At 31.8% G+C, this 57,671-nt stretch carries 48 protein-coding genes and 2 tRNA genes (1 of these 50 running past the window's edge); 24 read left to right on the top strand and 26 right to left on the bottom strand.

Annotated features, from left to right (window positions below; all coding sequences use genetic code 11):
* On the bottom strand, window positions 1-145 hold the 5' end (the start) of the coding sequence (locus tag BUC03_RS02990; RefSeq protein WP_073148117.1) for an FAD-binding and (Fe-S)-binding domain-containing protein. The gene continues 2,774 nt to the left of window position 1, outside the view; the window shows 145 of its 2,919 coding nt (coding positions 1-145); the start codon lies at window positions 143-145; the stop codon falls past the left edge of the window.
* Window positions 146-301: 156 nt separating this feature from the next.
* On the opposite strand from BUC03_RS02990, the gene BUC03_RS02985 reads away from it, so the two are divergent.
* Complete coding sequence (locus BUC03_RS02985; protein WP_073148115.1) at window positions 302-796, top strand: hypothetical protein; 495 nt, start codon at window positions 302-304, stop codon at window positions 794-796.
* A 70-nt stretch (window positions 797-866) separates the two neighbouring features.
* On the opposite strand, the gene bshA is transcribed toward BUC03_RS02985, so the two are convergent.
* From bshA to BUC03_RS02945, 8 genes are all read right to left on the bottom strand, one after another.
* Window positions 867-1,994, bottom strand: coding sequence for an N-acetyl-alpha-D-glucosaminyl L-malate synthase BshA (bshA, locus tag BUC03_RS02980; RefSeq protein ID WP_073148113.1), 1,128 nt, complete (start codon window positions 1,992-1,994; stop codon window positions 867-869).
* 98 nt (window positions 1,995-2,092) lie between these two features.
* Window positions 2,093-5,014, bottom strand: coding sequence for a serine hydrolase domain-containing protein (locus tag BUC03_RS02975; protein ID WP_073148111.1), 2,922 nt, complete (start codon window positions 5,012-5,014; stop codon window positions 2,093-2,095).
* 71 nt (window positions 5,015-5,085) lie between these two features.
* Window positions 5,086-5,568, bottom strand: coding sequence for an ABC transporter ATPase (locus BUC03_RS02970; protein ID WP_073148109.1), 483 nt, complete (start codon window positions 5,566-5,568; stop codon window positions 5,086-5,088).
* A 20-nt stretch (window positions 5,569-5,588) separates the two neighbouring features.
* Window positions 5,589-6,380 (bottom strand): (Fe-S)-binding protein, encoded by a 792-nt coding sequence (locus BUC03_RS02965; protein ID WP_073148107.1) that lies wholly within the window; start codon window positions 6,378-6,380, stop codon window positions 5,589-5,591.
* A 26-nt stretch (window positions 6,381-6,406) separates the two neighbouring features.
* Window positions 6,407-6,847: an LNS2 domain-containing protein gene (locus BUC03_RS02960; protein ID WP_073148105.1), complete on the bottom strand. Its 441-nt coding sequence runs from the start codon at window positions 6,845-6,847 to the stop codon at window positions 6,407-6,409.
* A 12-nt stretch (window positions 6,848-6,859) separates the two neighbouring features.
* Window positions 6,860-8,203, bottom strand: a complete 1,344-nt coding sequence (locus tag BUC03_RS02955; RefSeq protein WP_073148103.1) for a 4Fe-4S dicluster domain-containing protein — start codon at window positions 8,201-8,203, stop codon at window positions 6,860-6,862.
* Between the two features lie 6 nt (window positions 8,204-8,209).
* Window positions 8,210-9,157: an MlaD family protein gene (locus tag BUC03_RS02950; RefSeq protein ID WP_073148101.1), complete on the bottom strand. Its 948-nt coding sequence runs from the start codon at window positions 9,155-9,157 to the stop codon at window positions 8,210-8,212.
* A 54-nt stretch (window positions 9,158-9,211) separates the two neighbouring features.
* The gene (locus BUC03_RS02945; RefSeq protein WP_073148099.1) at window positions 9,212-10,330 is read right to left on the bottom strand and encodes an N-acetylmuramoyl-L-alanine amidase family protein; all 1,119 of its coding nucleotides are present in this window, start codon (window positions 10,328-10,330) and stop codon (window positions 9,212-9,214) included.
* A 134-nt stretch (window positions 10,331-10,464) separates the two neighbouring features.
* Between BUC03_RS02945 and BUC03_RS02940 the strand changes: the two genes are divergently transcribed.
* Genes BUC03_RS02940 through BUC03_RS02930 form a run of 3 tightly spaced genes read left to right on the top strand, consistent with a single transcriptional unit; the run spans window position 10,465 to window position 15,346 of the window.
* Window positions 10,465-13,176 (top strand): putative LPS assembly protein LptD, encoded by a 2,712-nt coding sequence (locus BUC03_RS02940; RefSeq protein ID WP_073148097.1) that lies wholly within the window; start codon window positions 10,465-10,467, stop codon window positions 13,174-13,176.
* 12 nt (window positions 13,177-13,188) lie between these two features.
* The gene (locus BUC03_RS02935; protein WP_073148095.1) at window positions 13,189-13,575 is read left to right on the top strand and encodes a RidA family protein; all 387 of its coding nucleotides are present in this window, start codon (window positions 13,189-13,191) and stop codon (window positions 13,573-13,575) included.
* A 43-nt stretch (window positions 13,576-13,618) separates the two neighbouring features.
* Window positions 13,619-15,346 carry a sodium:solute symporter family protein gene (locus BUC03_RS02930; protein WP_073148093.1) on the top strand — a complete coding sequence of 576 codons (1,728 nt, stop codon included), beginning with the start codon at window positions 13,619-13,621 and terminating at the stop codon, window positions 15,344-15,346.
* Window positions 15,347-15,350: 4 nt separating this feature from the next.
* Here BUC03_RS02930 and BUC03_RS02925 read toward each other — a convergent pair whose 3' ends face one another.
* A complete protein-coding gene (locus BUC03_RS02925) occupies window positions 15,351-19,727 on the bottom strand; it encodes a translocation/assembly module TamB domain-containing protein (protein ID WP_234971592.1) in 4,377 nt (1,458 codons plus the stop codon).
* 210 nt (window positions 19,728-19,937) lie between these two features.
* Between BUC03_RS02925 and tsaD the strand changes: the two genes are divergently transcribed.
* The 6 genes from tsaD to BUC03_RS02895 are packed head-to-tail and all read left to right on the top strand — an operon-like array spanning window position 19,938 to window position 25,198.
* Window positions 19,938-20,960 carry a tRNA (adenosine(37)-N6)-threonylcarbamoyltransferase complex transferase subunit TsaD gene (gene tsaD, locus BUC03_RS02920; protein ID WP_073148086.1) on the top strand — a complete coding sequence of 341 codons (1,023 nt, stop codon included), beginning with the start codon at window positions 19,938-19,940 and terminating at the stop codon, window positions 20,958-20,960.
* 9 nt (window positions 20,961-20,969) lie between these two features.
* Window positions 20,970-21,680, top strand: a complete 711-nt coding sequence (locus BUC03_RS02915; RefSeq protein ID WP_073148084.1) for a 16S rRNA (uracil(1498)-N(3))-methyltransferase — start codon at window positions 20,970-20,972, stop codon at window positions 21,678-21,680.
* 39 nt (window positions 21,681-21,719) lie between these two features.
* On the top strand, window positions 21,720-22,361 hold the full coding sequence (locus tag BUC03_RS02910) for a DUF4159 domain-containing protein (RefSeq protein ID WP_073148082.1): 642 nt from the start codon (window positions 21,720-21,722) through the stop codon (window positions 22,359-22,361).
* A gap of 1 nt (window position 22,362) precedes the next feature.
* Window positions 22,363-22,890, top strand: coding sequence for a TrmH family RNA methyltransferase (locus tag BUC03_RS02905; protein ID WP_073148080.1), 528 nt, complete (start codon window positions 22,363-22,365; stop codon window positions 22,888-22,890).
* A gap of 24 nt (window positions 22,891-22,914) precedes the next feature.
* Window positions 22,915-24,000 (top strand): AI-2E family transporter, encoded by a 1,086-nt coding sequence (locus BUC03_RS02900; protein ID WP_073148079.1) that lies wholly within the window; start codon window positions 22,915-22,917, stop codon window positions 23,998-24,000.
* A 4-nt stretch (window positions 24,001-24,004) separates the two neighbouring features.
* On the top strand, window positions 24,005-25,198 hold the full coding sequence (locus BUC03_RS02895; protein WP_073148077.1) for a THUMP-like domain-containing protein: 1,194 nt from the start codon (window positions 24,005-24,007) through the stop codon (window positions 25,196-25,198).
* Window positions 25,199-25,203: 5 nt separating this feature from the next.
* Here BUC03_RS02895 and BUC03_RS02890 read toward each other — a convergent pair whose 3' ends face one another.
* The gene (locus tag BUC03_RS02890) at window positions 25,204-25,683 is read right to left on the bottom strand and encodes a hypothetical protein (RefSeq protein WP_159432692.1); all 480 of its coding nucleotides are present in this window, start codon (window positions 25,681-25,683) and stop codon (window positions 25,204-25,206) included.
* A 404-nt stretch (window positions 25,684-26,087) separates the two neighbouring features.
* Between BUC03_RS02890 and BUC03_RS02885 the strand changes: the two genes are divergently transcribed.
* From BUC03_RS02885 to BUC03_RS02875, 3 genes are all read left to right on the top strand, one after another.
* Window positions 26,088-26,171 (top strand) — tRNA-Ser (locus BUC03_RS02885).
* 78 nt (window positions 26,172-26,249) lie between these two features.
* Window positions 26,250-26,324, top strand: a tRNA-Pro gene (locus BUC03_RS02880).
* A 227-nt stretch (window positions 26,325-26,551) separates the two neighbouring features.
* Entirely contained in the window at window positions 26,552-27,829 is a 1,278-nt protein-coding gene (locus tag BUC03_RS02875) for a site-specific integrase (protein ID WP_073148073.1), read from the top strand.
* Between the two features lie 38 nt (window positions 27,830-27,867).
* Here BUC03_RS02875 and BUC03_RS02870 read toward each other — a convergent pair whose 3' ends face one another.
* The 12 genes from BUC03_RS02870 to BUC03_RS02810 form a co-directional block, all read right to left on the bottom strand.
* Window positions 27,868-28,668 carry a DUF4138 domain-containing protein gene (locus BUC03_RS02870; RefSeq protein ID WP_073148071.1) on the bottom strand — a complete coding sequence of 267 codons (801 nt, stop codon included), beginning with the start codon at window positions 28,666-28,668 and terminating at the stop codon, window positions 27,868-27,870.
* 3 nt (window positions 28,669-28,671) lie between these two features.
* Entirely contained in the window at window positions 28,672-29,586 is a 915-nt protein-coding gene (gene traM / locus BUC03_RS02865) for a conjugative transposon protein TraM (protein WP_073148069.1), read from the bottom strand.
* On the bottom strand, window positions 29,567-30,193 hold the full coding sequence (locus BUC03_RS02860) for a conjugal transfer protein TraK (RefSeq protein ID WP_073148068.1): 627 nt from the start codon (window positions 30,191-30,193) through the stop codon (window positions 29,567-29,569). Before BUC03_RS02860 ends, traM begins: the two co-directional genes overlap by 20 nt.
* A 17-nt stretch (window positions 30,194-30,210) precedes the next feature.
* Entirely contained in the window at window positions 30,211-31,038 is an 828-nt protein-coding gene (locus tag BUC03_RS02855) for a hypothetical protein (RefSeq protein WP_073148066.1), read from the bottom strand.
* The gene (locus tag BUC03_RS02850; protein WP_073148064.1) at window positions 31,038-31,631 is read right to left on the bottom strand and encodes a TrbJ/VirB5 family protein; all 594 of its coding nucleotides are present in this window, start codon (window positions 31,629-31,631) and stop codon (window positions 31,038-31,040) included. Before BUC03_RS02850 ends, BUC03_RS02855 begins: the two co-directional genes overlap by 1 nt.
* Window positions 31,632-31,642: 11 nt before the next feature.
* On the bottom strand, window positions 31,643-34,051 hold the full coding sequence (locus BUC03_RS02845) for a TraG family conjugative transposon ATPase (protein ID WP_073148062.1): 2,409 nt from the start codon (window positions 34,049-34,051) through the stop codon (window positions 31,643-31,645).
* Between the two features lie 270 nt (window positions 34,052-34,321).
* The gene (locus tag BUC03_RS02835; protein ID WP_073148058.1) at window positions 34,322-34,609 is read right to left on the bottom strand and encodes a hypothetical protein; all 288 of its coding nucleotides are present in this window, start codon (window positions 34,607-34,609) and stop codon (window positions 34,322-34,324) included.
* 249 nt (window positions 34,610-34,858) lie between these two features.
* Window positions 34,859-35,527, bottom strand: coding sequence for a P-loop NTPase family protein (locus BUC03_RS02830; RefSeq protein WP_073148056.1), 669 nt, complete (start codon window positions 35,525-35,527; stop codon window positions 34,859-34,861).
* The gene (locus BUC03_RS15435; protein WP_317041137.1) at window positions 35,524-35,781 is read right to left on the bottom strand and encodes a hypothetical protein; all 258 of its coding nucleotides are present in this window, start codon (window positions 35,779-35,781) and stop codon (window positions 35,524-35,526) included. Before BUC03_RS15435 ends, BUC03_RS02830 begins: the two co-directional genes overlap by 4 nt.
* A gap of 284 nt (window positions 35,782-36,065) precedes the next feature.
* A complete protein-coding gene (locus BUC03_RS02820; protein WP_073148052.1) occupies window positions 36,066-36,344 on the bottom strand; it encodes a helix-turn-helix domain-containing protein in 279 nt (92 codons plus the stop codon).
* Between the two features lie 304 nt (window positions 36,345-36,648).
* The gene (locus BUC03_RS02815; RefSeq protein ID WP_073148051.1) at window positions 36,649-37,497 is read right to left on the bottom strand and encodes an RteC domain-containing protein; all 849 of its coding nucleotides are present in this window, start codon (window positions 37,495-37,497) and stop codon (window positions 36,649-36,651) included.
* 17 nt (window positions 37,498-37,514) lie between these two features.
* Window positions 37,515-39,920 carry an aminotransferase class I/II-fold pyridoxal phosphate-dependent enzyme gene (locus tag BUC03_RS02810; RefSeq protein WP_073148050.1) on the bottom strand — a complete coding sequence of 802 codons (2,406 nt, stop codon included), beginning with the start codon at window positions 39,918-39,920 and terminating at the stop codon, window positions 37,515-37,517.
* Between the two features lie 236 nt (window positions 39,921-40,156).
* Between BUC03_RS02810 and BUC03_RS02805 the strand changes: the two genes are divergently transcribed.
* The 4 genes from BUC03_RS02805 (at window position 40,157) to BUC03_RS02790 (ending at window position 42,328) form a co-directional block, all read left to right on the top strand.
* Window positions 40,157-40,531, top strand: coding sequence for a DUF7793 family protein (locus BUC03_RS02805; protein ID WP_073148048.1), 375 nt, complete (start codon window positions 40,157-40,159; stop codon window positions 40,529-40,531).
* Between the two features lie 7 nt (window positions 40,532-40,538).
* Window positions 40,539-41,444: a helix-turn-helix transcriptional regulator gene (locus BUC03_RS02800; protein ID WP_073148047.1), complete on the top strand. Its 906-nt coding sequence runs from the start codon at window positions 40,539-40,541 to the stop codon at window positions 41,442-41,444.
* Window positions 41,445-41,546: 102 nt separating this feature from the next.
* Window positions 41,547-41,975, top strand: a complete 429-nt coding sequence (locus BUC03_RS02795; protein WP_073148046.1) for a MauE/DoxX family redox-associated membrane protein — start codon at window positions 41,547-41,549, stop codon at window positions 41,973-41,975.
* An 86-nt stretch (window positions 41,976-42,061) separates the two neighbouring features.
* Window positions 42,062-42,328, top strand: coding sequence for a DUF6520 family protein (locus BUC03_RS02790; RefSeq protein WP_073148045.1), 267 nt, complete (start codon window positions 42,062-42,064; stop codon window positions 42,326-42,328).
* Window positions 42,329-42,427: 99 nt separating this feature from the next.
* On the opposite strand, the gene BUC03_RS02785 is transcribed toward BUC03_RS02790, so the two are convergent.
* From BUC03_RS02785 to BUC03_RS02775, 3 genes are read right to left on the bottom strand one after another with little or no spacing between them, the layout of a single operon-like run.
* A complete protein-coding gene (locus BUC03_RS02785) occupies window positions 42,428-45,277 on the bottom strand; it encodes a M16 family metallopeptidase (protein WP_073148043.1) in 2,850 nt (949 codons plus the stop codon).
* An 11-nt stretch (window positions 45,278-45,288) separates the two neighbouring features.
* A complete protein-coding gene (locus BUC03_RS02780; RefSeq protein ID WP_073148744.1) occupies window positions 45,289-46,689 on the bottom strand; it encodes a RagB/SusD family nutrient uptake outer membrane protein in 1,401 nt (466 codons plus the stop codon).
* Between the two features lie 10 nt (window positions 46,690-46,699).
* Entirely contained in the window at window positions 46,700-49,678 is a 2,979-nt protein-coding gene (locus tag BUC03_RS02775; RefSeq protein ID WP_073148041.1) for a SusC/RagA family TonB-linked outer membrane protein, read from the bottom strand.
* A gap of 738 nt (window positions 49,679-50,416) precedes the next feature.
* Here BUC03_RS02775 and BUC03_RS02770 point away from each other — a divergent pair.
* From BUC03_RS02770 to BUC03_RS02735, 7 genes are all read left to right on the top strand, one after another.
* Window positions 50,417-50,653 carry a helix-turn-helix domain-containing protein gene (locus BUC03_RS02770; protein ID WP_073148742.1) on the top strand — a complete coding sequence of 79 codons (237 nt, stop codon included), beginning with the start codon at window positions 50,417-50,419 and terminating at the stop codon, window positions 50,651-50,653.
* A 685-nt stretch (window positions 50,654-51,338) separates the two neighbouring features.
* Complete coding sequence (locus BUC03_RS02765; RefSeq protein ID WP_073148039.1) at window positions 51,339-52,178, top strand: hypothetical protein; 840 nt, start codon at window positions 51,339-51,341, stop codon at window positions 52,176-52,178.
* A 49-nt stretch (window positions 52,179-52,227) separates the two neighbouring features.
* Entirely contained in the window at window positions 52,228-52,818 is a 591-nt protein-coding gene (locus BUC03_RS02760; protein WP_073148037.1) for a hypothetical protein, read from the top strand.
* Window positions 52,819-53,030: 212 nt separating this feature from the next.
* Entirely contained in the window at window positions 53,031-53,687 is a 657-nt protein-coding gene (locus tag BUC03_RS02755; protein WP_073148035.1) for a hypothetical protein, read from the top strand.
* A 632-nt stretch (window positions 53,688-54,319) separates the two neighbouring features.
* Window positions 54,320-55,105, top strand: coding sequence for a DUF6602 domain-containing protein (locus tag BUC03_RS02745; protein WP_073148031.1), 786 nt, complete (start codon window positions 54,320-54,322; stop codon window positions 55,103-55,105).
* A gap of 1,099 nt (window positions 55,106-56,204) precedes the next feature.
* Window positions 56,205-57,158 carry a Fic family protein gene (locus BUC03_RS02740; RefSeq protein ID WP_073148029.1) on the top strand — a complete coding sequence of 318 codons (954 nt, stop codon included), beginning with the start codon at window positions 56,205-56,207 and terminating at the stop codon, window positions 57,156-57,158.
* Between the two features lie 207 nt (window positions 57,159-57,365).
* Window positions 57,366-57,671: helix-turn-helix domain-containing protein (locus BUC03_RS02735; protein WP_073148027.1), on the top strand; the 306-nt coding region annotated here is incomplete at its 3' end.

The raw sequence follows: 57,671 nt of genomic DNA, 5'->3' as shown, positions 1-57,671 counted from the left end.
TATCTTTACTTGTTTTTGGTAATACTACCGCTAAAGGAAGTTCTCTATAAACAGATGCATCTGTGGCGTAAAGAGATTTAATTAGGTGGCTGTAATAAAACTCTCCACTAATTTTTTTGGCTAATTGATCAAGAAGTACTTTCAAAAATAATTTTTTTTAAAAATACAACATAGATAAATAATGTGTAATAATATCTCTTTAACTTTTGTTAAGTAAGATTAACAAACTTTTGGCGAAGCCAGTGTATAAGGGAGGTTTGAAAGAAATATATTTGTTATTCGAAATAAAATTTTGAAAACTATGAAAAAATTATTGTTTACATCTATTCTATTATTAGGTACTTTTTTTACTATACAAGCACAAGAAATTGCAGAAAACGCATTGGGACTTCGTTTAGGAGGAGCTAATGGTGTTGGTGCAGAAATTTCTTACCAAAGAAAAATAGGTACAGATAATAACAGATTAGAATTTGATTTAGGTTGGCGTAACGATTCTCATTTTGATTTAGTAAAAGCTACTGGTTTATACCAATGGGTATGGAATATTGAAGGTGGATTTAATTGGTATGCAGGTGCTGGAGCAGGATTTGGTATTGTAGATGATAATTACCACGATGACTATAATCACGACGACGGTGCTTTTTTATATGCAGCAGGTAATATTGGGGTAGAATATAATTTTGATATTCCGTTGCAGGTATTTATAGATTTAAGACCAGAAATAGGTTTTTCTGATTATGATGTAATTGATGATTTTGTACCAGATTTTGCTCTTGGGGTAAGATATCAATTTTAAAAAATTGGATAAATAATAAAAAAGCCCTAATTCAAAAAATTAGGGCTTTTTTTATAGGGTAAAAATGAATTTATACTAGTTGTAATGCATTTTCATATATTTCTTCATACAAAGGTACAATAGCATTGATATCAAATTTAGAGGCCATTTTTTTAGCATTTTCTTTAAATAATGCTAGCGTCTCTTTATCTTTTAAAATTTTAAGTCCGTTTTCGGCCATTTCTTCTACATCGCCTACATTACTTAAATAACCAGAATAACCTTGTTTATTTACTTCTGGTAAACCTCCTGTATTAGATGATATTACCGGTACTCCATTAATCATAGCCTCTAGAGCAGCTAAACCAAAACTTTCACTCTCTGATGGTAATAAAAACAAATCTGAAAAGCATAGAATCTTATTAATTTCATTGCTTTCTCCTAAAAATAAAACATTGCTAGATATGCCAAGCTCATTTACCAATTGTTTAGCTACACTTACTTCTGGCCCCTCACCTACCATAATTAGTTTTGCTTTTATTTTTTTCTGAATGTTGTAAAAAATCTTTACTACATCATCAATACGTTTTACTTTTCTAAAGTTACTAATGTGAGTTATAATTTTTTCTTCATCTGAAGCCATTAAACCACGCTGACAGTCAGTAAAAGGATTGTCTTGTTTAGAGATATCTATAAAATTAGGAATTACTTTAATATCTTTTTTAATATCAAACAATTTAAGAGTGTCTTCTTTTAAACTTTGAGAAACAGAGGTTACCACGTCACTTTTGTTGATACTAAAAGTAACTGCTGGTTTATAAAAAGGGTGATTACCCACTAAAGTAATATCTGTACCGTGCAAAGTAGTAACCATAGGAATATCTATGCCTTCTTCTCTCAACATTTTTTTTGCCATATATCCAGCATAAGCGTGAGGAATTGCGTAGTGTACGTGCAATACTTCTATTTGATGAAGTTTTACCATATCTACCAATTTACTAGAAAGTGCTAGCTCATAAGGTTGGTAGTGAAATAGAGGGTATTCAGGTACGTTAACCTCGTGATAATGAATGTTGTTGGATAGTTGTTCTAAGCGTACAGGTTGTTTGTAGGTAATAAAGTGTATTTCGTGACCTCTTTTAGAAAGAGCCATCCCTAATTCTGTAGCAACTACTCCACTTCCACCAAAAGTAGGGTAACAAACAATACCAATTTTCATATTATATATATTAAATAACTGTCAAAATACAGTCGGTAGTAATGCTTTAAAATTACATTTTTATTTTGGGAAAACAGGCTATTATTACGTTTAGCATTTTACGGATACTCAATAGCCTCATAAATAAGTCTTTGTATTTCTGTTCTTATGTTTTCTGAAATTAATTTTCTATTAGTAGCAAACGGGAAAGTTCTATTAGAAAGAAAAATATAAACTATTTCTTCTTCTGGGTCTGCCCAAGCAAATGTTCCTGTAAAACCACTATGACCAAAACTTGTCATAGAAACACATCCACAAGTAGGTCCAGCTTTTTCTAACTGAGGTTTATCAAAGCCTACACCTCTTCTTACCTCTTGGTCACAATAATAACAGGTATTAAATTTATCTATTGTTTCTGGTTCAAAATAATTAATACCGCCGTAATTACCTTTGTTTAAATACATTTGCATCATTTTAGCAACATCATTTGCGTTACTAAATATCCCTGCGTGACCGCCAATGCCGCCAAGCATAGCTGCACCTTGATCGTGTACTGTACCTTGAATTTTACTAAACCTCCAAGAATCATCTATTTCTGAAGGAGTAATTTGATCTTTATTAAAACTTTCTAAAGGAAGATATCCCATATGATTAGCACCTAAAGACTGATAAAATCTTTTTTGTGTAAGGTAATCTAAGGAAGCACTATAATATCTTTCTAAAAATTTTTTTAATAAATAATATGGTAAATCACTATATTTATATTCTTTCTTTTTTAGTAAATCACTATCAATAATTTTCTGATAAATAGAATCTTTATAATCTTTACGCATATAAAAATTTTCACTAACCGGTACATTAAATTCTTCAGACTTTTCTGATCTATAATATTTAGGTGAAGCGTGTGTACCATCTTCTGACATGGTAGCTGCGTAAAAAGGTATCCAAGCTTTTAAGCCTGCATAATGACTTAGCATGTCTTTTAAAGTGATATTTTCTTTATTACTACCTTTTGTAAATGGTAAAATTTCTTTTAGTCTAGTATTTAAATCTATTTTATTTTCTTGCTCTAACTCCATTACCAAAGGAAGCGTAGCCATAATTTTGGTTAGTGAAGCTAAATCGTAAATAGTAGAATCTGTAACTTTTAATAATTTATCATAGGTATGGTACCCGAAGTTTTTTTGATAAATAACTTTACCTTTTCTAGCAACTATCATTTGTAAACCCGGAGTCATTTCTTCATTTATTGCTAACTCTGCAATAGCATCTATTTTATGGAGTTTGGCAGAATTTACTCCCACACTTTCAGGATAGCCATAAGATAACCTATGTAAGCTTGGGGTTTTAAATTGAGTGCCAGAAGGAAAGTTTTCTCCTACACTTACAGGTAATTTACCTTTTGCGGGTAAAGCTCCAAAAATAATTTGAGCTGTTTTCTGCTGTGCCAAAATACTATTTTGGTATCCTATGACAATTCCTTCTAAATTGGTGGTAGATTGAATGTCTAATAAGGCGTAAGGTCTTGCAAATACGTTTAAAATAGTTTTATTAGTTCTTGCTATTTCGTGCAACCAAACAAGTTCTTTTTCTGTGAATTTATAAGATTTCCAAGGAGAAGCATTAGATTTATGGTAGCCTACAATTACTAAATTGTAAGATTTTAGTTGATAAAGTAAATCGCCTAAATTATCAGATTTTACGTGATCTACTTTAGCATATTTTTTAAGTTCTTGTAAAAAAGAAGTTTCAGTTAAGCTATCTCCTAAATTTACATAAGCTATTTTGTTGCTATATAAATCTTCAATAGGCAATATGGCTTTATCATTTTTAACAACAGTAATGGCATTTTCCATTAATTCTGCATATAGAATATCATTTCTAATACTATTTAAATCTTCAATTAAATAGTTAGTATCTACAGGTTGATAATTATTTAGCCCTACTTTGTATTTAGCAGCCAGTATTTTTTTTACAGAATGTGCTAGTCTCTCTTCTGTAATTTCATTTTCTAAATAAGCATCTTTAATTTTTTGGGCTGCTTTAGGTACGTTTTCAGAAATTAATAGAATATCGTTACCAGCAAGAAAAGCAGCTAAATCTATATCTCCAGGTTCATCATAATCTGCGGCACCTCTCATATTTAAAGCATCTGTAAAAACTAAACCTTTATAGTTTAATTTTTCTTGTAGTAAGCCTGTAACTATTGGTTTAGATAGTGAAGAAGGGAAATTTGTTCTAGGTTCTAAGGCAGGTACATTTAAATGCCCAATCATAATACTAGAAACATTTTTTTTAATAATTTTTTTAAAAGGATATAATTCTAAACTATCTAATCGGTGTTTGGTAAAATCTAAGGTAGGTAGAGATTTGTGAGAATCTATATCTGTATCTCCGTGTCCAGGAAAATGTTTTGCAGAAGAAAGAACCCCTTCACTATGCATGCCTTCCATAAAAGCGATGGCTTTTTGGGTTACATTTTCTTTATTTTCTCCAAAAGAACGATTGCCTATAATTGGATTTGCTGGGTTGTTATTGATGTCTACAACTGGTGCAAAATTTATATGCACCCCTAGTCTCTTGCAGTGTTTTGCAATTTGAGCTCCTGTTTTTTTAATTAAGTTATTATCTTCTATAGCACCTAACGTCATATTCCAAGGGAAAGCATAGGTAGAATCTAACCGCATTGCCAAACCCCATTCTGCATCCATCCCTATTAGTAGAGGTACGTTAGCTATTTCTTGGTATTCATTATTTAATTTAGCTTGACGCATTGGTCCTCCTTTAGAGAAGATAATACCACCAATGTAATTTTCTTTTATTAAGTTTTTAATCTTGTCTGTTTCTGCTTTGCTTTTACTAGAAAAGATATCTACCATAAATAATTGACCAATTTTTTGATCAATATTCATAGAATTATATGTACTATCTACCCAAGCTTTTTGAACTCTAAAATCTTCTGTTTTTAAGGGATTTTTTTGTTGAGCTAGTGCAGAAATAGATACAAAAAGAAAAAGATATAGTAGGGATTTGATAGTCATTTAACGAGAGGGAATATTTTTAGCGTTACTTTATGGGTAACGCTTTATTTAGCTTTAAAATTATGTAGTAATTAAAGAAAACGGTTATGCCAACTATCTTTAAGAGGCACTTCCCAATTGTGTGTAAACTCTTCTTTGTTATTTACTAAATTATTAAAAACTATAGTGTTTTCTGAAACAGATTTATTCTTAACAAGATTCTTAAAATCTGTAAGAGGTTTGTGTGCTAAATATTCGCCTTGTTTAAATGTGACATTCATTTTATCTAATAAAGTCACATTATATTTTTTTTCTAAAGATTGAATAAAATGAACACTAGCATCTATAGAACAACCACTTGCTGATGCTATTTCTTGGTCTAAACCAAAAACAATAAATCTATTGTATGGTATTTTATAACCAGCTTTTAGGCTAGACCCGTGAGCTGTCCAAGCAGTTAAAAAGGCTTCTATTTCTGAATTTATTTCTTGAAGTTCTTCTTCTTTAAAAGGTCTATTTGCTTGGTATATCCAGATTCGAGCTTCTGGAGGTAATTCTTTAAAATTAATCAACATAAAATCTAATTCTTCATCATTTATAAATCATCGGCATCTGCAATCATTTCCGCAACATCCATCACTTCAATTTGCCCTTCTTGATTTTTGCCTTTAACACCATCTGTCATCATTGTATTACAAAATGGACAACCTGCAGCAATTACTTCTGGTTTAGTTTCCATTGCTTGCTCTGTACGTAAAATATTAACGTCTTTATCTCCTTTTTCTGGCTCTTTAAACATTTGTCCGCCTCCTGCTCCACAACAAAGTCCGTTAGATTTGCACTTACGCATTTCTACTAATTCTACTTCTAGTTTTTTTAGTAAATCACGTGGTGCTTCATACTCGTTATTGGCTCTACCTAAATAGCAAGGATCGTGAAAAGTAATTCTCTTCCCTTTAAATTTACCACCTTCTACTTTTAATCTCCCTTCTTCTAAAAGGCTTTTTAAAAATTGAGTGTGGTGCATTACTTCGTAATTACCACCTAATTCTGGGTATTCATTTTTTATGGTATTGAAACAATGAGGACAAGCAGTTACAATTTTTTTAATTTCATAACTATTTAAAACTTCGATGTTAGTTACTGCTTGCATTTGAAAAAGAAATTCATTTCCGGAGCGTTTAGCAGGATCACCGGTACAACTTTCTTCTGTACCTAAAACTGCAAATTCTACTCCAGATTTATGCAGAAGTTTTACAAAAGCTTTAGTTATTTTTTTAGCTCTATCATCAAAACTACCAGCACAACCCACCCAAAATAAGACTTCTGGTTTTTTACCTTCTGCCATATACTCTGCCATTGTGGGTACTTTAATTGCTTCAGCCATAATTTATATTTTTATATTTAAAGAGTTTAGTCTTTAAACACTTCTATTTTCACACTTTTTTCTACTAAATCTGTAAACTTACCTTTGTAACGAGTAGCTTTTACTAAATGATTATCAATCCAATGGTAGTTTCCTCCTCTAGGTTTACCCATTAAAAGGCTATGGTATTTAAAACCATTTTCTTCTAACCAAGTTTCTGTAATTTCACGATGCTCTTCTGTTCTTGATGTAAAAAAGCAAATACGGTGACCTTTTTCAAACCATTTGTTTACTGTTTGCAATGCATCTGCAAAAGGTTTACAGGTTTTCATACGTTCTGGCTCCTCATTAGGTACATCTTCTGTTATTGTACCATCTATATCTATTAAGTAATTTTTTACTTCGTGAGGTAAAACAGGACTTATAAGTTCTCCGTTTTCAGATTTGTCTTTTAATAAGTTGTCTAGGTCTTTATTTTTATCTTCCAAAGCTATATTTTTTTAATTTTCGTTAACCCAATTTAATCTATCCATTTGGTTATATGGCCAAGGTGCTCCGTTATTTTCTATATTACCCATCGCAATATTTAACTCATTTGGAGCAGCACTTTGTTCCATTACCAAATATCTTCTCATATCTACAATAATAGATAATGGATCTATACCTATAGGGCAAGCCTCTACACAAGCGTTACAAGAGGTACAAGCCCAAAGTTCTTCTGTAGTTATATAATCGTGTAGTAATTGCTTACCATCGTCTTTAAATTCTTTATTGGCTTGGATGTTATCTCCTACTTCTTTTAAACGGTCACGCGTGTCCATCATTATTTTACGTGGAGATAATTTTTTTCCTGTTTGGTTTGCAGGACATTCTGAAGTACAACGCCCACACTCTGTACAAGTGTAAGAGTTTAATAATTGTACCCAGTTTAAATCTTGCACATCACTGGCTCCAAATTTTTCTGGCATATCTTCTTCTCCTTCACTTGTTTCAGGAGTAGCAAAAGGATCTGCCGAAGGATCCATCATAAGTTTTACCTCATTAGTTACAGCTTCTAGGTTATTAAGCTCTCCTTTTGGTTTTAAATTTGCAAAATATGTGTTAGGGAAAGCTAATAATATATGTAGATGTTTAGAATAGTATAAGTAATTTAAAAAGAATAAAATACCTACAATGTGTAACCACCAAGCTGTTCTCTCTAAAATGATTAATGCAGAAGTACTTAAACCATCTATTAAAGGAACTATATATTGACTGATAGGGAATGCTCCCATTATTCCTGCTTCATTTGCATAATGATCTGCTCCCAATGTTTGTAATTGAAAATCTGCAGCATTCATTAATAAAAATAAAGCCATTAACACCATTTCAAAATAAAGAATGTAATTGGCATCGTTTTTTGGCCAACCTGTCATTTCTTTAGACCAGAAACGTTTAATTTTTATAACATTTCTTCTTATCCAGAAAATAATTACACCTACTAACACTAAAAATGCTAAAACTTCAAATGCTGCAATTAATACATTATAAGTTGTACCTAAAAAAGAAAAAACACGATGTGTACCAAAAATACCATCTATTATAATTTCTAAAACTTCAATATTGATAATAATAAAACCAACGTAAACTACAATATGTAAAAAACCAGCAATAGGCCTTTTTACCATTTTAGATTGCCCTAATGCAACTCTAGCCATATTGGCAAAACGCTCTTTTGGGTGGTCTGTTCTATCAATAGATTTCCCTAATTTAATGTACTTGATAAGCTTTTGGATGTTTTTGGTAAAAAAACCAACACCCAAAATAAGAACGATAACAAATAAAATTTGAGATATCAATTGCATGTGTTTTTATTTTAAAGAATCTTTAGGCTTACTATATTCTCCATCTTTTTTGCCAAATACAGAGAAATGAACATATCTTTTTGGATTAAGTTTAATATCTTGAAGCAACTGCTCTAACTGTTTAGTAGCACGGTCTAGATTATTATATACTTTATCATCATTTAGTAATTTACCAGCGGTACCTTTACCATTGGTTAAATTATCTGAAATTTGTTTAAAATCGTTAATTACTCCTTCAAATTCACCTACTAATTTATTAATTTCTATTTTAGAAAGTGTGTCTGAAAAGGTGTTTAAATTAGATGAAAGTTCGTCTAAATTTGTGAAAGTTCTATTTAATTTTACTTCATTATTAACTAAAATACCATTTAAGTTTTCTGCAGTGTTTTTAAATGAAGTCATGGTTTCATTTAAACTAGCAATAGAACCTTTTATATTATCTCTTGTTTTAGGTTCTAAAATATCATTAATACCATTTATTAAACTATCTGCACTAACCACAGCGTTTTCAATTTTTTCTTGTAATGGCTTTAATCTATCGTTTACCAATTCAAGTAAACCTTCATCAATATCACCTTCTAAAGTATCTCCACTTTTAGCAGTTTCACCTTTATAATCAGGAATTATAGACATAGATTTACCACCTATTAAATCTCCTCCATAGATTTTAGCTTTACTATGTTTAGAAAAACTAAAATCGTTTTTCACATTCATCTCCACTAAAATTCTACCATTAGTGTCTAAAAAATCAATATTTGTAATGGTACCTACTTGTAAGCCATTAATTGTAACAGGAGAAGAAACAGCTAATCCCTCTACATCATTATAGACCGCAAAAAATGTTCTATTATTGTTTAATAGATTATTTCCTTTAAGAAAACTATAGCCAAAAACTAATAGTACAATGGCTACAATAGCTAGTAAAGCGGTTTTAACTTCGTTGGTTAATTTCAAAAGAATTATTTTATGTGGTTAGCAAATTTAAGGATTAAAAATAGAAAAGCAGTTTTATTTTGTCTTAGATTTTAACGCCTCATTAACGCTGATTTTCTTCTCTCCTTTAAAAGCAATAATATAACATTTTTTATAACCAGCATCAATAGCTTCTTTTTGCTTTTCTTGAATTAGTAAATAATCAGAGGTGTTACCGTAATAATATTTATATAAACTTCCTTCCTTTTTTCGAGAAACCCCATTTAATCCTTTAAAATTATAAGATTTGGTTTCAATTGCAGTAGAACCTGCGGCTAATTGAACTTTAAATACAATGTCATTATAAATATCTGTGTTTTTTGTTACAGAAGATGTGTTGGTGGTGTTTGTATCTGTATTTACTACTTCTATAGAGTGTAAATTAATACTGTTTTTATAGTTAACTATTCCCTCAACAATTGCAGAGGCCATTTTTAATTGTCCTGTACTTGAGTTTAAATATTTGCCTTCAGTACTATTGGTTAAAAATCCAGTTTCAACCAACACACTAGGCATATAAGTTTTTCTTAAAACAAGAAAACCTGCTTGTTTTACCCCTCTATCTTTTCTCTTTAATTTATTGGTAAATTGTTTTTGCACATAATCTGAAAGTAAAATACTTTGGTCTAAATATTCTTCTTGCATTAATGTCATACCTATATAAGATGCTGGTGAATTTGGGTCAAAACCACCATAGGTAACCTCATAATCATCTTCTAGTGTTATTACAGAGTTTTCTTTCATAGCTATTTTAAGGTTATCTGCATTTCTATGTAAACCTAATACAAAAGTTTCTGTACCATAAGCACTAGTAGAGCTTGCTGCATTACAGTGTACACTTACAAATAAATCTGCTTTAGCATCGTTAGCAATTTCTGCTCTTTTATCTAAAGTTACAAATACATCTGTTTTACGTGTGTAAACAACTTTTATATCTTGATGCTTCTCTAACTCTTTTCCTACTTTTAAAATTATTTTTAAGGCAATGTCTTTTTCTTTGTAACCATTACCTCGGTTACCTGGATCTTTCCCTCCGTGACCAGCATCTAAAACCACTACAAACTTTTCTGTAGGTGGTAAAGTATGAGCAAATACTGAAATATTAAATGCTATTAAACTTATAAATGCAATAAAAAGAAACTTATACGTTTTCATAATGAAATAGTTAGTGGTCTTATTTTTTGATAAATTTTCGATTTTACAAAATAGTATGTTAACCTTCAAAAAATATATGTAATTTTGGGTTTTCAAAAAGTAAGCCAAACAATACAAAAATAGAACTATTAGCATTGCAAGCAAACTTAAAATACATAGTTTTTGTCTATTTTCTACCCTTATTTTACTTTGGCGGTCTAATAGCTCAAGAAAGAGATAGTTTAACTCCAGCTCAAGTAGAGTTTAAAACCCCTCAAATGATTCCAGTAAGTGATACTACTGAGTTGAATTTTGCAGAAAATAAAATTATTGAGCTAGATACAGTAAGCTTAGATACCATTAAACCTAAAAAAGAAAGTTTTTTAACCGATAATATTGTCTCTACAGCAAAAGACTACATTCGGTTTGATAGAACCAACGGAAGAGCTTACTTATATAACCAAGGGAAAATTGTTTACGGTGATATTACCATTGAAGCTGGTTTAATTATTTTAGATAATACTAAAAAAGAGGTTTATGCCTTTGGTATAAAAGATACCAGTGGCACTTATACCCAAAAACCAGTTTTTACTCAAGGGCAAAATGTGGTGGAGCCAGACAGTATTAGGTTTAATTTTGAAACAGAAAAAGCGTTAGTTTACAATTCTAGAACAGATCAAGGAGCCTTTAAAGTAAAAGGCGAAGTTACTAAAAGGCAAAATGACTCTGTTTATTACATGCAAAACGTAAAGTTTACTACTTCTGAAGACGTAGACAATCCTGAATATTATTTTTATGCTAGAAAAATAAAAATGGTACCAGATAAAAAGATTGTTACCGGTTTTGTAAATATGTACATTGCAGATGTCCCTACTCCACTAGGGCTTCCTTTTGGTTACTTTCCTTTAACAGAAGAACGAGCTTCTGGTTTTATTATTCCTTCTTTTGGAGATAATAACCAAAGAGGGTATTTTTTACAAAACGGAGGTTATTACTTTAATATAAGTGATTATTTTGATTTGGCTACTTTGGGTAGTTACTACACCAATGGTAGTTATGATTTTAGGTTAGAGTCTAATTATAAAGTTAGATATAAATTTAGTGGTAATTTTAATTTTAGATATGAAAAATTACTAACTAGTGAACCTGGTTTTCCAGATTATGCAGAAAGTTCTATTTATAATATTACTTGGAGCCATTCACAAGATGGTAATGCAAATCCTAATTCTAGGTTCTCAGCATCTGTAAATTTAGGAAGTAGCGAATATTACCAACAAACCATTAACCAGACCAATACTGGTAATTTTTTAAATAACACTTTAAACTCATCTGTATCTTACAATAAAACTTTTCAGGGAGAACCAGAAGTAAATTTAACTATCGCCGCTACCCATAGTCAAAATAGTAACACAGGAGATATTAGCATGACGCTTCCCACAGTGCAAGCAAGCATGGGAAGAGTTTATCCTTTTGAGCCTAAAACAGGTTCTAAGAGCGGAATTATAGAAAATATTAATTTTCAATATACAGTTAGAGGAGAAAATAATTTTGATACAAACGATTCTATATTTTTTAAACCAGAAATGTTTAGAGACGTAGAAAGTGGTATTCAGCACAGTATTCCTATTAATACCAACTTCAAATTATTTAATTATTTTAGTGTTAGCGCTGGTACTTCATTTGAAGAAAACTGGGTTTTTAAAACCTACGAAAGGTCTTATGATGAAACTGCTCAAGAAGTAGTAATAGATACTGTTAATGGTTTTGAATCTTATAGAACTTATAATTTTAGTACTAGTATTGGTACTACTATTTACGGAATTTTTAACTTCGGAAAAGATAAAAAAATTCAAGCTATTAGGCATACGGTAAGACCAAGTTTAAGTTATTCTACTAATCCAGCTTTTGATCAGTATTACGACTCATACGTGATACCAGCCTCTACAGGTATAGAAGAAGAAGTGGTAGAATATTCTAAATTTCAAGGTACCTTATACGGCGCACCTAGTAATAGTTACTCTAGTAGTATAGGGTTTAGTGTGACCAATGATTTTGAAGCCAAAATAAAATCTAAAGATACATTAGCAGAAGAACCAGAAACAAGAAAATTACTAAGTAACCTATCGTTTAGTTCTTCTTATGATTTAGCAGCAGACACTTTAGCCTTATCTCCTATTCAAGTTAGAGGTACTCTGCCCCTGTTTAAAGAAAAAGTAAATATAAACTTTAGTGCAGCATTAGATCCTTATGCATTAGATAATAGTAACTCTAGAATTGACGAGTGGAATATTAATAATGGAGGTAGTTTATTTAGATTAACCAATGGTAATGTGAGTTTTGGTTACTCTTTTTCTAGTGATGATTTTTCTAAAGATAAAAGCAAAGACGATAAAAAAGGGGAAGATAGTGATACCTTTAGGCAAGGTGGTAGAACTGATGATTTGTTTGGTAAAGGGATGAATTATGATGGTACTTTTGAAGATGAAGAAGAAAAACCAGATGATGAAGAAGTAGATAATGAAAATTACAATTATAAAATTCCTTGGGATTTAACCTTATCTTACACCATGACTTATGCTAATGCAGCAAGACAAAACGAAATTTCATCTCATTCATTAATGTTTTCAGGAAATGTAGATTTATCACCACGCTGGTCTGTAGGTGCTTCTTCTGGTTTTGATTTAAAAGATAAAGGTTTTACATATACTCAATTAAGGTTTCAGAGAGATTTAGAAAGCTGGCGTATGAGCTTTAACTGGACACCATTTGGTACTAGAGAATCTTGGTATTTCTTTATAGGAATTAAAGCAAGTGTACTTAGTGATGTTAAGTACGATAAAAACAGAGAAAGAGATAGAAGTTTATAAAAACCATATTTTATGAAAAAAATAATCACTACTAGTAATGCTCCTGCTCCAATTGGTCCGTATAACCAAGCTGTTTTAACCGGTAATATGCTATATACTTCTGGGCAAATTGCAATAGACCCTAAAACTAATGAGCTTTTTAAAGGATCTTTAGAAGATGAAACAACCTTGGTAATGAAAAACCTAGAAGCAATCTTAAATGAAGCAGGAATGACTTTTGAGAACGTTATAAAAACTTCTATTTTTATAAGTGATATGAATAATTTTGCTGTTATTAATAAAATTTATGGCAAATATTTTAATGAAGACACAGCTCCTGCTAGAGAAACAGTAGAAGTTGCTAACTTACCAAAGTTTGTAAATGTAGAAATTAGTGCAATTGCAATTAAAGATATTTAATTCTACATCTTTTTATTACTTTTAGCAACCAAATTACATATTCATGTTGCTATCCACATTAGACTGGCTATTTATTATAGCCTTTTTTTTAATCAGCTTACTTGTAGGAATTTTAGTTGCTAGACGCAGCGGTAAATCTTCTCAAAACTTTTTTCTTTCTGGCAGAAATATGCCTTGGTGGTTATTAGGTGTATCTATGGTGGCTACTACTTTTGCTGCAGATACGCCAGGGTTAGTTGCTGGTATTGTAAGAAAAGATGGAGTTTACGGAAATTGGATTTGGTGGAGCTTTCTTTTAACAGGAATGTTGACCGTATTTTTTTATGCAAAACTCTGGAGAAAAAGTAATATCACTACAGATTTAGAATTTTATGAGCTAAGGTATAGTGGTAAAAGTGCTGCCTTTTTAAGAGGCTTTAGAGCAATTTACCTTGGGGTATTTTTTAACGTAGTAATTATGGCTACGGTCTGTTTAGCTGCTATAAAAATTGGGCACGTAATGTTTGGTTTTTCTGAAGCAGAAACATTAATTATAGCTTCTATAGTAACGGTTACTTACTCTATGCTTGGTGGTTTACAAGGGGTATTAATAACAGACTTTATCCAATTTATTATTGCAATGATTGGTAGTATTTGGGCTAGTATTTATATAGTCAATTTGCCAGAAATTGGCGGTTTAGAAAATTTACTTTTACATCCAGAAGTATCTAGTAATACTAATTTATTTCCAGATTTTTCTCAACCAGAAGTTTTTATACCATTATTAATAATTCCGTTGGCAGTACAATGGTGGAGTGTTTGGTATCCGGGGTCAGAGCCTGGTGGTGGTGGTTATATTGCACAACGAATGTTAGCCGCTAAAAATGAAAAGCATGCAGTTTGGGCCACCTTATTTTTTAATATTTCACATTACGCACTTAGACCTTGGCCTTGGATTATTATAGGTTTAGCTTCTATAATTATATTTCCAGATTTGGCTAGTTTACAAAAAGCTTTTCCAGATTTGGGAGCTTCTTTTGTAAAAGATGATCTCTCCTACCCTGCGATGCTTACTTATTTACCTGCTGGTTTATTAGGAATAGTAATTACCTCTTTAATTGCTGCTTTTATGAGTACTATTTCTACACATTTAAATTGGGGAAGTAGTTATGTGGTAAATGATTTTTATGCAAGATTTGTTAACCCAAAGGCTTCAGAAAAATCAAAAGTATTAGTTGGTAGAGTTTCTACTTTAATTATGATGATAGCAGCAGGCTTTTTATCTCTTGTATTAGAAGAAGCAAGAGATGCTTTTAATTTATTACTACAAATTGGCGCAGGTACTGGTTTATTATTTATTTTAAGGTGGTTTTGGTTAAGAATTAATCCGTATAGTGAAATTGCAGCAATGGCGGTTTCATTTGTATTAGCAATACTTCTTTTTTTAAATAATAAAATGGACCAACCAATTATTAATTGGGAGTCTCATTGGCAATTAGTGTTTGGAGTGGTAATAACAACCATAGTTTGGGTAGTGGTTACTTTATTAACTAAGCCAAGTGATAAAGAAACACTTCAGAAATTTGAAAATTTAGTATTTGATAAACAAGGTAAATTTCATCATTTTAACTATAAAATTGGTGCTTTTTTTACGGGAGTTATAGGTATTTACGCTATTTTATTTGGTACAGGCTTTTATATTTATTCAGATTATTTTTCTGCTATCATAGCATTTGTACTTGCTATATTTTGCACTTTCTTTATCTGGAAAAATTGGAATAAAATTGTTTAAAAATTTATTTTGAAGGAAATTTAATATAATCTGGAGCTAAAGATTTTTCTTGATTATTTTTTTTAATTTCTTTTGGTACTTCTTGTAGTTCAATTTCTTTATTTAATATTTTGTAAATTAACTCTTTAAAAGTATCAAAATCTACTGCGTAAGAAAGTCCTACTCCTTGTGTGTAACCAAGATCTTCCCCAATGTATTGAATGTTATTTTCCCTGTTAAATAGGTTAGCACGTAAGGTTCCGTCTTCATTAAGCAACATTTCTACCTCTACATTTCCTGCTATAACATTTTGAGTGGTTCCGCCTATGGGTACCCCTACTTGTCCATTAATTAATATACGCTCACTAATTTGGGTAGATAAAGTTACTCCAAAAGTATCTGCTGTATCTTGATCTGGAGTACTATCCCCCTGTACATAATTAATACCTACTTTAAACTTACCTTCATCATCTGCAAAAATATCATCAAATAAACCAGAAGCTCTTTCTGCAATTAAATTTCCAGGAGCGCTTTGCCCTACTGTATATTGGCTATAAAAACTACCTTGTGTAATTAACGATAATGCTTGTAGTTCTGTATTTTCACGATCACTAATTCTATATTCTAATTCAGATTTTACCACCGAGCTTAAATTAGGGTATTCTAAGTTAAAGGTTAAGTTGGTAGAAGTTAATTCTCCTGTTAAATCAATATACACTTCAATAGGTATATTTCTATTAATAGTTGGGTTTTCTAATAATATAGCAGGGTTTGCTTCTGCTTTATAGAGAGCTCTTACATTTAAATCTGCCTTAGTTGGGCTACCATCCCAAGTAATATTTCCGCCAGGTACTACTTCAAACTCTTTTTGTACTAATCCGGCGTATTTAAAATTGTAAATACCATCATACACCACAAAATCTCCCCACATATTAAATTTACCATTAGTATTAATTTCAATTAGCAAGGTACCTGCACCACTCCCTCTTAAACTGCTTCCGCTAGTTTGGTCTACTACAATTTCTACTTCAGCATCATTAGTAACATCTAATTCAAAATTAAGCTCTAAACCTTTTACGTCTTTTATTTTAATTTCTTTACCTTGTTGTCTAGCTAATTTTTCTTCTGCAGTTAAAAAATAAATAAAAGAGTTATCACCAATACTTTCTGTATCACTAAGCGGAATTTTAAAAATGGTTCCTTTCTTTGTGGCTGCGTTTACATTGATAACTAATTCTTCTGTTGGGCCAGATATATTTGCACTACCAGCAATAAAACCAGTACCATAGTAAAGGGCGTCTTCTGTATATTCTGTATCTAAAACAGCTAATTTTTCTGGAGCTATGATGTCTAAATCCATACTCCAATGAGAGAAGAATTTATGAGATATGGTACCGTTAACCACCCCTTTTGTTTTGTATTTAGTGTCTGTAACATCTACATTATTAAATAGAAAATCTTGATTGGTTAAATCTACCACCGCATTTTCTTGTAAGTCTAAATCTATATTTAAATACGGAATTTTTAATCCAGCATTACTTAAAGTTAGCCTACCAGTCATATCTGGATTTCTATAATCTCCTGTGATTTTAGCATTACCGTAAGCCAAACCTCTTATGTCTGAAATTACGTCTGCCCCCAAAGCACTAAATGCATTTAATTTAAAACTATCTAGATTTACATTTAAATTGATATTAGGGTTATTTTCGCTAACATTTATATCTCCTCTAGCGGTTAAAAAATCATATTGTTGATCTCCAAGTATTGCTTTTACTTTATACTGTGTTAAATCATCATTCCCTTTAATTTTTAAATTTAAATTACCATAAGTAACGTCGTTTACAGCTATACTGTCTATGGTAAGAGAAGAAGCTGGGTAATAAACTCCGTTTTCTTGATAAAAATCTAATTTACCATTTACAGTACCTTTTAAATCTAAACTATCTATATCTGGAGTAATTTTAGCAAGATCTACTCTATCAAAATTAATTTTAAAATTCTTGTAGGTAGAGTCTTTTGCCTCTCCCGTTAAACTTATTAATTCCTCTTTATGGTTAAAAGTTAAAGTATCTATTTTGAAGCTACTCAAATCTTTTTCAAAAACAATTTTTTGAGACTTGGTATTGTCTCTATTTATATACCACTCACTTTCTTTAAATTTTACGTTAGATTTTCTTAAACCTATTACAGATTTTTGATCTTTATTAATGGTATGATAAAGGCTAAAGTTAAAATCATCATTATTGTTTTTACCTCCTTTAAATTCTGATCTGATAAATAACGTATCGTTAAGTGTTACGTTAATTAAGTTAAAATCTGATGCATTATAATATTTTGTAGCAACACTATCTATTTCTACATAAGTATTAAAAAGCGGATTGGTATTATCTATTTGAAGGTTTACTTTTTCAAACATATTTTCAAATACATTTATTTGCGGAGATTTAAAGGTTAATTTAAAGTCAGATTCTTCAGACTCTACACTTCCTTTTATAAATGTATTAGGTGCTAATTCTATTTCAGGAAAAAATACTTCTACTATTTTATTATAGACATCAAAATTAAAGTCTAAATATTGATTTTTTTTAATTGGTATAGGTTGGTAATTGGTATATAAACTACCAATTGCATTTTGAAACAAAGCAGGTACCTGTTCTATATTAAAAATACCTTCTACTTCACCATTAATAACGTCTGGAGAGTTAATGGTGATATTTCTTATTTGATTATTGAAAGAAGAATTTAGTTTTAACTCTTCAAACTCAAACAATTCATCTTGATTTTTATAAGAAAAATTTTGCAGAAAAACCTCTCCTTTAGCATCGTTTAAATTATTGCCTTCAATATTCATAACAATGTCTCCTTTCACAATTGAGATACTATCGCGCTCAACAAATTTTAAAGCGTGTAAATCTGCATAAGTTACTTTGGCTCTAAAATCGTAAATATTAGTTGTTTGAGAAACATCTGCTAGTCCATTAAATTCAAATTGAAAATTAGGGTCTTTGCTAACTAATTTACCATTAAAGATTGGGTTGTCTAAAACACCTAAAACTTTTATATTTTTATAAGTATAACCATTAAACCTTAATCTGCTAATGTTACCATCTAGTTGAGTATTAATGGTTTCTTGAGTAAAACCGATACCATCTATATTAAAATCAAAAGTTGCAAAGCCTAAAGAAGAATTACCTAATAATTTACCTAAATTAAATTTATTGAATTGTACATTCCCCTTATATTTTGCGAAGTCAGAATCGTTTAAATCATTTAATTGTAAATTTAAAGAAGCATCACCTAATTGTGATATAATATTAGAGTTAGTGGTAACACTTGTAGGTGTAGCGCTTAAATAACCTATAAGTTTTACACTTCCTATCTCTCTAAGTTTTGTAGGTAATGTATTTTTTAAAATATTTGGTAGCAAGTTTACTAAATCATAATAATTTGTAGAAAACTCATTAAAATTACCTTCTACTTTAAATGTTTTATTTTGATCTATTAAATCTTTGAATTTTAAATTTCCGTTAATAACGGTACGATCCATACCATATAATTTCCAGTTTGTTAATTCAAAATCATTTAATTTCCCGGCAAATAGACCTTCAAAAGTAATATTTTCTGTAGACCCAAATTCTGTATATAATTTTTTTAAATCTTTAGTATTAACCGTAGAAGAAGAAAAATCTGCAGTGATTATCACATTATTCTCAAAATCTGCCAAACCTCCTTCTTCATAATCAAAACGTATATCAGAATTTAATTTTGAATCTGGCGTTTCTAATACCAAATCTTCAAATATCATATTCTCTTCTGTATACTTAAATTTTGTTTTTAAATTCTGAATTTTAATGCCTCTGCTCTCTTCTGCTTTAATACTTTCTATATCTACAGTAACATCGGTGCCATCTACCACCAAATTAGCAGCATTTATATTTAAATCATTAAAAAATAGAATATCTGGAGTGTCTAAATTTTCATCTACATAACTTAATTCACTATTGTAAGTAATAATATGGTTTATGGTTAAAACAAAATTTTCTTCAGACTTAGCACCAGTTTTAAATTGATCTGCAAAAAGTGATAGATTATCTTTTTCTTCACCTTTATAGTGTTTAATCTTTAGTTTTAATTTATTGGCGGTTAAGTCTCCAAAATCTAAATGAGTACCAGATAATATAGCAGGTACATTAATTAAAGAAGTATTAATTTCTTGAGCGCTTATTAGGCTATCTTGGTGATGGTCTGCAATATAAACCTCTTCTAAAACAACCTTACCATTATAAGAAATACTTAGAGCCTTTACATTAATATGAGTACCGTAAGTTTCATTTAAAGATGTGGTAACTTTATTAGCTACATAGGTTTGTACTGCCGGTATAGAAAATACCAGAACCACCACAATAAAAAACAGTAGAATAGCTACTACAATTCTACCTAATATTTTAAAAAACTTTTTAATAGTTTGTTTGTTTAAGTGTCTAGTTTCTTATTTACTAAGATTTTTTCGATTTATAAAAAGTATACTTCATAAATACTATACTTTTACTGCATTGCAAATTTAAGTAGCTTTGTCAACAATATTAACATTTTTTGCACCTAAAAATTCATAATGGTCTCACAAAATATATACATACTTGGTATTGAGTCATCTTGTGATGATACTGCTGCTGCTGTACTTTGCAACGGCAAAATAAAAAGTAATATTGTAGCCACACAGAAAATCCATGAAGAATATGGTGGTGTAGTTCCAGAATTAGCTTCTAGAGCACACCAACAAAACATTGTTCCTGTGATAGATCAAGCTATAAAAAAAGCAGGAATTACTAAAGAAGACTTAACAGCAATAGCATTTACAAGAGGCCCAGGATTAATGGGATCTTTATTGGTAGGTACTTCGTTTGCAAAATCTATGGCAATGGCATTACAAATTCCTTTAATTGAAGTAAACCATATGCAAGCGCATTTATTAGCTCATTTTATTGAAGAAGAGAATTTTGAAAAGCCTAATTTCCCGTTTTTAGGTTTAACTATTAGTGGAGGCCATACTCAAATTGTAAAAATTACAGATTTTTTTGAAATGGAAGTTATTGGGGAAACTTTAGACGATGCTGTTGGAGAAGCTTATGATAAGTGTGGTAAAATGCTAAACTTACCTTACCCTGGCGGACCTTTGATAGATAGATATGCACAAGACGGAGACCCAAAAGCGTTTGTTTTTGCAAAACCAAATGTAAAAAATCTTGATTTTAGTTTTAGCGGATTAAAAACTTCTGTTCTTTATTTTATACAAAAGCAAGAAAAACTAAACCCTAATTTTGTAGAAGAAAATTTAAAAGATTTGTGTGCTTCTTTTCAATTTACAGTGGTTAAAATTTTAATGGACAAGCTTAAAAAAGCAGTAAAACAAACAGGAATTAAAGAAATAGCCATTGGTGGTGGCGTTTCTGCTAATAGTGGTATTAGAAAAGCTCTTACAGAAGCTCAGTCTAAATTTGGGTGGAAAACCTACATTCCGAAATTTGAATATACAACAGATAATGCAGCAATGATTGCTATTGTAGGACATTATAAATATTTAGATAAACAATTTGTAGATGCTAGTATTACAGCAAAAGCTAGATATTCTCTTTAATTTTTTAGTATGCAATTATTCTATAATCCAACTGTAAAAAAATCTGATAAAGTAATTACTTTTCCGAAAGATGAAAGTAAACATATAGTTAAAGTATTACGTAAAGATATTGGTGATAAATTAAACATTACCAACGGTAAAGGTTTTTTATTTACAGCAGAAATTACAGATATTAATCCAAATAAATGTAGAGCTGTTATTCAAGATTTTGAAGAAGAAAGAGATAAAAAATACCACATACATTTAGCAGTTGCTCCTACTAAAATGAACGACCGTTTTGAGACATTTTTAGAAAAAGCTACCGAGATAGGTTTAGATAGCATTACCCCTATTATTTGTGATCATAGTGAGAGAAAAATTGTAAAAATAAACCGATTAGAACGTGTTTTACAAAGCGCTATGAAACAGTCTTTGCATTTTACATTACCAAAAATAAATGAAGCAATACCTTTTAAAGACTTTGTAGAAAATGAACAAAACGAACAAAAATTTATTGCTCATTGTGAAGAATTAGATAAAAAGTCTCTTCAAAAAGAGTTAAAACCAAGAGGTAATTATACAATACTTATTGGTCCCGAAGGAGATTTTTCACCACAAGAAATAGAATTAGCAATAAAAAACTCATTTATACCAGTAACCTTAGGTAATACTAGGTTGCGTACAGAAACTGCTGCAATTGTAGCTGCACACACAGCAGCAATGATTAATGAATTTCAGTAACAAAATTCTACTTATATTTATTAAAATTTAAATCCCGTTATGCAGAAGTATTTTTTTAGCCTGTTTCTATTACTTAGTATGCTAAGTCAAGCTCAAGATATAGCTATTTTAAAGTATAGCGGTGGTGGTGATTGGTATGGTAACCCTACTTCTTTACCAAATTTAATTAAATTTTGTAATCAAAATATAGGTACTGCAATTAATGAACAACCAAAAACGGTAGAACCAAAAAGCACAGATATTTATAGTTACCCCTTATTACATATGACAGGACACGGAAATGTGTTTTTTACTTCAGAAGATGCTAGTAACCTTAGAAAATATTTAATAAGTGGTGGTTTTATTCATATTGACGATAATTATGGAATGAAACCTTATCTAGAAAAAGAGTTAAAAAAAGTTTTTCCCGCATTAGAGTTAAAAGAATTACCAGCTAATCATCCAATATTTTCTACTGCATATAATTTTCCAGAAGGATTACCAAAAATACACGAGCATGACGGTAAGCGTCCACAAGCTATGGGTATAACTTTTGAAGATAGATTAGTGTTACTTTTTACTTTTGAAAGTGATTTGGGAGATGGTTGGGAGAATGAAGAAGTACATAACGACCCAGAAAATGTAAGGTTAAAAGCATTACAAATGGGTGCTAACATTGTTAAATACGCTTTTGAGCATTAATATGAGTCAGCAATTAGATCATCTTACCATCCCGTTTTCTACAGAGAGATTTCCTGTGACATTAATTACAGATCAGGTGAAAAGTCCTGCAAACTTGGGTAGTATTTTAAGACTAGCAGATGCTTTTTGTGTAGAAAAAATTATTTTCTGCGGAATAGATGAAGAAGTTATTAATAGTAATAGATTAAAAAGAACAGCGAGAGCAACTCAGCAAACAATGCATTACTGTTTTGAAGATAATATTATAGACGTAGTAAATAGTCTTCAGCAACAAAATTACAGTCTCACTGCATTAGAAATTACAGATGATAGTATAGCGGTAGAAGATTTTATGATTAAAAAAGACTTGAAGATTGCACTAGTAATTGGAGATGAAAATTTTGGAGTTTCAGCAGAAATTCTTCAAAAAACAGAGCAAAATATACACATCACTATGTTTGGTAATAATAGTAGTATGAATGTGGCACAAGCTACAGGTATTGCTTTGTATGAGATTACAAAAAAAATAAAATCAGTTCAACAGAAATAATATCTTGTTAAGGTGAGCAAATCAATGAGTAAATCTATAGCATACGGAATTTTAAAAGCTCTTGCTGTAGTGGTAGGTGTTATTTTATTCTGTTATTTTATTTATAAAATACAATCTGTAATTATCTATGTTGCTATTGCAGCAGTTATGGCATTAATAGGTAGACCAATAGTATGGTTTTTAAAACACAAACTTAGACTACCTAATAGAATCTCGGTAATCATTGTGTTATTACTATTTCTATGTGTTTTTGTAGGCTTAATAGCGTTGTTTGTACCTATAATTATTACACAAAGTGAAAATATAGGCCAAATAGATTTACAGGCATTTAAAAACGATTTAAATGCATTAAACAGTCAAATAAGAGAGTTTTTAGGGGTAGAACAATTAGATATTGTAGAAGGTATTAGGCAAACCAGTATGGTGCAAAACTTTGATTTACAAGTTTTTCCTGATTTTATGAATATGCTATTTGGTGGTTTGGGTACTATTTTTATTGGTGTATTTTCTATAATATTTATTTCATTCTTCTTACTTTCAGATAGTTCATTAATGCTTAATAGTGTGCTTGTATTTTCTAATTATGGAGAAGAAGAACGTTTTAAAAGAGTTTTTGAAAAAATTAAAGTATTGTTATCTCGATACTTTGTAGGATTAACACTTCAAATTTTAGTACTTTTTATACTTTATACCATATTGTTAGTAGTTTTTGAAGTAGACAACCCTATTGCCATTGCTTTTATATGTGCTTTTTTAAATATTGTACCTTATTTAGGGCCTTTATTTGCTGGTATTTTAATGATTTTGTTTGTGATTTCTAGTAATTTAGGCGCAGATTTTTCTAGTGTAATTTTTCCAAGGTTAGTATATGTTATGAGTGGTTATGGTATAGCTCAATTAATAGATAATTTTATAAATCAGCCTTTAATATTTGGTAAAAGTGTAAAATCTCATCCGTTAGAGATATTTTTAATTATTTTAATAGCTGGTCTGTTATTTAATGTGATAGGTATGATTGTAGCAATACCTGTTTATACCGCTATAAAAGTAATTGCTAAAGAGGCGTTTAGTGAGTATAAGATTGTAAGAAAACTTACCAGAGATTTGTAATTATATGTGGAATAAAGCTTTGCTGAAAAAAGACGTGCAAGATTTTATTAGTGCTAACTTAAAATCTAATCTACCACAACTTATATTAAAAGGTAGTCCGTTTAAAGACGTTACTATTCAAGAATTAGCAATACAGATAGAAACAAAACGTAAAGCCGAAAAAAAAATACCCTCTTGGTTTTCTACAGATAATATTATTTATCCTAAAACATTAAATTTAGAACAAACTTCTTCAGAAATCACAGCAAAATACAAGTCTTCTCAATTAGAAGGAGAAACAATTATAGATCTTACAGGTGGTTTTGGTATAGATAGCTTTTTCTTTGCTCAAAAATTTAAAAAAGTTACCCATTGTGAATTAAATGAAGAACTCTCTTTAATTGCAAAACATAATTTTCAAAAATTGTCTAACAAAAATAATATTGAATTTTATGCTGGTGATGGAATAGAATTTTTACAAAATACCAATCAAAATTACGATTGGATTTTTATTGATCCATCTAGAAGAGATCAAGCTGGCGGAAGAGTTTTTAGATTGCAAGATTGCGAACCAAATGTTATTGAAAATTTAGATATTCTTTTATCTAAATCTCATCAAGGTATATTTATGAAAACCTCACCTCTACTTGATTTGAGTTTAGGTATTAAAGAACTTCAGTATAAAGTACAAGAATTACAAGTTATTGCTGTAAATAATGATGTTAAAGAATTACTTTGGAAAATTACTTCTAAAGAAAATAAAGAAAATACTCCTGTAACTTGTATAAATTTCACGAAAAATAAAATACAAACTTTTAAAACCACTTTAGAAAAAGAATCTGGCAGAAGCATAACTTATAGCAATCCGCAGCAATATTTATATGAAGCAAATGCAGCCATTTTAAAAGCAGGTTTATTTAATAGCGTAGCAGAAGAATTTCATATAAATAAAATAGCAGAACATAGCCATTTATACACTTCAGAAGAAAAAATAGAGTTTCCTGGTAGAGTTTTTAAAATTTTAGAGCTAATACCTTTTCAAAAGAAGACATTTAAAAAATTAAGAATACAAAAAGCAAATGTTACTACTAGAAATTTTCCGTGGAGCGTAGAGCAAATACGTAAAAAGTTAAATATAAAAGATGGCGGTAATACCTATTTATTTTTCACAATAAATAAAAATAACGAGAAGTTAATTGTGGTTTGTGAAAAAACATAATATTATTATTGAATTTTGAATCTTTTATTCATTTCTATTAATAAAGGTTTATTAGCAATAAGATCTTCTAAACTGGCTTCAAACGTAATAACCTGATTAAGTTTAGGAAAAGATATTTTTTTCTTTACTATAGAATTTGAAATAATAAGGTTAACATAGTTAAACAAAAGTATTCCCTTTTGCATAAGCTCTTCATCTACTATTTTAAAACCTATTTTTGTAGCTGTTCTTTTGTTAATTATATATGTAGTAGCTTTAAATGTAATTTTTTGATCAGGCTTAATTTCAAAGTCTTCAATCATATTTAAAAGACCTTCTGTATATTTTTTAAGAATATAATTTCTTCTTTTTGTAGCACTCCATTCTCTTTTTATTACAAAAACATAATCTAATAAAGTACCTCCGTGAATTTTAACAATATTATTTTTAGGACTTTCTGTTATCAATAAATTAGAATAATAAATTAATTTACCTTGTTTTTTCATAGAAGGCACATCTAAAAATGGAGCAATTACCGTAATTAAAATGAAGAAAATTAAAAAAGGAATAAAATAAAGTTTTGTAAACCACCCTATAATTAAGAATAACAAAAAAAATAATAGAGTTATAAAAACAATTTTTACTTGAAATTGAATTTGTTTTTTTTTAGATTTTGAAAAAAATGGATGATTCACTGTTTAAAAAATTAATTTATTAATAGCTCAAAGGTCTCATTTTTTTAAAGTTTTTATGAATTTAAACACAGATTAAATTTTTCTTTAAAAATTAACTAATTGTAAATAAAGTAGATGCAAATTATTTAAAAAAAAGATGATTTTTTCTTTGGTGAATACGCTTATGTGTTCTATATTTGCAACCGCAAAATAATTGCGACGTTCATAATTTTAACGGAGAGGTGGCAGAGTGGTAATGCAGCAGATTGCTAATCTGTCGACGAGAAATCGTCGCCAGGGTTCGAGTCCCTGTCTCTCCGCTAATTTTTTTTATTGATTTAATTTGGCAGATTAAAATAAAGTTTTATATTTGCCATCCCAATAAAAAAGCATCTTTTCGGGGTGTAGCGTAGCCCGGTCATCGCGCCTCGTTTGGGACGAGGAGGTCGCAGGTTCGAATCCTGCCACCCCGACACCAAGGGTATTAAAAGGAAACAATTAATACCTAAATGTATGAAAACCAGTAAAATATATTTTTACTGGTTTTTTTTATGCATAAATATTAGCAGCTAAAATATGTCCTAATTAGTGTCTAGTTTTTTTCAATAAAAAAATCTTATATTTATACCTAAGGCCAGTTGTATATTGGCTTTACGATTTGGCTTTCGTTAAAATAATTTTTTAATTTAAAACGAAAGAAATGTCCTATCAACAAACTTTTAATGTACGTTTTTGGCTAAAAAAAAATATTACTCGAAAAGATGGTACCATTCCCATCTATGCCAGAATCTCTGTAAACAGTATTGTTTCTGACCTTAGCACCCAATTGGCTGTAAAGAAGAGCCATTGGTGTACCAAAGCTGCTCGGGTTAAATTAAAATACAAAGATGCAAGTGAAACAAATCCGATATTAGAAAAAATATTAGCTAAACTTCACGAGGCTTTGGATCAGCTAAACCAAGAAGGACGTCCGGTAACCGCACTAAGTATTAAAGATCGTTATTTAGGAATAGATAAGCCAGTTCTCAGTTTATTAGAGCTTATAGACTATCATAAGGAAAATGAATTCCAAAAATTGGCTTCTGGTACCATAAAAAATTACGCTGCCACTGAAACCTATTTAAAAAGATTTCTGAAAGAAGAATATAAAACGATCGATGTCCCACTTTTACAAATTGACTATTCTTTTATCATTAAATTTGAAAACTTTCTTATAAAGTGCAAGCCTATAAAGTCATCGCAACCATTAAGTAATAACGGTCGCATGAAACATTTGGAACGTTTTAAAAAACTTACCACTTTAGCATTGAAACATAATTGGATCAAATTGAATCCATTTGCACTTTACAAAATGAGTTATGATCATTACGATTGCGCTTATTTACAAGCTGCTGAGATAAGAAAAATGAAATCAATTTTGCTTGATGATCAGCTGTCGGTTACTCGAGATTTATTTATTTTTTCTTGCTATACAGGATTAAGCTACGTGGAGATAAAGAATTTAAGGTTATCCCACATCACAGAAGGTATTGATGGAAACTTATGGATCATGCTTCGCCGTCAAAAATCTAAAACCGCAGTAAAATTACCCATCTTACCAGATGCCCAGGAAATTTTAGATAAATATTTATCAGAATATTATGGAAATGATAGTACCCCAATCATTCCTATTTTAAGTAATCAGAAAACCAATCATTATCTGAAGCTAATTGCTAAAAAATGTGATATTCAAAAAAACTTAACTTTTCATGTAGCCAGACACACTTTTGCAACGACCATAACTCTGCTAAATGAAGTACCTATTGAAACTGTTTCCAAAATGTTAGGACACACAAAACTCTCTACTACTCAGAAATACGCTAGAGTTGTGGAAGAAAAGATTAGTTTAGATATGGGTAAATTAAGTAAACGCTTAGGAAAAAATTTGTCTAAACGGTCAAGAAGTAAACAGCCTATTCAACTTAAAATTGTTCGATAAACCTATAAAAAAGACCGACAAAATTGTCGGTCTTTTTTTTATAGTTTAGCATTTAAAATTAATTTCCTTCTCCCCTTTTTCTCTTGAAGTTCTAATTGAAGTTTCTCATTTTCTCCTAACACAAATTTCGGAAAAACATAAACAAACCTAAAGCTTTGGCTATGGTACACTTTATTGGGCACTTTATACTTTAAAATAGGAGTTAAAGAAAGCTTTTGGTAAGAGGATTTTCTTTTTTGATTTCCCTGAACCCGGAAAAGTTCTAGGTATTCTAACTCCAGTGCAATCCCTGATTTATTTTTAATTTCTATCACTAGATAAGTTTGATCACGACTATAGGCTAGTCTTTCCATCTTGAGTTTAATACCTGATCGACGTTTAGTTTTGATATGCTGAGAAGAAGAAGTTAAAAGATATTCGCTATATCTTTCAAAATATTCCTGTTGTCTGCCGACCGAGTCTTTTTCAAAAACAGATAGTTTTTTTTGGGGGATAGCGTGCTCGGTTCCCACCCGATTTTTCTTAGGTATAAAATAAGTAAGCTGTTTTAAATCATCGCTGTATTTAACAATGTAGCTAAATACATTACCATCAACGGTAATCACTAATAAATTCCCGTCTTCGCCATCTATTCCTTGCAAAAGTCCCAGGTATTGAGGTGCCTCTCTATTATAGGTAAACGTAAAATGATCATTTCCGGTAATTGCTTGTTTGATTGGCGATGGGAAGAATAACGCCACTGCTTTATAATTATTTACATATAGGGTGTCCGGATCTGAGAATCCAAAAGACGTAAAACTTGAGAATAGCAGTAGAAATATTAAAATTAGATTTTTCATAGTTTATTGTTTTACGGGTTTTAAATTCATTTGATATTGATCCAAGATGGTTACTTTCACATTTCGATTATTTCTTCTAAATAAGTTTTTAAGCCCGCTGACCTGAGGCACCGTTGGAATATTAATAGATCCTACTGTCTGGTCGAGTACTTCCCGTGTAGCCTCTTGTTGAAAGCTATTTTTCAAATAAACCCCTTCCCCTCCATCTTGTAGATCAAAGGCATTTAGTTGTACTTCTTTCTCTTGAATATGGGTGATTTTCAGTAAAGTTCTATTGGGAGCAAAATTAACGGTAGCATAAATAGGTGTATTTTTAAGGTACTGTTTTCCTCCAATCCAAGATTTTTTACCTAAGCGCAGGGATAATCTTTCATTAGTACTAATTTTTTGTTCGCCATCAACACTCACCGGTATGATTTCATCTGTCCTACCTTTCATTTTTGAAACAGTATTTACTCCATTAGCGGCAAAGAACAATTGATGTTCTAAACCTAATTCTTCTAATTGTTCCAATTGCTTCTCTTCCTCCAATGTATTTTGAGAAGGATTGAGGGTACTGGTATTATTTCCAGCTTGTCTTATTCTGGAATTATCTGAATATTGTTGATAGACGCTATCGATCAATTGTTGTTTTTCATACGTCAATTGATCTTCCCGATAGGTCCCGGTAGTATCAAACAAATCTTCGTTATAAACTTCTGGAATATGCTCGATTCTTTCTTCCTCCAGATGATCCAATGCTTCCATTTTTGTATTGTACTGTTCGGGATCTTCTTCTAATTGCGGAACCGGAGGCTGTTTATCTTCTAAGGAATCTTCTTCCTGTTTTCCAAAAGTGATAATGGAATACCCTACGATAAACAATACCACACTTAGTAATATTACTATCATTACGATTTTATTCTTTTGTACTTTCATGGCTATGTATTTTAGTTAAACTTTGTTCATAAAAATTTTTAATGATTAACCCGTGGGGATTGTGTGGAAAATTTCGATCCACCTTCATCAGTTGACCGCTGGTTTTAATTTCATAGGAATCGGTAGCCTCGCCACGTGTAATACTAAACCGGGTGGTGGTCATAAAATTGATTTCGCCATTTTTTAAAGATATTTCTGAATGTATAGCACTTATTTTTTGGATCAATGAGTATTGCAATAAGCGATTGTAAATTCCTTCGGCTTTTTTTTGACGATAGAGTTCAGCTATCGAGTTATCCCCAAGCCACAATGCCTTTTCCATATTTCGTTCAAAATTATTGGCATTGATTTGATAGAAATAACGGTGAAACATTTCTAAATGTGCTTTAGCTTCCACTTCGAGATTTTCCCGATGCTCAATAAGCTGTAAGGGGATTACTTGTCCTTGATCATTAATCACAAATGCACTTTGCTGACTTTGTTTAAAAATTCGGTAGGCAAAGAACCCCGATGCAATCATCGATAAGGAAGCACCGATGATGACCGTTAATACGACAAAACGATTTGTCCTAAGAACTTTATAGATATTGGTATAAGGTGTTTTCATAATTTTATGAATTGATTTTATCCTCCGGTAAAAAGACGTAATACAAAGGAGCTTGACTTTTTATATAATTTGAATTTTAAAAGCACGATAAATCCGATGGATGCCAGCTCAATAAGCGGGGCAAAAAATTCACTTCCCCAATCGGTACCAAAGAGATCATTCCAAAAGCTTGAATTTATTTCTGTATAAAGGTTATTAATGAAAATGTTTACCAAAAAGAAGGCAGGCACCAACATATAGACTCCGGCATACAACTTAAAAAACTGGTAAGCTAAGTTTCGAAATTTCTCGAAGACCGCCAGGCTAATGACCAGCGGAAAAAACGCTTGCATCAGCCCCAATAAAAAATAGCGTTCAGCCAGAAATAAGGGATAGATAAATAAATCCAATAGCCAAAGAATGACCCCAGCAATAAATGCAATCATTTTTAAACCAAAAAGTGGGGTTACCAAAGCTTCGTAAAGCACGGCCATCGCCTTTTTTGTGGCTTCAATGGCGCCTACATCTTTCTCCAAATCGACATCACTTAATTGTAATGGCATCAGTGCCGGTGCCGTATTTCTGTATTGACTTTCTATAGAAACTAGAATACCATCAAAGACCCCCAGAATTTCGGAGGAAAAGATCACTAATAGCACAATGATAAAGTTCTTAAAAAGTTCATTAGGACGAAGACCCCAAGTTTGACCATCGGTTTTTGCCATTCCTTCATTATATTTTTTTAAAATATTGATCAGAAAGAATAATATGGCAAGCGTCTTCATACCTGTGATGGTATATTGAGAAAAGTCACTTTCTTTAATCGTCTGGAATACCGTATCGATATATTCTAAACCTATACTCATCAGAAATCGGTTTCACGGTTATTGATTTTATCCTGCATTTTTCGAAATGATATAATGCTGCGATATCTTTGTGTTTTGTTATTTACTTCCGCTAACATCTCCGAGGAAGTTTCTTCATAGGCTTTAAGTATGGCTGCCCGTTCTCCATCGCTCATTTTTAAATAGTCACTGGTTAAAATTTTATCGATATAATTTACATTTAGAGTAGAGCGTTGCAGGATTTCATTAAATGATTCACTTACCTGATCGACTTCTTCCGGTTTGATATAAGGTGAACTTAAGATTTCCTGTAAATCCTGTTGAACCAACTGGTAAAGTTGCTGATTGTTTTGAATAAGGTTACTGACCGCATCTAGCTGCTGAATCACATTACTTACCTTTTCAATACGTTCCTTTTGTTGTTTTAAAAATTCTACCGTCTTTAAAAGGTTTGTAGTCTGTTTTGCTGACTCCACCAGCTGCTTGGCCAAGCTGATGAAATTTGTATTGTCATATACAGGCATTCCCTGTGCCATTGTAATGCTTGGCATTAGAAAAGCCAAGCATAGCGTGATGGCTATCTTTCGAAACGGTGGTGATATAAGGTTTTTCATTTCTATAAATTTTAAGATTCATTTTTACTTTGAAGAAAATCTTGAATAGCCTGTTCCATATTCCCCGATTCTTGGAATAGCCTAAGAATTTGATCGCTTTCTTCTCCATCGGTGAGGTAAGCCGCGTATACCTCAGGAGGAACCTCTAGACGAAAAATATTGCTCTCCTTCCCTATTTTGATAAACATTTCTGTATATTTTCTATCACCGGTGAGACGATTCCGGATGGATCTTAACTGATTCAGATCGTGACTGGAAAGGTTCAGTCTTTTTTGTAGGTCATTGTAACCTTTTTCATTTCTAAGGCTATAAACCACTTGAGTATTTTCCAAAATACTAGCCGAAGTAGCGTTTTGAGGTAATTGATTAATTGATTGAAGAATAATACCGATGGCTCCATTTTGTTTTCGAATAGCCTGATAGTAAAACTCCACACTCTCCAACACATTTTGAAATTTCAATTGTTTGGCAAACTCATCAAACAAAATGATTCCACGTTCAGAACGATTTCGCCAAATTGTGCGTTGAATGGCCGATTTAATCAGCTTCAACATCACCGAGAGGATTTCTTTATTATCTCTTACCTCGTCTAATTCGAAGATAATCATCTGCTTATCTTCAATCCTGTAAGTCTGGTCTTCGCCAACCTCAAATAGAAAACTATATAAACCATCACCTACATACTCTGATAGAATATGTAAAAAATCATACGTACTGAAATAACTCTCCCGTATACCAAGCAGTTGATGAAAGTGGTCTTTATGATGATCTACAAAATCATAAAGAGAACTCAGAGAATGTTCTTTTCTAATTTCTTTATAGTAATACAATAGCACCTTTTTCATCGCTACCTGTTTTGCCTTAGAGACCTTGGCTCCTTCTGCCATCAACTCTAACAGAAAAACACTTAAGTCTTCCAATCGCTCAGGGGTCAGGTCTTGCTCACTTGAAATATAAAATGGATTAATCCCTAAACTTTCTCCGTGCTGATAACGCAAAATAATATGCTGGTCAGGATATAGTTTTGCAAACTTGGAATAAGAACCCCCCAAATCGATGATCACCAATCGTACTTTGGCTTCGAAATACTGTCGAAGGATGTTATTGGCCAAAAAAGATTTTCCTTCCCCTGTGGGGGCGAATATGGCGAAATTCCTTGCCTTAATTCTTCTTTTCTTTTGATCCCATACATCCTTTAAGATGGGTAGATTATGTTGACGATCATTAAAAATTACCCCTTGTTGGTCTGATTTATAATTGGTGCTTTGTATCCATAAACAAAGGGCGTGTTTCAAATCACTCACGTATAGATCTTCATCGGTAAAATTACTAGAGTAGCAGAAATAGGAATTTAGATAATAATGCTTTCGTGCATCTCCTTTAGGAGCATAAGGAATCATATCCAATTCTTTGAATTCACCTTTTATTTGGGAGGAAATAGATTTTAACTGCTCTAATGTTTCACTCCAATAAATGACATTGAGTTGTCCTCGAATAATTCGCGATTGTTCATCTTTATTGATCCTATCCAGAATATGCTTTATTTTTTCAAGAATCACTTTGTTTTGGGTTCCAAAATTTGAACTCTTTTGAAGCGCAGTTACTTTTTTCTCCAGAAGTTTTCTCCATCGGTGTTTATCATCGAGAAATAAGATTTGGTTGACCAAATGGTTTTCGTGCAGATTAAGTCCTAAACCGTCGATAAACCCCTGATGAAAACTGAAATCGTCCGAAGTGAATTCTTCATTGATTTTACTGCTTTGTAACGTATCACCAAAACATAATTCGCTATTAATAGCCAATACATCAAAATAATACTTCCCGATTTTGATTTCATTGTCTAACTCTATATCCGTATCTACATGTTCATTAAACCCATTAAAGTAACTTTGAGTTTGCTGATGAAATGATGAAGAATGCAATGGTTGTATCTCTATTTTTTTTGAATTTTGAATAAAAGCGATCACATCGTGTACAGCACGCTGAAAAGCATTTGCTCGAGTTTTAATTTTCTTATAAAAATCTGTTTTTATCGTTCTAAAAGGATTGATATACCCACTAGCTTTAGTACTTTTAGAGGCTGGCAAAATAAAATACAGGTAACTCTGATGCTCTAGGTAGTTTCTCTCTTTAAAATATTGATAGGTAGCCTTTTGTAAAAACGTTTCTCGTTGAAGTTGGTCTCCTTTATAAATTGATTTTCTATAGAGATCCTGCTTATGCACAATGGTGCCCACCGGTAAGCTTTTGATAGCTTGAAAAAATTGGGCGTGCAGTGCTTCAAAATCCTTTTCTGAAAGCGAATAGATTTCCGGAAGCTCCAATTGATAGCCGATCACTAAATTTCCATTAGCAGCAAAAACTAAATTATCCTGTATATCCAAAATGGGATAATGTGAAGAGAGATTAAATTCATTCATAGTCAAGAGTTGATTGACGTTTGTTACTAATTCGTTTAGGAAAAGATTTCTTTAAAAATCCTAAAAGGGGTTGTTTTGAGAACCTGTTAAGCCCTATAAAAAGAAGGCAGTTCCAACTAATTGCGATGATGATGGTTAACATTCCAAAAGAGAAAATAATTACCATCAAAGAGCCGATCACCGATAACATCTGCAGCGCAAAGAGGTTTAAGGGCAAACCGAAGATGACCGCTTTTTTTCGTATATCCCGATAGGGTTTAAATTGTTTCATTAGACCACTATTCCTATCAGGTACGTAAAAATCCCAACTACCGCTCCCGCAATAAGAACAAAGATGAGCACCCGGGTGATCCCTTTTTTAAGATCTGCATTTTCTCCAAAAAAGTGACCGGCGTTAAACAGGAAACCCACTAAGAAAATGACTCCAAGAATAATGGGAAAGATCGCTCGAATGGTATCTGAAATATCATTCACGGAATTTTCAATTCCTCCGATTTGTGCCCATGCTGATCCTGTGAATATGAGTAATAAAAGTGAAACATAAATAGCTTTTTTCATATCAAATAAGATTTTTGTGATACTTGAAATTGATAAAGTAAAGCTATGACAATCAACACTTTATTATACTGAACGTCAGAAATCTGTGAATAACATTCTATTTGCTATTCATTGTTGGAATATGGTTCTAAATCATAATAAAATAAATGATCCTTTTGATAATAGCTGTTGATAACCTAAAAAGTCATAAGGATAATTATTTCTAAAAACGTCAATTTTCTATCCACAAACCTTGGAGACTCATCATATTTAGGTTCTTTTATCTTTTGCATCTTTGCTAAAGGCAATCAAATTAAAAAGCTCCCGCATCCTACTTCGAACGCGGTTTCCATAGCGCTTTTCGAGTTCCTCTGCATTAAGATTAGTAGTCACGTGAGTTTTTAGCTTTCTGTGGGTATTTAAATAAAGTTCATGTCTTGACAGTAGAATTTCTCCCATCACATTACAATCCTTTCCGTAGAATCTACCGTAAGGCTCAATACCCAGATCATCAAAACAGAAAAAATTGGAATTGCCATAATCTTCAATGGCCTTATAACCAAGATGATTAAAACTAAACACCACATTTCTACTAGGAATCATCTCATAAGGACGTTGCTGTGGAACCAGAAATTTTAAAAGCTTCATTAAACTTGTTTTTCCACACCCCACGGGTCCGGATAATAAAATCCCTTTATGGACATCTATTTCAAATTTTTCACAATTTTCCTTATCCCTAATGAGGTATGAACACAGCTTGTAGATAATCTCACGATCCTCACGGTATAATTTAAATTTTTCCCCGAAAAGCAATTTACCTTTAGCCTCCAGGTAGACTTGCATTTTTTTAAAATCATAACGAATTTCTTTTCCGTAGATTTTTCCTATTTCATAAGCAACGCCACCTTCCTGAATGATATGTGGTGATTTAAAATTCATAAGGGTTCATCATAATTTTTATCGTCACTAGTTCTAAGGTTGTCCTGATTCGGGACATCTAGGTTAAGTTTTTCAGTAGTTTCATTTTCCGAAAAATTTAAATTTTCAAAAATTTCTGTTTTTTTATTGTTTTTAATGTTTTCTATAGTTTGTATATGTTTTATTATAGATACCAATGCTTGTTCACTACTTGTCCTATTTTTGGTATGGTTGGGGTCTAATACTTGTTCACTACTTGTCCCAAAATCGAACATCTTAATTTTGCTACCCTTCCAAGGATTATGGGAAGGCATATAAACCAAATAGCTCCAATGGCTCAATTCTCGGATGCATCGATGGTAAGTGGATTTGGAACCAATTTTAGCCAGGTTCATCACTTCCTGGCGATTAATAAAAAATTCACTTCTATAGTAGTTGACATTCCAGAATTGAAAGAGGGCAAGATACAGACTGATGTGCGAAGGATTTAGTCGGTTATCCCGAAAAAAAAGCGCAAATACACGATTGAGGTGTTTGATGTAATTTACTGCTTCCAAAATCAAAAGGTATGATGTATTCTATTTTTCTCTAAAACAGCATTGATTTCTTCCTCATCATAATAGAGAACACCTCCAATTTTAGTATAAGGCAGCGTGCCGTTAATTCGTAAATTCTGAAGTGTGCCGGGGGAAATCCCTAAAAGTTCACGAACTTCTTTTGACCGTAACCATTTCTTCGAAGTAGTTGAGTGTTGTTTTAATAGTAATTCTTGGATCTCCTCAAGAAGTTCAAGTTTAAATTCTCGAAGATCATCGGTGGTAATGATAGTTGCTGACATAATTTTTGTTTTTAAATTAAAAAAGTGAGTACCCTCCTACTATCACCTATTCAGGTACTCACTTAAATTTGGCTGATGAATTTGCTCTATTCATAGAGCGGTTCCATCAACCGTTGATTTGACTTTCATTACAAATTTTGAATCTTTTTATGGGTTCTTATCCCAAGATGAATCGTAGTTACGACAAACTTTAACATCCTCTCTAAATAGATACAAAAAAGCCCAAATACGATGATTCAGGCTTTAATTTTAATCCTCTAGGGAGCGTTATATCAAAAAATTTCAGAAGTAGATCGAATCGTAACTACGTTTTTTCGAAGCCTTCTTCTTTATCCATTTTATGTTGAAGATGAATAATCAATTCATCAAGAAATTTAGTTCTACTCCCCCTCCTTTCCTTTATCTCTGAATAGGTTTTATAAATTTGATCAAGTTTGATATTGAAAAAATCTTCAAAGCTGGAAGTAATCATTTTCAAATCAGCTGCTCCGTGATTCACACATTGATCGGAATAGAGTGCATAAATGAGTTCAATCAGTGCTGTTTTGGAAGCTGTCCATACTAAAACTTGATGCTTCTTCTGTTCATAGATCTTGGTTTGCCCCGGCTTTAGTTCTTCTAAAGATTCCCTTAAGTAATGTATGAATTGATACATAGCTTTTACTTTTGCCCAAAGCATATCGTGGGAGGTTGAAAACTCCGGAAACTGATAGTAATCGGTAAGTGGGCTAACCGGAAATTTTGAGCGATGGGTGCGTGAAAAAAACTGATGGTCTAAATAAGTATGACCAAGTTCCATATAATGAACGAAATCAGAATTCTTATGGAAAAATTTATTGACCCTTTTTAATTCTTTTTCATAATAGCTAATTTGATATTGTAAACCAACTTTTGGTTTTTGAAGCTCACAGCTTCGCATTTCCGTATAGTATATTAAGTAGCTCATTGGGATTGATTTGATATTTTTGAAAAAATGAATTTCTTTGGGTATCGTTTCAAAATCATAATCCTCCACTTTCTTCTTAAGTGTAGAAAGTGTTTTATTGCAAACTGCAATTGATATCATGGCCTCTTTTAGCAAGGTTAATTTTTGCTTTTGAATATTCTTTATTTTAATTTTAAAATCTTGGGTTGTCTTTTCTGCATTTTTCATTCTATTCCCATTTAATATTATTGAATCTGAGATTCTATATAATCTAACTTAAAGTTATTTTTAGCTTGTATATAAGCTATTTGAGGTAATACTTGTGCTCCAAGTTTTCGTTTTTCGAAGGAAGCACTTATACCAAAATCAACATCTTCATAGTCGAGACTTCCCGCTCGCTTAATACTTTCGTAAAGCAATTGACGGTAAGTTTGATATTGGAGGTTAAACTCATAATTTAACCCTACTAAACTGGGAACATACGATGGTTTGTTCCCCTTATAACAAAACATTACTCCAATAGGATCAGAAGAACCTTTTATTTTTTCTTTAGGATAGAGCAAAATAAACTCCCAAGCTCTAGAAATGTTCATCTGTTCAAATACTTTTTTTGGATAAAGAAATGTATTTAAGTCTAGATTTTTTTCTTTTACGTTTTGATATAATTGATAGAGAATTTCTAACTGTACTTGGTTAACATTTGAAACGATTTCAATAGTGACTAATGTTTGATAGGCTTCAATATCTTTTTTAAAATGCTTTCTTGATTTTTTAGAGAGACGTTGTAAATACTCCTCTTCACTTTTCCAAGCTAACTCATTAATGATACATAAATCTGGCATCTGAATAGGGATATATCCTTGAGATTGAAATACTTTCTGGTAAGCATTAGAGACTTCAAAATCTCTTAAAACAATTTGTTCAATGCCCTTTTCTTCCATAATAAGATCCAATTGATCTAATAAGAAATGAAAGATTTCTGCTTGATTTTCTTGATCTAAAACTTTTAAGGGTAATCCATCTGTAAATAAAGATCCTAAACTCAGAACTTTAGAAGTAAATTGATATGGGTTAGTTTTTCTTTGTTGTTCTATTAATTCTGAAACTTGAGTTTTTGCAAGCAGGTCATCTTTCCAAATTGATAAGGTAAAGGCTGCTAATGCAATTAATTCTTTTTGAGAATTAAAAACTTTTATATACCAGAACTCCCAGTTATTTTCCGGTAATTTATTTCCTGTAAATGATTTTTCTAAAAATTTAAAACCTTCCCAGTTTAAAAGGGCTTCTCCCAGAAAATGTGTATCCCATAGGTTTTTATCTATTTCCTGAATAGAGCTAAATGTTTGAATACTGAACTTCAAATTTTTCTTCTCGGATTTTTCAATTTTAATTTTTTTTTGAAAAGCACGATTCAGCTTATCATAGGTGTTTCCGGTCTGATTCATAATCACAGGATATAATTCTTTTAAGCTCTTTGCTAAGCTTTTAATATCAGTTGCGTGATTATGATTTGATAGGGTAATTCTAAGTCCGGTATTTTTAGAAGGAACTGCCGGAAATAATCCCATATTCACATAAAATCCTTCCTTCATTAATGCTTTGGTAAGTTGATAACCCGTCTCGGGAACACCAGTGGCAAGAAAAAATACTGGAGAGTCATTTTCATCTACTAACGGTAATTGATATTGTTTAATTAACTCCTTAAATAGACTTATCTTTTTTTGAAGTTTATTTTGTAGTTGGATTATATCTGTAGATAAATGGATTTTTGCAGCCGCAATAGCAGCTCCCACCGAAGCAGGATCTAATTGAGCAGAAAAAGTAAGGGGACCTCCAAAGGTTTTTATTTTCTGCTGTTTTTCTATATCACCACAAACGATAAATGATCCATTTGCTCCAAAAGTTTTACTTAAAGTACCTATAACCACTACTTTTTTTGATAATGGAAATAATTGATCGTAAACAAAACCTCGCCCCATTTTTCCCTTCCAACTCATTCCGTGAACATCATCAAAATAGAGGTGTAATTGCTTATATTTTTTTGATAGTTTCATTAAATGCTCTACAGGGCTATAGTCTCCATACATGGAATATACTCCATCAGCCATATACCAAATATGATTCACTTTTGAAGAGATTTCCTGGATTTTTTTCTCCAGTAAGTCTAGCCTATTATGTCTAACAAGTTCAATTTTAACTCCTCTTAGTTTTAATCTTTTAGCAGCGTCTTGTACACTCCAATGAACTTGATGATCCAATAATATTGCATCCCTATCTTCAACCAACACAGGAATAGCAGCCATATGGGCAATCGTAGCATTTTTAGAAATAACTACCGGCCGCTCATAAATTTGATCGAGCAGGTTCTCTAATTCAGCATATAGTGGATGCGAGATATATGATTTTGAAAGTGGGAATTGCGTACCATAATTTTGAATAGCTTCGATGGCAGCGTCTTTTAATCGTTGATCTTGTTCTAAACCAAGATAACCTGTGGTTCCGAAATGTTTTAACTTCTTTCCATTTACTCGCATATGTCTTCCATCAAAAGAGGATCCTTCGGCATTTAAATGTAAAATTTTCAAGTTTTTAGCATAAGTAAAAACCTCATCTACCGTATCTAAAAAACGGTTATGTTTCAGTTTTGCCATAATCAATAATTTTTAAGAATAATAATCTATTTTTCTGAAACTAAACATTTTATAAATTTTGACGGGTAATTGTGAATAGTAGCTAGAATAATAATCCTTCTTGGATAAGAATAAATCCTTTAAAGTAAAATTTCAAACAAAATATCTAGCTATTTATTCCAAAATACTACAAAATGAAGCAATAAAAATTACACTTCATCCGATTTATTTGTAATTTAATAGTGAAAACGTGTGATATGATTAACTATATTAGAACGGATTATGCTGAAATATATCTGGAAAATGGCATTCTATTTTTCAATTATTTCAATATTCCAAATTTCGATTTAAAAGCAGCAAAGAAGATCGTAGATGATCGAATTTCTTTGCAAAAAGAAAAGGCTTATCCTATTTTATGTGATATGAGTGCCATCAATTATCCAGATATTGAAGCAAGAAAATATTTAGCTTTTGAGGGTTCTTTGTTGATTAAAGCGGTAGCTTATATCGTTGCTATGGACATTCCTAATCATTTGCTAGATTTTTTTATTGAAGTTAATCCTCCACGTGTTCCTACAAAAATATTCTATCAGCGAGAAAAGGCCATTGAATACCTTCAGCATTATAAATGATAATGAAATGACAGATCACCAACAACAACGGCGAATTAGTTTTTTAAGAAAAATGATTCTGGAATTGGCGAAAGGAAATTTTCAATATCGAATTGAACTTTCGGGAATAAAAGATACCATCGAAGATTTTAGTTTACTAATGAATATGCTGGCTGAAGAACTAGGCTTACTATTGACGGACCAATCTATGAAACGAAGCCAGCCTCCTATCATTCTCATTTATGATCAGTATTTTACTTTAGTTTCTTATTCTATTCCTCCTGCAGATCGTGAAAAATTTAATATCCATATTTTGTTGGAAAATACATTAGATAAAATACTTTTAAAGTCTACTTTAGATAAACTAAAACAATGTATCCTTGAACTTTCGGAAGATATTCATCATACCGAACTTTTACAACTTCGTTTTACAGCAAATTCCGGATTATCTCATTGGAGTTTACAAGGGATGCTTTATCTATTACATCATAAGAAAAAAGATTATTATTTGATTCAGGGATTATTACAATCCACAACCCCTATAACGCTTAACGAGAAAGATTCGATATCGAATTATCCAAAAAATAATGTACTTCAGCTTCAAGCGGACATTCAGAAGATTAGAGATGTACACCAATATATTTTAAATCATCTTCACGAGTCTTTACCCTCCATTATTCAACTATCGAGACAATTTAACTTAAATGAGTATAAGCTGAAAAAAGGATTTAAACAATTATACCAAACGACCATTTTTAAATTTCATCTTCATAAACGTTTGGAACAATCTTTAGTGCTCATTAAAAATACCCCAATGTCTTTAAAAACAATTGCTTCCTCTTTAGCATTTAAGAGCTTTCCCCATTTTTCCAGAGCGTTTAAATTGAAGTATGGTATTTCTCCTAATAAATTTAGAAAAGGTAGAAGTAGGTAAACTACTTTAAAGCATTAAAATATAATCCTCTAAGAGCAATTCTTTCTACCTTAAAAATAATTTAATTGTTTCAATTTTATCTCAGTCAAGAAAACATAGGTTATGACAAGGGATAAGATTATTTACATAAGTATCAATTATATACTTCTTATAGTATTCGCATTTGCAGGGATTACCAAACTATTAGAACAAGAAAAGTTTTATACCAATTTAGTTAATTCTCCAATTCTAGAATTACCGAGTTTGGTCATCCATATTATAGCTTGGTTAATACCTACACTAGAGGTGTTTGTAGTTATCGGTTTAATTTGGAAAAGGTTTCAAGTACAAGCAATTTACCTAATTGTGGTTTTACTAATTACCTATATTATTTATACCCTAGCAATACTATTGGTAGCTCCTTACTCCCCCTGTTCTTGTGGTGGAGTAATCGCATTAATTGATTGGACTCAACACTTATACCTTCAAATTGGTTTGTTGAGCTTAACATTTGTGGAGATGTATTATCATTTCAAAATATCAAAGAACTAATTTTTGTTGCGCAGCAAAGTCAGGAAAAAGCTGAAAACCTGTATAAAAGAGTAAGCATATTTTTTAACCATTAAAATTTTTAAATTATGAAAATTAAAATGTTATTGCCCGTATTGGCATTGATTTTTGCCACCGGGATGTCATTTACTACGGTAAGTGCAAGTCAAAACGCTATTTCCGGTTTTGTTGAAAGAACACCGGGGAATTGGCAAGCCGTTAATGTAGATTGTCAAGGTAATCAAGAATGCCTTGTACAGTTTGCAGGAGAACCTCAAACACATCAGGTGTATGCTACGATGGATAAATCTCAACCTTTAAATGGATCAGGAGAAGTTATTATTCTTAATCCTTAATGGTCATAAATCCATCTCAATAATTGAAAGTGGGAATTGTAGATTCCCACTTTCTCATTTTAGACCTAAAATTGTGTCAGGTCATCCTTGGCTAAAACATCAATAATTATTTAGTCGGTTTTCATCTTTTTTAGGATTCATTTTAAACACTCTAGGAGTTCCATTCAAATAGGTTTGACTTATTTCTTTAATATCATTTGGAGATAGTGATTTTATAAAAGCTATAAGCTCATCTTGTGTATACCAAGTATTATTTTCTCGCAAGTGAGTGGCAATTTTCTGTAAACGATTATAATTATTCTCTCTTTGTAGGGATAAGAACTCTTGTTTTGTAGTCTCAAACATATCCTCACTAAATAAATCTCTCTGAATAATCTTTATACTACTTTCGATCTCTTTGGATAATCTTTCTTGATCTTCAGGTTGACAGCTATAAATGATGACTAATTCGTGAAAAAAATTGCTAGCATCATGGTTATATATTGTATGAATGGAATAAGGACCACCTTGTTCTGATTCTAAGCGAAGTCTTCTCATTAAGCTTACATCCATCAAGTTAGCTAAAAATTCTAATTTTATTTTTTCTTTCCAATCATCGGTTTCTGAAGTAATTTTTGTTCGATAATATACATTTACCAATGTATTGTTCATTTTATCTGGAGACCCCCATACTTCCGATTGTAAGTCATTATCAAAAAAATCTTTCTTATGTAAATTCTTGTTACAAATCAGATCTTGGATATTCGGGAGGTTTCCTAAGTATTTATTGCTAAGCTCTAATACTTTCTGCTGATCAAAATCACCAGAAAATATAAAGGTAAACTCTGAGGCTTTCCCAAATAAACTCTGATAAACCGCATAAGCCCGGTCAAAATCAGTTTTTGATACTCCTTGCATTCTAAAGCTTCCTGTAGGTAAGAAATTTTTGTGGCCTAAGGCTAATTCAATCTGGGTTCTAAAATCTTTTTGATTGACATCCTCTAAATTTTCTGAAGGATTAGCTCTCTCCCAACGTTTAAATGCAGCGTCATTTTTGTTAGGATCGGTAAAATATAGATAAACTAATTGTAAAGCTGTTTCTAAGGTCTTCATTGTTGCCTGACCTTGAATTCCAGTTTCTTGGTTATGAATATATGGCATCGCATACAGGTAAGGGTCTTTTGATTTTAAGTACCTATTTAATGATGCTCGATCAATATTACTTACCCCTGCATCGTAAACTATTTGCGGTGCATTTATTGCTGAAAAATAATCTTCTTCTAAGAAACAAAAAGCTCCTTTTTGTCTAATCCCAAGAAATCTTATCTCTCCTTTCGGTATAGACATATAATCATCTTTGGCTAATGGCTTCAATACTAATTGGAGTCCGTTAGCGAGCTTATATTTTTTAGCATTAGTTATATTCACCGGAAGGCTTGTAAAGCGATGTGCTTTCAGGTTTTCTACTACTTTCGAATCTATAAGAGAGCTCGGAATACCCGGAATTTTAAAATTAGCAACTTCTTGTCGTAAGCCATCATTAATCCAAGACCGAATAGTATCTTCTTCCAAATCTAATGTGGGATGTGCTTTAGGAGCTATTAGACCTATATGGGACGGCATCGCATTATAATTTTCTCTTAGATAATCATTGATATCCTTAGCCCTTAATTGATCAAGGTAATTCTTTAGGAATTCCTTTTTACGGGCTGGTAAGGCTTCTTGGTTTAAAAAATGTTTTCTAATTTCTGAATTCCAATAACTTTTTGAATCTTGCTGTTCAAAAAATGGTAAGATTCTATTTTTAATCTTGATCAATTCTTCCTTCAATACACCATATTTTCTGAATTGTTGCAAGGCATTCATTGTTCCACGTATTGCTTCCTGAGAACTACCTTCTTGAGTTTTAACCTGAACATTTAAAAAAGAAGAACCATCAGAGAAAGCCGCAATCGCCTCGAAAGGCCAATTTTCTGTTTCTTTTAGAAGTTTCAATCTTTCGTGTAAAACTTTTGAAATTATTTCTTCTTTCAATCGGTTTTCTAATCCTGTCACAGAGTTATTATTTTTTAAGGATTTGGATTGAAAGTAAAGTTCATAATACAAATCAATTTCATACTGATCTTTATAGTTTCTTTCTCTTTCTTGTTGATAAAAATGACCTTTATCTTGCTTAGTAGTTCCTATACAACTTTTTCTAATCCTCGGATTGACAGGATTAGGAATTTCAGCGAACCATTCATTAAGTTCATTTTCTAAAGAATTTATATCCTGGATGCCACCTGTAATCATCACTCCCATTAAATCTGGACGGTACCAATCCTTATAAAAACGAATGAGTTTATCTTTTGTAAAGTGCTCTATATAGTTTTGATAATCTACCGGAGCCATCGCTCCGCACCCAATCACTTCAGATTCTAATAGAAATTTCTTTACCGCTATAGAACTTGCCCCTCCTCTTACTTCACTTTCATCCATAAAGGGACTGCGTTCAGATTCTACATAGGCATCTTTAAATTCTAAACCTTGCATAATATCATCTAAAAGTTGAAAAGCAAATTTCTTTGCGTTATCTGTGTTTGGGATTCTAACGACGTATTCGGTATATTCACGAGCGGTATATGCTGTAATTGCTCCTCTTCCTATATTTAAATCGTTAGCCAATTTGGATCCATACAATAAACGTGTAGATACATTTTTACCCGCTTTTAGCGCAATATGCTCCATAAAGTGAGATAGTGTGTATTGATCTTCATCTTCCTGATTAAATCCTGCTTTGACCAGAAATCTTATTTCTAGATTTTGCTTAGCATTTGACGTGGGCTTGATATAATACTGAAATCCGTTGTTCAACTTTCCGTAGGTAATAGAAGGATCTAGAACTAAAGAATCTTTAGGGTATGATTTATCGAAAGCATTGCTATAAAAGTTGATACTTAAAAGCAATACATACGTGATGAAATACTTCATATATTAAGTTTTTAGTATCCTGGATTTTGTTCCAGATTTGGATTTTTCATAAGTTCTTCTTCGGCAATGGGGTATAAAATATCTGTGGATTCCCATAAACTCTTTATAGGGACAAGTACTTCATTTGCCTGATCGGTTCTTTTTAAATCCATCCAACGATGCCCCCATTCGGTAAAAAGTTCTCTTCTACGTTCTACAGCAATAGAATCTAGAATAGCCGGTACGGGTAAATTGGGATTCGTATTCATTATAGAAGGAATTTGAGCACGTTCTCTGATTACATCTAGATCGGTTAAAGCACCCGACGAATTACCTTGATTGGCTCTAGCCTCTGCACGAATCAAATACTGTTCTGCCAGTCTTAATACCATCGTGTATTCTGTGATTTCTCCGGTAGTAGCATACTTCACTTTATACTTAAAAGGATAAAAATAAGTTCCGGTATCGTCATTAAAACTTGCTATCCACTGTTGCAATCGGTTATCTTGATTTGTATAAATCTCTAGAAAATCTGATGAAAGCCCTACCGGATTTAGACTATTTGGCGGGCCATCGAGTATAAAAAAATTGCCCTCTCTCGTATGTAATGCTCCCGTACCTGTGCTTTCAGGAGAGATCTGCCAAATAGCTTCTGAACTATTTATTAAAAAGACATCATCGAGATTAGCTTCTAATGTAACAGCTGAATTTGAAATCACATCAGTACTCACTATTTCTGCGGCTTGATAATTTTCTAAGTATAAATAAACCCTGGCAAGAAATGCGTTGACGGTGAGGCTAGTTGCTCTAAGTTTATTCTGAGGCATTGAAGCTAAAAGTTCTTTGGCTTCTTCAAGATCGTTCACTATTTGGTTATATAGTACTTGTACCTCTTCTGATGATAGCGTAGAATTTTGTCGATAGTCTGTAGTTAACACCAACGGAACTTCCCCATAAAGATTGACCAAATAAAAGTAAACAAACGAACGTAAGAATAAGGCTTCTCCGCGCATTCTATCTATTTCTTGCTGATTTATGGAGCTAGCATTTGCCAAGCCTTCCAACACGGAATTTGTTTGATAAATGAGATTATAAGCACTACTCCAAACCTCATAGTTATTTGGATTTTGAACTGTAAGCTCATTTTCTTCAAACTCTCTTAAGTTCTGGCTGGTCACTGTCGTGATCAAATTATCGGCTGATAATCCCGTTAATACTGATACTGAATTAGGACCACCAGCAGCAAAATAAGCAGTTGAAAGTTCGTTATATAAACCTTGTACAGCGCTTTCTGCACTCTCTTGATCGTTAAATACAGTAGAGCTAATAATACGATTATCGGGTACATCTACTTCCAAGAACTCTTCACAGCTAAGCATTATGGAGCTTGCTATGATCATACTAATAAATTTTATTTTGGTTATGTATTTCATAATTATAAGTTTAAAATTTAACTTCCAATCCAAAGGTAAAACTGCGTAAAGGCGGTAAGGCGAGACCTCCTTCAGGATCAAGCCCTAAGTAATTAGTGAAGGTCAATAGGTTCTGCCCGTGAGCAAACAGGCGAACACCTTGCAAACCAGTTTTCTCTATCGCTTTTGGAGAAAGGTTATAGGATAAGGATAGGGTCTTTAATCTTAAAAATGAAGCATCATCTACTGCGCGATCACTTCTAATCGCATTATAATGTGCCATAAATGCTGGAATGTTTTGAGAATATTGCTGAAAAGAAGAATTATCTCCCGGACCTTGCCACGCATCAAGCACTTCTACAGGTTGATTCACATTGAAACCCGGCGTACCCGACTGCGCGAAGTAAGTATAGTTATCCTGTTGCACGTACTGCCAAAGAAAACTAAGGGCAACACCTTTATAAGTAAACGTATTATTGATACCCGCATAATATTTTCTACCTAAATTTTTAATCACTATTCGATCATCATAATTATAGCTACCATCTTCATTGACATCTCTAATTTGATAAAAACCAGTTTCCGGATCTATTCCTTCATATTGAAATAAGATGGCAATGTCGAGCGGTTCTCCTACCCGATAAATATTTTGGTAGGCCGTTTCTTCTATTCCGTCAAATTCGATAAGCTTATTTTGTGGAATTGTTAGGTTGATATTACTTTGCCACTGAAAGTTTTTAGTTTTTATATTGGTGGTTGATAAGCTAAATTCCCAACCTGTATTCTCCACAACTGCCGGTAAATTAGCCTGTACGGTTGCAAACCCTGTAGTGGCAGGTAACGGATAACCTACTAATTGATTAGAAGATCGATTTCGATACCAACTTACTCCTACCTGTAAACGATTTTCTAATAAGCCTACTTCTACTGCTGTTTCCAGCTTTTTATTGACCTCCCAAGAGTAATCAGGATTTACGAGCTGTGTTGCGTATAGCCCTCCCGGACCTGTTGTAGGCTGATACGTATCTAAATAGCCATAATCCGGAATTTGATCACTCCCTGTAGTACCGTAACTTGCACGTAGCTTACCGAAATTGAGCCACTCCACCTTCTCTTTAAAAAATGTTTCTTCAGAAAATAGCCAAGCCCCACCAATCGCTCCAAAATTTGCGAATCGCTTATCACGACCAAACCGGGAAGAACCATCACGGCGACCTGTAAAATTCAAAAAGTATTTCTCTTTCCAGTTGACGCCTAACCTTCCGAAGGCAGCCATATACCGATAATCAATATTTTCATTTACATTTACCCTTACCTGATCTGCGGCGGCAAGGTTACCAATTAAACTTTCGTGACTATAGCCCTGTCCTACACTAATTAATGTACTACTACGGGTATTTTGAAAACTAAGCCCTGCTAAAGCCTCTAAATTGAAATTACCTCGTTGCGTTTCATATACCAATTGTGGTTCGATGATCCAAGAAGATCGATTTACCGTAGAATGGGTGGAAGATGCCTGTACATTTGCCCAATATTGAGGGTCGTACGTACGAATAGGATTTTTAATTAATTCTTCACTATTTAAGCTCGCATAGCCTAAGTTTGTTTTTAAGTCTAAACCTTCTACTAATCGGTAACTCAAATTCATATTTGACATTAAATTATTTGAGTTGACTTGCTGAGTTTTATAATGGTTAGCCAAGGGGTTACTCCACGTACTTTCTTCCCAATTTAAATTGCCATCGCTATCGTATAATTCTGGTGCATTAGGCGGTAATGTTAGGGCTAAGCCTACAAAACTATCATTAAATAAATCATTCTGATCGACCCCATAATTGGTGGAGAAATTAAGCTTTAACTTGTTATCCTTAGATCGATGAGTAAGATTGATATTAGCCGTGGCTTTTTGATAGCCAAAATCTCCCGGAAACACCGAACCTTCTTTATGATAACCACCCCCCAATATAAATGAGGTATAAGCATCTCCCGCTGAAAGCGCAAGGTTCATATTGGTAACTTCTGCAGTATTGCCAAATAAAACCTCCTGCCAGTCGGTATAGCGATTTTGATCCCAACGCGTTACATCGGGATCGCCTGCTAAGGTGGGCTCTTCGCCATCATTTGCGAAAGCCTGTTGACGCATTTGTAAATATTGAGAAGTATTTAGTAATTCCATCTTATGAGAAGCTTGGGAAAACCCAGCATAAAGCCGAGCATTCACTTGTAATTTTCCCTGTTGCCCTTTTGGCTTTTTGGTCGTTATCAATACCACGCCATTAGCCCCTCTCGAACCATAGATGGCCGTAGCATCGGCATCTTTAAGCACTTCGATACTTTCTATATTCGCCAAATTGAGCACATTCAAAGGATCGAGTCCCGGCACATTTGTTAGTAAGCCACTCGTACGAACCGGACTAGAATTTATAGGTACGCCATCGACTATAAAAAGCGGCTGATTTCCGTTATTCCCAGGACTGTTACGTAAGCTGTTTTGCCCCCGTATTTGAATACTGGCCGCCAGCCCTGTGACACCACTTTGTTGTACCACCTCTACTCCCGGCATTCTACCTTGTAGTGCTTGTAAAGGATTTACTACCGGTTGCAGCTCGATCTCTTCGGCAGAGACTTTTTCGATGCTTCCCGTGCGTTCCCGATCGGTGGTGGTATAATATCCGGCATTGATCACCAGATCGCCTAAAGAATTTTCTTCTTCTTGTAACGTAATATTTATTTGGGATTGATTGGCGACCGCAATCGTTTGCGTTTGATAGCCTAGATAAGCAAACACCAAGCTGTCTTGTGCTTGTACGTTAAGCTCATATTCTCCATCAAAATTAGTGGTCGTACCACCAGGTTTATTTTTAAAGGTAATATTTACCCCGGGGATGGGCATATTATCGGTATTGGTTACGGTACCCGATATTTGCTGTTGCCCCGTGCATGGAATAGCCCAGCTGCTCAGAACTAAGAAAATACTTAGTCTAAGGCAGGATCTGAATAAAAATTTCATATTTTTGAAATGTTATTAGTTAAATATTTGAGTTTAGTTAATACACGCCTTCTCTGTCTCGCCAAAGTATAGAGAGGGCTTTTTTATGGATTTAATTTTACCTCATAAGCTTTTGTTTTAAACGGTTTACCCGACCTGGGCGTAGGTACTTTTCTTGCTATTACACATACCTATAATTATCACTACGATTGATTAAATTGTAGCAACCTTGTAAATTTGGTTTGATTGATTTCTGGTTAGAAAAACCGTGCACATTCCATGGGTTTATCTATGGAGTATCTAGGAAGCTTCCCAGACTTTCTCTTACATATAAAGTTTTACTATTGGTCTTTAAAAGATGATTACTGTAACAATAAACACAGGTCTTGTAATTCAGCTCTATTAAGTAGTAACTTATTTAGCTTTACTAACTCCCTTATGGCCTGTTCTTATTAAAAAGAAAAAGGCGCAGGTCTCAGTTTATTGAACAGCGGCACTGGTATGCCATGAACACAATAAGTGAAAAACCCACGCCTAGGTCGTGAGCTTAATTACTTATCCTCTCGTGTTCTAAAAATTACCAGTTTTCTGTTCGAGATTCTAAGCAATAGCTTCTAATATTTTTCTATTTGAAGAATTGCTAATTTACATCTATTGATGTTTTTACTACACAAATATAGGAAAATTTTATTCAATTGGGTTATATCCCAATTATATTTTTTGAAAATAAATAGAAATTGTATTATAAATTCAGGATTAATGGATGATTCAGAGCAGTTTTTATTTCAAGTTGGTAAAAAATTAAAAAGTTATAGAGAATTAAATGGTCAAAAGCAGAGTGATATAAGCTTTCATACTGGTTTGGAAACCTCCGAAATAAGTAAGTACGAAAAGGGTAAAATTAATATGACATTAAAAACCCTATATAAGTTTGCAAAAGTTTTAAATGTAAATCCTAAAGAATTATTAGATTTTGATATAAAATCAGATCAGTAAAACTCGCAGATTTTTACTGATCAGTCATAAATTTAGTGAATTTATATTCTGGTAACCAAAACCAAAAAGTTGTGTTATCCGGGTGATTTGTATATATAAACCGTTATATTTGTATGGATATAACACGTTAGCTAAAATACGAAACAAAAATCAGCGAGTTTAAAATAAGTTACTTTCTTTTTGGAGATGATTTATTGTGATTCTGAATATTAAAGTCATCTGACAAAATTATTGAAAGTTTTACTCAAAACTGATACGGATAAAACGTACTGAAAATCTTTGCGGAAAATTTAAAAATTAAAATCAGAACACGGCGGACTTGAAATCACTCAGATGGAAAAACTGAAACGGATAATTTGTTGCGGTAAAAAATTTTCTCAACACTACTCTATTTTTCAAATGTATACGGATAAAAAAAATTATTCAAAATTCGTTTTCAAAATAATGATTTGAATTTAGCGGACTGAAAAGCTCAAAAACGATAAAGCGGAAAAGAAATTTTAAACGGAAAAAAGTACTTTAGCTAACAATATATATTTCCAATTGTGGCTTTGTGTCCTGCGGACACAGACGCTGATGCGTCAAATTCAGTTCTTTTTATTATCTTTAATTCCTAATTCCCACAACTGACAAATATACGGGACCGTTGCCACCAATTTAAAACCAGAGAATAAGAAAAATTACATTGTTACTTTTTTTAATTTTATCTACAATAACTTTTGCTCAAACAGATAAAAATGAAAATCCAGTTTTTAATTCAATGTCTATTGATGAAATTATAATAGATGATAATTTTAAACTTGTTGTAAATTATTACACTTTAGAGAACAATATTGAAAACCCATTAAGTTCAGTTTATATTTCTAAAAAACCATCTGAAAAAGAAATAATTGAATCCGCAACAGAATTAATGTCTTATAATTTTCTGTTATTAAAAGACCAAAAAATGGTTGATTTAATAGCCTTTAATGAAAAACCATTAAGAGCTTTTAATTTAATAAATCTAAAATCAGGAAAAGTAAAAGATTACAAATCAAAGATAAAAGGTGATATTTCAGAAAATAGAGCAAATGAAATTATCGATAATAAATTTGACCATAACTCAAAAATTGAAAATAACATTTTGACTTATAACGGTAAAACGTATTCTATTTATTCTAAACAAGAAGTTATCGATGAAATTTTAAATATCATTAAAAACAATAAGCATTTAAAAGATAAAGTTTCTGATACTCAAATACCAACAAAGGCAGAACTTCAAAATTATATTATCGAACAAACAAAACCCTATAATTCTCTTGACTTTTTCACGGAAATTAAAGGTAAAGAATATGATGGTGTTCAAATAAAACCTGGAGTTTACGCAACTCTTCAAAGTATTGCATTTTACAAATGGGGAAGAGCTAATTATGAGTTAGGTGTAAATACTTATCAAGATGCCTTTAGTATATATGCTAAAATCAAAGGAAAAGAATTAAACATTAAAGAAAAACAATCTATTAAAAGTGGGTTTAATAAGGATTAGGAAAAATAAAAACTGGTGGCAACAACGTATAATTCCAACTAAGGTTTAGTTGTGTCCTGCGGACACAGACGCAAAAGCATCAAAGTTAGCTCTTTTTACTATCTTTACTCCTAACCTTCCCTTAGCTGGGAAATTATACAAAACCGTTGTAAAACATTTGAAAAAAATTCTGAACATATCATTTAAAATTCTTGCATTCCTTTGGATTCTATTTATTGGATTTGGAATTATCGGAACTCAATTTTTCGGAGAAACTTCTGATGATTTAGGATTTAATAAAGATCAAAATCATCTCAAAAAAGAAATAATTAATAATAAGCAAAATCAAAAATTTGCTATACAAAATACTGACTCAATTCCTCAAGGTAAATTTAAATATGAAATTTATTTAGCCGAATTTGGTGGTAGAATGCAAAACGAAACTTGTGATATAGAAATAAAAGGAAACAAAGTCATAATTACTCAAAATAAAACTAATGATTCTGAACGAAAAACTATTTTCAGCGGAATGGTTTTAAAACATAATAGCGGAAAGTGGGTTTTAGCGGATAATTATAGCGCAAGAAATGCAGAAGAAATTGGAGGATGCACCACTATTCCAATAATTGATTTTAAGAAAAAACTAATTGAATGGTGTTAGAAAATATTTTATTTGGTGATTAATTTAAGTTTTACAATAAAAAAAATAAAAAACGTTTTACAACAACGTATAATTCCAACTAAGGTTTAGTTGTGTCCTGCGGACACAGACGCAAAAACGTCAAAGTTGGCTCTTTTTACTATCTTTACTTCTAGCCTTCCCTTAGCTGGAAAATTATACAAAACCGTTGTAGCATATTTAAAATAAAAAAAATGAAAAAAATATTTCTTTTATTAACTATTATTTTTCTTAATAGTTGTAAAAATTCAAAAGAAAATAGTTCGAAATTAGAAGAAGAAAATTCCAAAATTAAAACGAAAGAAACACTCGGTGAACAAAAGAAGGTGTCGATTAATCAAACTCAATTATCCCAACCAACATATTATGATTTTTCAAATGTTTCCTTTAATTCAGATTATCAAAAAAATATAGAACATTTACTCTCCAATGACAGTATTCCTGACAAATTTACAATTCAGATTCCAAAAGGAAATATAAAAAAAACAAAAAGTTACCTTTTAATTAAATCTACAAAAAAAGATACTATTCTTTTTCGGTCTTTTGAAACTTGGGAGTTAATTTATGGGTACTCTTTGGATCAAATTTATTCTGACAAAGAAGTTATTGAACATATTAAAAAAAGAGTTTCGCAAAACTTTGAAGAAAACTCTTTTATCAAAATTACAGAAACTAAATTAGATTTTTTCAATAATTCAGATCCAGACGAATTTGAAAACTATGAAACTTTTATTTATTGTAAAGAAAAAGGATTACCTATTTACCAATTCACCCTTTGGAATGAAAATTCAACTTTTTACGGTTTTTCAGTAAAAGAAAAAAAATTAGTTCCAATTATGTATTGTTGTTAAAATACATGCTACAACACCGTATAACCGCAATTACGGCGGATTCGACTACGTCCGAATCCACTCGGAATTGCTAACGTCAGTTCTTAACCGAAAAACATTATCTTTAATCCCGTAACTGGCGGTTATACGAGACCGTTGCCAAATATGTAAAACAAAAGCAGAAACGGTTAAGAATTTTCTGATATAAAGCACTCAAAATACTCTTAATCGTACTGAAAAACTCAAACGGAAAAAAATAATAGTTTATTTTAATTATTTACAGGTAAAAATACTATTTGGATGATTTAAAATCACTCAAATGGATAAAATATAACGTAAAATTTGTTACGGATAATACTGTCGCGCTTCTACTCTACTCCCTAATCTTAGCGGAAAAAAATAAAAAAAACTCGTTTTTCCATTATGAAATTCTAACTCGGTTGAATAAAATACTCAAACTGGATAAAATGTTCGTTATTAGCAAAACGGAAAAAACACATTAGGCAACAATATATAACTTCAATCGCTGCTATTTGTGTCCTGCGGACACAGACGCAAAACCGTCAAATTAAGTTCTTTTTATTATCTTTAACATTAATTCAACGCAACTGAAAGTTATATTAAACCGTTGGCTGTAATTTAAAACTTAAAAAATGAATGCTCTTCAAAAATATTTAAAATTATATCAAGATAATTTAATAAATGATTTTAGTAGAATAAGAAAAGTAATAAATGATTCATCAGTAAAAGGAGGCAAAAACGAAAAAATAGTTGCTAATTTTATTGAGGGACATTTTGATAATAAAATTACATGCACTAATTCACAAATTATCGATTCTTTTGGATCGACTTCCGATGAAGTAGATGTAGCTGTTTGTAATAAGGATCAACCTTTTATTGCTAATGATGGCGAAATTCTAATATGTGAAGGAATAGATTTTATTATTCAAGTCAAAGCAATTCTAACAAATCAAGAACTAGATAGAATTATTAAAAATTGTAAGAGTGTAAAAAAATTAAAAAGAAAATATCTTAAACAAGATACATTTCAAGGAAATATAGGAGACTTAAATTACCACATAAATCGTATACCATATATTGTATTCGCCTTTGAAAGTAACACTAAAATTAATACAATTCATCAAAACCTAGATTTAAAGCTCAAAAATGTACCTTTAGAATTACAACCTGATGCTATTTTTATTTTAAACAAAGGAAGCTTAATAAATTTCAGAGAAGGTTTAGGTAATTCATTTACTATAAATGAAAAAAAATTAATAGGTTTAGTTGGGTTTATCTTAGATGAAATGACCTTATTAGAATTTGTTAGATATATAAATTGGATTGTCCCTAAAATTGAAAGAAGAACAAAACCTATAACTCATTATTTTAATGAACAAGTCTACCAAAAGGGAGTAATTTCAAAGTATAAAATATAAAAACTACAGCCAACAACGTATAATTCCAACTAAGGTTTGGTTGTGTCCTGCGGACACAGAAGCAAAAGCGTCAAAGTTAGCTCTTTTTACTATCTTTACTCCTAACCTTCCCTTAGCTGGAAAATTATACAAAACCGTTGTAAATCATAGCGCTCACTCAAACGGCGGAAAATTCTGAATTTTAAATACTTCTGATTTCTGAAAAATTAAAACTCTGAATTATTACGCGGAGAAAACCACTCAAACTCTGAATTTGACAAACTTTATGCTGAATTTTACTCTTGCTGAATTCAAACAGTCTGCGGAATTTATAAAACACTGACTTTAATAAGTTTTACGTGGAATATCACTCTTGTGGATTGAAAATTGTTGTGGAAAAATCCTGAATTGATATTTACTCAAAATCAGAAATTCAATCAAACTGATTAATAAATCTGAAAAACTACAATTTACAACACCGTATAAGTTTAATTGCTTCTGATTTTCCTGCGGAAAATCCTCGCATTTTTATTATCTTAGTTTCTTAATCTGAAAATCCTCGCGGATTTCCAGCGCAACTAAGCTTATACAAATACGTTGTAAATCATAGCGCTCACTCATACGGCTGAAAATTCCGAATTTTAAAAACTTCAGATTTCTGAAAATAAAAACTCTGACTAATCTCGCGGATAAAACTACTCAAACTCTGAATTTGACAATCTTTACGCGGAACTTCACTCGGGCGGAATTGAGCTTGGTTGCGGAATTTTAAAACGCTGACTAAACAAAAATTGGGTGGATTCTCACTCTTTCGGATTGAAAATTGTTGCAAAAAAATGCTGAATAAGAACTTACTCAAACACGGAACTTCATTCAAGCTGAATAACAAATCTGATAAAGCTACAATTTACAACACTGTATAAGTTTAATTGCTTCTGATTTTCCTGCGGAAAATCCTCGCATTTTTACTATCTTAGTTTCTTAATCTGAAAATCCTCGCGGATTTCCAGCGCAACTAAGCTTATACAAATACGTTGTGCCCAATTAAAAAAATCCGTTTCATAACATAATTCAGATTAAATGATTGTATCTTTGATAGTATCAAATGATAGTATCACAAATGAAACCACCTTACGAAATAACATCTTCTATTTTAAAATTAATAACTGTTATTTCAGAAAAAATAGGAGAAGTAAATGCTAATTTATTAAACAGACCTTCACCTAAATTGAGAAAACAGAATAGAATCAAAACTATTCATTCTTCTTTAAAAATAGAAGGAAACACACTTACAGAGGAACAAATAACAGCACTTGTTGAAAACAAAAGAGTTATTGGTCCTAAAAAAGATGTTATTGAAGTTTTAAATGCAATCAAAATCTATGAAAATTTAGATGATTACAATCCTTCTAGTGAAAAATCTTTTTTAAAAGCACACCAGAATTTAATGGAAGGTTTAATCGGAAATTCTGGAAAATATAGAAAACAAGGAGTTGGAATTGTAAAAGGATCAAAATTAGAACATTTAGCTCCACCTTTTGAAAATGTAGCTTTCCTAATGAAAGACCTTTTCAAGTATTTGAAAAAGTCTGATGAAATTGAGTTAATTAAAAGTTGTGTTTTTCATTACGAAATGGAATTTATACATCCATTTTTGGATGGAAATGGTAGAATGGGAAGATTATGGCAAACTTTAATTTTAATGGAAAAATATCCAATATTTGAGTTTCTACCCTTTGAAACGTTAATTAGCAACGACCAAGGAAAATATTATAAAGCCTTGGCTGAAAGTGATAAATCAGGAAAATCAACTAAGTTTATTGAATATATGCTTAACGTAATTGACATTTCAATAAGTCAATTATTAGATTTTAATAATCGAACTTTAAATGAAAAAGATAGATTAGAATATTATGTTTCCTTAAATAAAACAAAATTTACAAGAAAAGACTATATGGATATTTTTAAAGACATTTCTTCAGCAACTGCAAGTAGAGATTTAAAAAAAGGAGTTGAATTAAATTTATTTGAAAAAATAGGAGAAAAAAATAAGACAATCTACCGTTTAAAATAACTGGGCACAACAATGTATAATTCCAACTAAGGTTTGGTTGTGTCTTGCGGACACAAACGCAAAAGCGTCAAAGTTAGCTCTTTTTACTATCTTTACTCCTAACCTTCCCTTAGCTGGGAAATTATACAAAACCGTTGTACACAATACGAAAAATGAACTTTCCTGAAATAGGTTGACTAAAATTTAAACCATTAATTATAGTCACTTATGAAAACACAAAATGAACACTGGCGAAAAAAAAGCTACCAAAAAGTAACTTTAGAGACTAAACTTTTAGTCGTTGACCAAATTCTTACAGGACATATTTCTAACAATCAGGCCTCCAAAAAATATGATGTCCCCAGAACAACTATTTCCTATTGGTTAAGAAAATACAGTACCTTAGTGCAACAAAATAATGGTATGAGTAAAAACGACGAAATTAAAAAGTTAAAGGAAAAGATTGAAGAACTGGAGTTTCAAAAAGACTTTCAACAAGACATAATCGCTGATATGGAACTGATTACAGGTGTC

The sequence above is a fragment of the Mesonia phycicola genome, from assembly GCF_900141885.1.
In the GTDB taxonomy this organism is placed as follows: domain Bacteria; phylum Bacteroidota; class Bacteroidia; order Flavobacteriales; family Flavobacteriaceae; genus Mesonia; species Mesonia phycicola.
The sequence above is the reverse complement of the archived record's forward strand: the minus strand, read 5'-3'. Positions and strand labels throughout refer to the sequence as shown.

Coding starts and splice junctions, on each gene's coding strand:
- BUC03_RS02985 (WP_073148115.1), top strand. CDS start 302: ATGAAAAAATTATTGTTTACATCTATTCTATTATTAGGTACTTTTTTT.
- bshA (WP_073148113.1), bottom strand. CDS start 1,994: ATGAAAATTGGTATTGTTTGTTACCCTACTTTTGGTGGAAGTGGAGTA.
- BUC03_RS02975 (WP_073148111.1), bottom strand. CDS start 5,014: ATGACTATCAAATCCCTACTATATCTTTTTCTTTTTGTATCTATTTCT.
- BUC03_RS02970 (WP_073148109.1), bottom strand. CDS start 5,568: ATGTTGATTAATTTTAAAGAATTACCTCCAGAAGCTCGAATCTGGATA.
- BUC03_RS02965 (WP_073148107.1), bottom strand. CDS start 6,380: ATGGCTGAAGCAATTAAAGTACCCACAATGGCAGAGTATATGGCAGAA.
- BUC03_RS02955 (WP_073148103.1), bottom strand. CDS start 8,203: ATGCAATTGATATCTCAAATTTTATTTGTTATCGTTCTTATTTTGGGT.
- BUC03_RS02945 (WP_073148099.1), bottom strand. CDS start 10,330: ATGAAAACGTATAAGTTTCTTTTTATTGCATTTATAAGTTTAATAGCA.
- BUC03_RS02935 (WP_073148095.1), top strand. CDS start 13,189: ATGAAAAAAATAATCACTACTAGTAATGCTCCTGCTCCAATTGGTCCG.
- BUC03_RS02930 (WP_073148093.1), top strand. CDS start 13,619: ATGTTGCTATCCACATTAGACTGGCTATTTATTATAGCCTTTTTTTTA.
- tsaD (WP_073148086.1), top strand. CDS start 19,938: ATGGTCTCACAAAATATATACATACTTGGTATTGAGTCATCTTGTGAT.
- BUC03_RS02915 (WP_073148084.1), top strand. CDS start 20,970: ATGCAATTATTCTATAATCCAACTGTAAAAAAATCTGATAAAGTAATT.
- BUC03_RS02910 (WP_073148082.1), top strand. CDS start 21,720: ATGCAGAAGTATTTTTTTAGCCTGTTTCTATTACTTAGTATGCTAAGT.
- BUC03_RS02905 (WP_073148080.1), top strand. CDS start 22,363: ATGAGTCAGCAATTAGATCATCTTACCATCCCGTTTTCTACAGAGAGA.
- BUC03_RS02900 (WP_073148079.1), top strand. CDS start 22,915: ATGAGTAAATCTATAGCATACGGAATTTTAAAAGCTCTTGCTGTAGTG.
- BUC03_RS02895 (WP_073148077.1), top strand. CDS start 24,005: ATGTGGAATAAAGCTTTGCTGAAAAAAGACGTGCAAGATTTTATTAGT.
- BUC03_RS02890 (WP_159432692.1), bottom strand. CDS start 25,683: ATGAAAAAACAAGGTAAATTAATTTATTATTCTAATTTATTGATAACA.
- BUC03_RS02875 (WP_073148073.1), top strand. CDS start 26,552: ATGTCCTATCAACAAACTTTTAATGTACGTTTTTGGCTAAAAAAAAAT.
- BUC03_RS02870 (WP_073148071.1), bottom strand. CDS start 28,668: ATGAAAAATCTAATTTTAATATTTCTACTGCTATTCTCAAGTTTTACG.
- traM (WP_073148069.1), bottom strand. CDS start 29,586: ATGAAAGTACAAAAGAATAAAATCGTAATGATAGTAATATTACTAAGT.
- BUC03_RS02860 (WP_073148068.1), bottom strand. CDS start 30,193: ATGAAAACACCTTATACCAATATCTATAAAGTTCTTAGGACAAATCGT.
- BUC03_RS02855 (WP_073148066.1), bottom strand. CDS start 31,038: ATGAGTATAGGTTTAGAATATATCGATACGGTATTCCAGACGATTAAA.
- BUC03_RS02850 (WP_073148064.1), bottom strand. CDS start 31,631: ATGAAAAACCTTATATCACCACCGTTTCGAAAGATAGCCATCACGCTA.
- BUC03_RS02845 (WP_073148062.1), bottom strand. CDS start 34,051: ATGAATGAATTTAATCTCTCTTCACATTATCCCATTTTGGATATACAG.
- BUC03_RS02835 (WP_073148058.1), bottom strand. CDS start 34,609: ATGAAAAAAGCTATTTATGTTTCACTTTTATTACTCATATTCACAGGA.
- BUC03_RS02830 (WP_073148056.1), bottom strand. CDS start 35,527: ATGAATTTTAAATCACCACATATCATTCAGGAAGGTGGCGTTGCTTAT.
- BUC03_RS15435 (WP_317041137.1), bottom strand. CDS start 35,781: ATGTTCGATTTTGGGACAAGTAGTGAACAAGTATTAGACCCCAACCAT.
- BUC03_RS02820 (WP_073148052.1), bottom strand. CDS start 36,344: ATGTCAGCAACTATCATTACCACCGATGATCTTCGAGAATTTAAACTT.
- BUC03_RS02815 (WP_073148051.1), bottom strand. CDS start 37,497: ATGAAAAATGCAGAAAAGACAACCCAAGATTTTAAAATTAAAATAAAG.
- BUC03_RS02810 (WP_073148050.1), bottom strand. CDS start 39,920: ATGGCAAAACTGAAACATAACCGTTTTTTAGATACGGTAGATGAGGTT.
- BUC03_RS02805 (WP_073148048.1), top strand. CDS start 40,157: ATGATTAACTATATTAGAACGGATTATGCTGAAATATATCTGGAAAAT.
- BUC03_RS02800 (WP_073148047.1), top strand. CDS start 40,539: ATGACAGATCACCAACAACAACGGCGAATTAGTTTTTTAAGAAAAATG.
- BUC03_RS02795 (WP_073148046.1), top strand. CDS start 41,547: ATGACAAGGGATAAGATTATTTACATAAGTATCAATTATATACTTCTT.
- BUC03_RS02790 (WP_073148045.1), top strand. CDS start 42,062: ATGAAAATTAAAATGTTATTGCCCGTATTGGCATTGATTTTTGCCACC.
- BUC03_RS02785 (WP_073148043.1), bottom strand. CDS start 45,277: ATGAAGTATTTCATCACGTATGTATTGCTTTTAAGTATCAACTTTTAT.
- BUC03_RS02780 (WP_073148744.1), bottom strand. CDS start 46,689: ATGAAATACATAACCAAAATAAAATTTATTAGTATGATCATAGCAAGC.
- BUC03_RS02775 (WP_073148041.1), bottom strand. CDS start 49,678: ATGAAATTTTTATTCAGATCCTGCCTTAGACTAAGTATTTTCTTAGTT.
- BUC03_RS02770 (WP_073148742.1), top strand. CDS start 50,417: ATGGATGATTCAGAGCAGTTTTTATTTCAAGTTGGTAAAAAATTAAAA.
- BUC03_RS02755 (WP_073148035.1), top strand. CDS start 53,031: ATGAAAAAAATATTTCTTTTATTAACTATTATTTTTCTTAATAGTTGT.
- BUC03_RS02745 (WP_073148031.1), top strand. CDS start 54,320: ATGAATGCTCTTCAAAAATATTTAAAATTATATCAAGATAATTTAATA.
- BUC03_RS02740 (WP_073148029.1), top strand. CDS start 56,205: ATGAAACCACCTTACGAAATAACATCTTCTATTTTAAAATTAATAACT.